General features: G+C 73.9%; 44 protein-coding genes (1 of these 44 cut by a window edge). 19 read left to right on the top strand and 25 right to left on the bottom strand.

Features of this window, described 5'->3' with window-relative positions; genetic code table 11:
* Positions 1-562: 562 nt before the first annotated feature.
* From ACIBQZ_RS04780 to ACIBQZ_RS04770, 3 genes are read right to left on the bottom strand one after another with little or no spacing between them, the layout of a single operon-like run.
* Complete coding sequence (locus ACIBQZ_RS04780; RefSeq protein WP_396087094.1) at positions 563-1,654, bottom strand: DUF3866 family protein; 1,092 nt, start codon at positions 1,652-1,654, stop codon at positions 563-565.
* A complete protein-coding gene (locus ACIBQZ_RS04775; RefSeq protein WP_396087363.1) occupies positions 1,582-2,313 on the bottom strand; it encodes a cation transporter in 732 nt (243 codons plus the stop codon). Before ACIBQZ_RS04775 ends, ACIBQZ_RS04780 begins: the two co-directional genes overlap by 73 nt.
* Positions 2,298-2,462 carry a hypothetical protein gene (locus tag ACIBQZ_RS04770; RefSeq protein WP_396087093.1) on the bottom strand — a complete coding sequence of 55 codons (165 nt, stop codon included), beginning with the start codon at positions 2,460-2,462 and terminating at the stop codon, positions 2,298-2,300. The genes ACIBQZ_RS04775 and ACIBQZ_RS04770 overlap by 16 nt, the downstream gene beginning before the upstream one ends.
* 92 nt (positions 2,463-2,554) lie before the next feature.
* Between ACIBQZ_RS04770 and ACIBQZ_RS04765 the strand changes: the two genes are divergently transcribed.
* From ACIBQZ_RS04765 to ACIBQZ_RS04735, 7 genes are all read left to right on the top strand, one after another.
* Complete coding sequence (locus ACIBQZ_RS04765) at positions 2,555-3,550, top strand: helix-turn-helix transcriptional regulator (RefSeq protein ID WP_396087092.1); 996 nt, start codon at positions 2,555-2,557, stop codon at positions 3,548-3,550.
* Positions 3,547-4,533 carry a helix-turn-helix transcriptional regulator gene (locus ACIBQZ_RS04760; protein WP_396087091.1) on the top strand — a complete coding sequence of 329 codons (987 nt, stop codon included), beginning with the start codon at positions 3,547-3,549 and terminating at the stop codon, positions 4,531-4,533. Before ACIBQZ_RS04765 ends, ACIBQZ_RS04760 begins: the two co-directional genes overlap by 4 nt.
* Before the next feature lie 10 nt (positions 4,534-4,543).
* The gene (locus ACIBQZ_RS04755; protein ID WP_396087090.1) at positions 4,544-4,822 is read left to right on the top strand and encodes a hypothetical protein; all 279 of its coding nucleotides are present in this window, start codon (positions 4,544-4,546) and stop codon (positions 4,820-4,822) included.
* 159 nt (positions 4,823-4,981) lie between these two features.
* Positions 4,982-5,332 (top strand): Sec-independent protein translocase subunit TatA, encoded by a 351-nt coding sequence (tatA, locus tag ACIBQZ_RS04750; protein WP_396087089.1) that lies wholly within the window; start codon positions 4,982-4,984, stop codon positions 5,330-5,332.
* 6 nt (positions 5,333-5,338) lie between these two features.
* The gene (gene tatC, locus ACIBQZ_RS04745; protein WP_396087088.1) at positions 5,339-6,286 is read left to right on the top strand and encodes a twin-arginine translocase subunit TatC; all 948 of its coding nucleotides are present in this window, start codon (positions 5,339-5,341) and stop codon (positions 6,284-6,286) included.
* A 24-nt stretch (positions 6,287-6,310) separates the two neighbouring features.
* Positions 6,311-7,210 (top strand): YegS/Rv2252/BmrU family lipid kinase, encoded by a 900-nt coding sequence (locus ACIBQZ_RS04740; RefSeq protein ID WP_396087087.1) that lies wholly within the window; start codon positions 6,311-6,313, stop codon positions 7,208-7,210.
* 68 nt (positions 7,211-7,278) lie between these two features.
* Complete coding sequence (locus ACIBQZ_RS04735) at positions 7,279-7,464, top strand: hypothetical protein (RefSeq protein WP_396087086.1); 186 nt, start codon at positions 7,279-7,281, stop codon at positions 7,462-7,464.
* Between the two features lie 95 nt (positions 7,465-7,559).
* On the opposite strand, the gene ACIBQZ_RS04730 is transcribed toward ACIBQZ_RS04735, so the two are convergent.
* Entirely contained in the window at positions 7,560-8,303 is a 744-nt protein-coding gene (locus tag ACIBQZ_RS04730) for an HAD family hydrolase (RefSeq protein ID WP_396087362.1), read from the bottom strand.
* 89 nt (positions 8,304-8,392) lie between these two features.
* Between ACIBQZ_RS04730 and ACIBQZ_RS04725 the strand changes: the two genes are divergently transcribed.
* Positions 8,393-11,191: a DEAD/DEAH box helicase gene (locus ACIBQZ_RS04725; RefSeq protein WP_396087085.1), complete on the top strand. Its 2,799-nt coding sequence runs from the start codon at positions 8,393-8,395 to the stop codon at positions 11,189-11,191.
* A 481-nt stretch (positions 11,192-11,672) separates the two neighbouring features.
* On the opposite strand, the gene ACIBQZ_RS04720 is transcribed toward ACIBQZ_RS04725, so the two are convergent.
* Positions 11,673-12,782, bottom strand: coding sequence for a LacI family DNA-binding transcriptional regulator (locus tag ACIBQZ_RS04720; protein WP_396087084.1), 1,110 nt, complete (start codon positions 12,780-12,782; stop codon positions 11,673-11,675).
* Positions 12,783-12,854: 72 nt separating this feature from the next.
* Between ACIBQZ_RS04720 and ACIBQZ_RS04715 the strand changes: the two genes are divergently transcribed.
* Complete coding sequence (locus ACIBQZ_RS04715) at positions 12,855-13,670, top strand: phytanoyl-CoA dioxygenase family protein (protein ID WP_396087083.1); 816 nt, start codon at positions 12,855-12,857, stop codon at positions 13,668-13,670.
* Positions 13,671-13,722: 52 nt separating this feature from the next.
* Here the strand turns inward: ACIBQZ_RS04715 and ACIBQZ_RS04710 are convergent, their stop codons facing one another.
* On the bottom strand, positions 13,723-15,069 hold the full coding sequence (locus tag ACIBQZ_RS04710) for a polysaccharide lyase family 1 protein (protein WP_396087082.1): 1,347 nt from the start codon (positions 15,067-15,069) through the stop codon (positions 13,723-13,725).
* A gap of 127 nt (positions 15,070-15,196) precedes the next feature.
* The gene (locus tag ACIBQZ_RS04705; RefSeq protein ID WP_396087081.1) at positions 15,197-15,577 is read right to left on the bottom strand and encodes a VOC family protein; all 381 of its coding nucleotides are present in this window, start codon (positions 15,575-15,577) and stop codon (positions 15,197-15,199) included.
* Between the two features lie 34 nt (positions 15,578-15,611).
* Here ACIBQZ_RS04705 and ACIBQZ_RS04700 point away from each other — a divergent pair, with 34 nt between their 5' ends.
* Together ACIBQZ_RS04700 and ACIBQZ_RS04695 are read left to right on the top strand one after the other, a co-directional pair.
* On the top strand, positions 15,612-16,523 hold the full coding sequence (locus tag ACIBQZ_RS04700) for an RNA polymerase subunit sigma-70 (protein ID WP_396087080.1): 912 nt from the start codon (positions 15,612-15,614) through the stop codon (positions 16,521-16,523).
* A gap of 28 nt (positions 16,524-16,551) precedes the next feature.
* Positions 16,552-17,334, top strand: coding sequence for an inositol monophosphatase family protein (locus ACIBQZ_RS04695; RefSeq protein WP_396087079.1), 783 nt, complete (start codon positions 16,552-16,554; stop codon positions 17,332-17,334).
* A gap of 5 nt (positions 17,335-17,339) precedes the next feature.
* Here the strand turns inward: ACIBQZ_RS04695 and ACIBQZ_RS04690 are convergent, their stop codons facing one another.
* From ACIBQZ_RS04690 to ACIBQZ_RS04640, 11 genes are all read right to left on the bottom strand, one after another.
* On the bottom strand, positions 17,340-17,792 hold the full coding sequence (locus ACIBQZ_RS04690; protein ID WP_396087078.1) for a DUF1707 domain-containing protein: 453 nt from the start codon (positions 17,790-17,792) through the stop codon (positions 17,340-17,342).
* A 78-nt stretch (positions 17,793-17,870) separates the two neighbouring features.
* On the bottom strand, positions 17,871-18,521 hold the full coding sequence (locus ACIBQZ_RS04685; protein ID WP_396087077.1) for an FHA domain-containing protein: 651 nt from the start codon (positions 18,519-18,521) through the stop codon (positions 17,871-17,873).
* Entirely contained in the window at positions 18,518-19,783 is a 1,266-nt protein-coding gene (locus tag ACIBQZ_RS04680) for a VWA domain-containing protein (protein WP_396087076.1), read from the bottom strand. The genes ACIBQZ_RS04685 and ACIBQZ_RS04680 overlap by 4 nt, the downstream gene beginning before the upstream one ends.
* A 10-nt stretch (positions 19,784-19,793) precedes the next feature.
* Entirely contained in the window at positions 19,794-20,768 is a 975-nt protein-coding gene (locus tag ACIBQZ_RS04675) for a PP2C family serine/threonine-protein phosphatase (protein WP_396087075.1), read from the bottom strand.
* A 10-nt stretch (positions 20,769-20,778) separates the two neighbouring features.
* Entirely contained in the window at positions 20,779-23,022 is a 2,244-nt protein-coding gene (locus tag ACIBQZ_RS04670; protein ID WP_396087074.1) for a tetratricopeptide repeat protein, read from the bottom strand.
* Positions 23,019-24,218: a hypothetical protein gene (locus ACIBQZ_RS04665; RefSeq protein ID WP_396087073.1), complete on the bottom strand. Its 1,200-nt coding sequence runs from the start codon at positions 24,216-24,218 to the stop codon at positions 23,019-23,021. Before ACIBQZ_RS04665 ends, ACIBQZ_RS04670 begins: the two co-directional genes overlap by 4 nt.
* A gap of 5 nt (positions 24,219-24,223) precedes the next feature.
* Entirely contained in the window at positions 24,224-25,177 is a 954-nt protein-coding gene (locus ACIBQZ_RS04660) for a glutamate ABC transporter substrate-binding protein (RefSeq protein ID WP_396087072.1), read from the bottom strand.
* Complete coding sequence (locus tag ACIBQZ_RS04655) at positions 25,177-26,538, bottom strand: hypothetical protein (protein ID WP_396087071.1); 1,362 nt, start codon at positions 26,536-26,538, stop codon at positions 25,177-25,179. Before ACIBQZ_RS04655 ends, ACIBQZ_RS04660 begins: the two co-directional genes overlap by 1 nt.
* A gap of 155 nt (positions 26,539-26,693) precedes the next feature.
* Entirely contained in the window at positions 26,694-28,241 is a 1,548-nt protein-coding gene (locus ACIBQZ_RS04650) for a long-chain fatty acid--CoA ligase (RefSeq protein ID WP_396087070.1), read from the bottom strand.
* Positions 28,242-28,357: 116 nt separating this feature from the next.
* Complete coding sequence (locus tag ACIBQZ_RS04645) at positions 28,358-30,667, bottom strand: FtsX-like permease family protein (protein ID WP_396087069.1); 2,310 nt, start codon at positions 30,665-30,667, stop codon at positions 28,358-28,360.
* Positions 30,664-31,410 carry an ABC transporter ATP-binding protein gene (locus ACIBQZ_RS04640; RefSeq protein ID WP_396087068.1) on the bottom strand — a complete coding sequence of 249 codons (747 nt, stop codon included), beginning with the start codon at positions 31,408-31,410 and terminating at the stop codon, positions 30,664-30,666. The genes ACIBQZ_RS04645 and ACIBQZ_RS04640 overlap by 4 nt, the downstream gene beginning before the upstream one ends.
* A 110-nt stretch (positions 31,411-31,520) precedes the next feature.
* Here ACIBQZ_RS04640 and ACIBQZ_RS04635 point away from each other — a divergent pair, with 110 nt between their 5' ends.
* The 3 genes from ACIBQZ_RS04635 to ACIBQZ_RS04625 all read left to right on the top strand — a co-directional run bounded on the left by ACIBQZ_RS04635 (position 31,521) and on the right by ACIBQZ_RS04625 (position 34,006).
* Complete coding sequence (locus tag ACIBQZ_RS04635; protein WP_396087067.1) at positions 31,521-32,762, top strand: sensor domain-containing protein; 1,242 nt, start codon at positions 31,521-31,523, stop codon at positions 32,760-32,762.
* Between the two features lie 41 nt (positions 32,763-32,803).
* On the top strand, positions 32,804-33,391 hold the full coding sequence (locus tag ACIBQZ_RS04630; RefSeq protein ID WP_396087361.1) for a LuxR C-terminal-related transcriptional regulator: 588 nt from the start codon (positions 32,804-32,806) through the stop codon (positions 33,389-33,391).
* Between the two features lie 489 nt (positions 33,392-33,880).
* Positions 33,881-34,006, top strand: coding sequence for a hypothetical protein (locus ACIBQZ_RS04625; RefSeq protein ID WP_396087066.1), 126 nt, complete (start codon positions 33,881-33,883; stop codon positions 34,004-34,006).
* On the opposite strand, the gene ACIBQZ_RS04620 is transcribed toward ACIBQZ_RS04625, so the two are convergent.
* The 3 genes from ACIBQZ_RS04620 to ACIBQZ_RS04610 form a co-directional block, all read right to left on the bottom strand.
* Entirely contained in the window at positions 34,003-34,845 is an 843-nt protein-coding gene (locus tag ACIBQZ_RS04620; protein WP_396087065.1) for a DUF1028 domain-containing protein, read from the bottom strand. The genes ACIBQZ_RS04625 and ACIBQZ_RS04620 overlap by 4 nt on opposite strands.
* 152 nt (positions 34,846-34,997) lie before the next feature.
* Positions 34,998-35,201 (bottom strand): hypothetical protein, encoded by a 204-nt coding sequence (locus tag ACIBQZ_RS04615; protein WP_396087064.1) that lies wholly within the window; start codon positions 35,199-35,201, stop codon positions 34,998-35,000.
* A gap of 68 nt (positions 35,202-35,269) precedes the next feature.
* Positions 35,270-35,914: a maleylpyruvate isomerase family mycothiol-dependent enzyme gene (locus ACIBQZ_RS04610; protein WP_396087063.1), complete on the bottom strand. Its 645-nt coding sequence runs from the start codon at positions 35,912-35,914 to the stop codon at positions 35,270-35,272.
* 76 nt (positions 35,915-35,990) lie between these two features.
* Here ACIBQZ_RS04610 and ACIBQZ_RS04605 point away from each other — a divergent pair, with 76 nt between their 5' ends.
* Entirely contained in the window at positions 35,991-36,425 is a 435-nt protein-coding gene (locus tag ACIBQZ_RS04605) for a MarR family winged helix-turn-helix transcriptional regulator (RefSeq protein WP_396087062.1), read from the top strand.
* A gap of 17 nt (positions 36,426-36,442) precedes the next feature.
* Here ACIBQZ_RS04605 and ACIBQZ_RS04600 read toward each other — a convergent pair whose 3' ends face one another.
* Positions 36,443-37,177: a sugar phosphate isomerase/epimerase family protein gene (locus ACIBQZ_RS04600; protein ID WP_396087061.1), complete on the bottom strand. Its 735-nt coding sequence runs from the start codon at positions 37,175-37,177 to the stop codon at positions 36,443-36,445.
* Between the two features lie 134 nt (positions 37,178-37,311).
* Here ACIBQZ_RS04600 and ACIBQZ_RS04595 point away from each other — a divergent pair, with 134 nt between their 5' ends.
* Positions 37,312-38,793 carry a M1 family metallopeptidase gene (locus tag ACIBQZ_RS04595; protein ID WP_396087060.1) on the top strand — a complete coding sequence of 494 codons (1,482 nt, stop codon included), beginning with the start codon at positions 37,312-37,314 and terminating at the stop codon, positions 38,791-38,793.
* On the opposite strand, the gene ACIBQZ_RS04590 is transcribed toward ACIBQZ_RS04595, so the two are convergent.
* Both ACIBQZ_RS04590 and ACIBQZ_RS04585 read right to left on the bottom strand, forming a co-directional pair.
* The gene (locus ACIBQZ_RS04590) at positions 38,790-39,941 is read right to left on the bottom strand and encodes a DUF2786 domain-containing protein (RefSeq protein WP_396087059.1); all 1,152 of its coding nucleotides are present in this window, start codon (positions 39,939-39,941) and stop codon (positions 38,790-38,792) included. The genes ACIBQZ_RS04595 and ACIBQZ_RS04590 overlap by 4 nt on opposite strands.
* Positions 39,942-39,945: 4 nt before the next feature.
* Complete coding sequence (locus ACIBQZ_RS04585) at positions 39,946-40,152, bottom strand: hypothetical protein (RefSeq protein ID WP_396087058.1); 207 nt, start codon at positions 40,150-40,152, stop codon at positions 39,946-39,948.
* Here ACIBQZ_RS04585 and ACIBQZ_RS04580 point away from each other — a divergent pair.
* Positions 40,132-40,491: a LysE family translocator gene (locus ACIBQZ_RS04580; RefSeq protein ID WP_396087360.1), complete on the top strand. Its 360-nt coding sequence runs from the start codon at positions 40,132-40,134 to the stop codon at positions 40,489-40,491. The two genes, ACIBQZ_RS04585 and ACIBQZ_RS04580, sit on opposite strands and share 21 nt — an antisense overlap.
* Here ACIBQZ_RS04580 and ACIBQZ_RS04575 read toward each other — a convergent pair.
* Positions 40,471-42,639 carry an MMPL family transporter gene (locus ACIBQZ_RS04575; RefSeq protein ID WP_396087057.1) on the bottom strand — a complete coding sequence of 723 codons (2,169 nt, stop codon included), beginning with the start codon at positions 42,637-42,639 and terminating at the stop codon, positions 40,471-40,473. The two genes, ACIBQZ_RS04580 and ACIBQZ_RS04575, sit on opposite strands and share 21 nt — an antisense overlap.
* A 172-nt stretch (positions 42,640-42,811) precedes the next feature.
* Between ACIBQZ_RS04575 and ACIBQZ_RS04570 the strand changes: the two genes are divergently transcribed.
* Positions 42,812-44,041: a sensor histidine kinase gene (locus ACIBQZ_RS04570; RefSeq protein WP_396087056.1), complete on the top strand. Its 1,230-nt coding sequence runs from the start codon at positions 42,812-42,814 to the stop codon at positions 44,039-44,041.
* On the top strand, positions 44,038-44,491 hold the 5' portion of the coding sequence (locus ACIBQZ_RS04565) for a response regulator (RefSeq protein WP_396087055.1). 233 nt of this gene lie beyond the right edge of the window; only the first 454 of its 687 coding nucleotides appear in the window; its start codon is at positions 44,038-44,040; its stop codon lies off the right edge, out of view. The genes ACIBQZ_RS04570 and ACIBQZ_RS04565 overlap by 4 nt, the downstream gene beginning before the upstream one ends.

Below are 44,491 nucleotides of genomic sequence, written 5' to 3'. Positions count from 1 at the left end.
CGCTCACGCCGCTCGCACCGAGCGCCCCCCGCACCGCACTGCACCGCGCCGCATCGCTCACGCCGCTCGCACCGAGCGCCGCCCGCACCGCACCGCGCCGCGCCGCACCGCATCGCATCGCATCGCTCACGCCGCTCGCACCGAGCGCCCCCCGCACCGCACTGCACCGCGCCGCATCGCTCACGCCGCTCGCACCGAGCGCCGCCCGCACCGCACCGCACCGCACCGCACCGCACCGCACCGCGCCGCACCGCGCCGCACCGCGCCGCATCGCTCATGCCGCTCGCACCGCACCGCCTGCGCTGCCTGTGTCGCCCGCGCTGCCCGCACCTGGGTCCGGGCGAGCGGCTGGCGTTGCGCTGCCCGCGCTGCCTGCCACGTGTGCTGCTCCCTGCCCGCACCGCACTGCCGCCTGGCTCCGCGCTCACGCTGCCCCGCGCTACCCGCCCCTGCCGTCCAAGGTGCTGCGCCGCCCGTGTCGCAGACAGCGACCGCCGCGCCGCGTATGGCTCCTGCGCTGCGTGCGACCCTCGCGCCAGGCGACGCGATCCCCGCCGACCGCTCATGTAAGGAGCGGGATCAGCGTGGCCGCGTGCCGGCCCGCGGCCGCAGCCGCCACGAAGTATGCGTGGTCCTCCGCCAAACCCCTGCCCATCGTGGACAGCTTCACCGGGCTGGCCAGCAGCGCCGCGTCCAGGCCGTCGGTCGGCACGCTGACGATCCGGTGCAGGGTCGCCAGTGGCGCCAGCGCCTCGTCGACCTCCTTGGCCAGGCCGGCCGGCAGGTCGTCCGGCACCGCCAGGTCCGCGGGGACCAGCGCTACTTTTCCGTACGCCGTGAGGCTGTGGTGGGAGACGCCGCGGTGGCGGGAGCGGGTGTCGGCGTCCGAGATGCGCAGGGAGCCGACCGGGGCGCCGCCCAGGGCCACGATCGCGTTGACCGCCTCGCCCAGGGCCACGCCGGAGAAGCCCCACGGCGTACCCGTGCCGAGGTTGCCCGGGCCCTGCGCGACGATCGCCGCGTCCGCGTGCAGCACGTGGCGGGCGGCCAGCAGGCCGGTGTGGACCGTGCTCGCCTCCAGGTCGCCGCCGAACGCCTGGCCCGTGGTCACCGTGCCGGCCAGGTGGTCGCGCAGGCCGTCGAGGGTGCGGGAGAACCAGGCCGGCAGGGCGCCGCCGTCGGTCATCACGTACGCGACGCGGGCGTCGGGGCGGTCCGCGTGGATGCCGGCCAGCACCGCCGGCAGGGCCGAGTGCAGGTCCGCCGTCACCACCGGCATGCCGTCCAGGCTGTCCGCCGCCGCCATCACCTCGCGGTGCGGTGACGCCTGCTCGTCCACGCCGAGCAGGATCGGCTGCAGCGGGGTGTAGCGCGCCTTCACCAGGTGGCCCGCGTCCCGGTCGGTGCCGGTCGACGGCGGGTCCTCCGGCAGCCGGTCGGGGAGCGCCACCACCAGCGCGTAGCCGCCGGTGCCCAGGCCCATGACCAGCGCGCCCACGTTCAGCAGCACCCGGTCGCCGATCTCCGGCGTCCCGGTCAGCGCCGGGTAGGCCAGCGCCCGCAGCGGGCCCTCGTCCGTGGTCACGTCCAGTTCGCGGGCGCCCCGCCAGTCGCGTCGGACCGCGGACACCGTTCCTGATCGCCAGCGCACCATGGCCGCGACCCTATATGTCCACTCCGCCGTCGCGGTGGTAGCGGCCTGCCCTGCCGCGCGTCGGGTCCAGGAACACGTACCGGATCTCGGAGTAGCCGGGCCCGCAGCCGGCGCTCGGCCTCGTCGGAGGCCTCCTCGATCTCCGCGCCGGTCACCTCGTCGTGGAAGTCGACCTTCGCGGCGACCAGGATGACGCCCGGGCCCAGTTGCATGGTCAGCAGCGTCGGCACCGCGGTGACCACCGGGGTGCTCGCCAGGTCGTCGGCGATCAGGTTGTGCATCCGGCGCGGCTCCGCGCGGCCGACCAGCAGCGACACGTTGCTGCGGGCCAGCACCGTGGCGACCACCAGCAGCAGCAGGCCGATCGCGATCGAGGCCGGGCCGTCCCGGAGCTCCGGGACGGTCAGCTGGGACAGGGCGATGCCGGCGGCGGCCGGCAGCAGGCCGGTCAGCGCGGCCGAGTCCTCGAAATACACCGCCTTGACCGTGGTGTCCGAGGTGAGCCGCAGGAACCGCCGCCGGGACGCGCCGGTGACCTGGCGCTGCGCCTTGAGCCACGAGATGCCCTCGGCCACGAGCGACACCGCCGGCACGACGTAGGACACCAGGAACTGGCCGCTGTGCTCGCCGCTGACGATGGTCGTCACGCCGTGGTGGATCGAGAAGCCGGCGCCGCCGGCGAAGGTGAACAGCGCGGCGATGAAGCCGACAGCAGGCCCGCGACGAGCTTGGCGGTGGCGATGGCGAGGTTGGTCAGTCCCGCGACGACCACGGTGCCGACGCTCTCGTTCTCCCCGGCCTCACCCACGGGTGGGGGTTTGCCTCACCGGAATGACGAATAACCTCCGCGCGGCTTCCGGCTGCGGTCATCGGGCGTCGTTGCTGCTAGCGTTTCCTCTCGTGTCGCGGACCCGCACCGAGCGCCTGGTGAACCTGGTGATCTGTCTGCTGTCCACGCGACGGTTCCTGACCGCCGCGCAGATCGCCGCGACCGTGCCCGGCTACGAGCACGACCCGGAGGATCCGCGCGACCACGAGGCGTTCCAGCGCAAGTTCGAGCGGGACAAGGCCGAGCTGCGCGAGCTGGGCGTGCCGCTGGAGACCGGGCTGGCCAGCGCCTTCGACACCGAGCACGGCTACCGGATCGCCCACCGCGAGTACGCGCTGCCCGACATCCCTCTCGAACCGGACGAGGCGGCCGCCGTCGGGATCGCCGCGCGGCTCTGGCAGCACGCGGGTCTCGCCGCCGCCGCGTCCTCCGGGCTGGCCAAGCTGCGTGCCGCCGGCATCGATGTCGACCCGCAGGCCACCCTCGGCATGGAGCCGGTGATGACGGTGGACCCCGCGTTCGGCCCGCTCACCGCCGCCGCCCGGGCCCGCCGGGCGGTCACCTTCTCCTACCGCGTGCCCGAGGTCGACGAGCCGTCCACCCGCCGGCTGCAGCCCTGGGGCGTGGTCTGCTGGCAGGGCCGCTGGTACGTGGTCGGGCACGACCGGGACCGCGGCGCCACCCGGTGCTTCCGGCTTTCCCGGATCGTCGGCACGGTGCGCCCGGTCGGTTCCGCGGGCGCGTTCACCCCGCCCGAGAACGTCGATCTGATCAGCCACGTCGCCCGCTGGTCCGGCCCGGTCGAGCGGAACGGGCGGGCTACCGTGCTGGTGCGCCCCGGCCGGGCCGCCGGGCTGCGCCGGCTGGCCGTCGAGACGGTGCCGGGTCCCGACGGCGACCGCCTGACCCTGCCGTACTCCGACGTCGAGTGGCTGGCCTCGCGGCTGGTCGGCTACGGCGCGGACGTCCGGGCGGACGGGCCACCGGAGCTGCGGGAGGCCGTGATCCAGCAGCTCAAGGAGGTCGTGGCGCGCCATGAGCGGGTCGCGCCGGCGGTGTCGCGATGACGCCTCAGCCCCGTACCCGGGAGAACAAGGCCTCCGCCGACCGCCTGGGCCGGCTGCTCAACCTGGTGCCCTACCTGCTGGCCCGGCCCGGGATCCTGGTCGCGGAAGCGGCCGCGGCCTTCGGGATCACCGAGCGGCAGCTGCGCGAGGACCTGGAGCTGCTCTGGGTCTGCGGGCTGCCCGGGTACGGCCCGGGCGACCTGATCGACATGGCGCTCGACGGCGACCGGGTGACGATCACCTACGACGCCGGCATCGACCGGCCGTTGCGGCTCAACCCGGACGAGGCGCTCGCGCTGGTCGTGGCCCTGCGGATGCTGGCCGAGACGCCCGGCACCGGCTCCCGCGACGCGGTCGAGCGGGCGCTGGCGAAGATCGAGCACGCGGCCGGCGACGTCGTCGACACCCCGGTCGCGGTGCGGCTGCCCGCCGACGCCGAACGGGTCGACGCGATCCGGGGCGTGGTCGAGCGCCGGCACGCGCTGCGCATCACCTACTACACGCCGACCCGGGACGAGACCACCGAGCGGGTGGTCGACCCGATGCGGATGCTCATGGTCGGCCCGCGGGCGTACCTGGAGGCCTGGTGCCGTCGCGCCGAGGCCACCCGGCTGTTCCGGGTGGACCGGATCGACGCGTTCACCGAGCTGGACGAGCCGTCCGCGCCGCCCGCGCAGGCGGTGCCGCACGACGTCAGCGACGGGGTGTTCCATCCCTCGGCGGACCTGCCGCTGGCCACGCTGCGGGTGGGCCGGGGCAGCCGGTGGATCACCGAGTACTACCCGTGCGAGGAGGTGCGCCGCGACGGCGACGAGTGGATCGTCACCATGCGGGTCACCGACCTGGGCTGGGCGCAGCGCCTGCTGCTCGGCCTCGGCCCGGACGTGACGGTGGTCGGCCCGGTCGAGCTGGTGGACCGGATCCGCGAACAGGCGGGCACCGCGCTGGACCAGTACACGGCGGCGCCGCCGGTCACCGCCTAAGCTGTCCGCCATGGTGAAATGGATCGTGATCGGCGTGCTGGTGCTGGCGCTGATCATTCTGGTGGCGGCCGTGTTCTCGGTGCTCAACAGGCTGACCCGGCTGGACCGGGCGGCGCGGCGCCTGCAGCGGCGCCAGGCCGAGGCGACGAAGCTCCAGCAGGACGCGCTGGTGCTCGAGGACACCGTGGCCGGCCTGCAGCAACGCGCCGAGACCATGCAGGCCCAGCTGGCGATCATCAAGGCCGGGCGGGGCGCGTCGGACGGGAAACACTCCTTACAGAAGGCGTGAACCGCGTGGTAGCGTGCGGCGTTCCCGGGCCGTTGTCCGAAAATTCCTCGGACCTGGGCCAATCAAACCCCTCCGGCAGGGGCCGCTCACAACAACCACACGTACGATGGACCCCGCACCAATCGCCAGGACCATGATCAGACCGACTGGAGTTACCCCATGGGCGCCCTCAAGCCGTGGCACATCGCCATCTTCGTCGTCGTCCTCGTGCTGCTGTTCGGCGCGAAGCGGCTGCCGGACGCCGCGCGGTCGCTCGGCAGGTCGCTGCGGATCATCAAGGCGGAGACCAAGGGCCTCGTCGACGACAACGACAACGTCGCCGAGAAGGCCGAGCCGCAGTACTCGCGCCAGCCGCTGGAGCCCAACGAGATCCACCAGCCGGGTCAGCCGGGTTACCAGCAGGCCCCGCCGGCCGGCTACCAGCAGCCCACCGGCCAGCAGTTCACCCAGCCGCAGCAGCCCCCGGCCCAGCCGTACGTGGACCCGGTGCAGCGCACGAACGACCGCTGATCCGTCGTGGCCCTCTCCCTGCGCCGTAAGGGCCCGACCAAGTTCGAGCAGGCCTCCGACGGCTCGATGACGCTGATCGAGCACGTCCGGGAACTGCGGAACAGGCTCTTCTGGGCGTCGCTCGGCATCATCGCCGGCCTGATCGTCGGCTTCATCGTCTCCCAGTGGGTCTTCCACCTGCTGTCGGGGCCCTACTGCGCGCTGCCGAGTTCGTACGTGGCGGGCGAGTGCAAGTTCCTCGTCCTGGGCGTGGCGGACACGTTGATCCTGCGGCTCAAGATCGCTCTCTGGGTCGGCCTGATCGTGGGCGCACCGGTCTGGCTGTATCAGCTCTGGGCGTTCATCGCGCCCGGGCTGCACCGGCACGAGCGCAAGTGGGCCTACGTCTTCGTGGCGATCGCCGCGCCGCTGTTCGCCGGCGGCGCCGTCCTGGCCTACTTCGTGGTCCAGCACAGCCTGGCGTTCATCATGCAGGCCGGCGTCGTCGGCGACACCACCCAGCTCGAGGTGACGTCCTACGTCGGCTTCGTGACCAGCATGATCCTGCTGTTCGGCGTCGCCTTCGAGTTCCCGCTGGTGCTGCTGATGCTCAACTTCACCGGCGTGGTCACCGCGCGCAAGCTGATGAGCTGGTGGCGGATCGTGGTCTTCCTGTCGTTCGGTTTCGCCGCGATCGCCACGCCGGACCCCGGCCCGTTCGGCATGACGCTGCTCGCGTTCTGCATGGTGGTGCTCTACCTGCTCGCCGTGGGCGTGGCCGCCATCAACGACAAGCGCAAGGGCCGCGGCAAGGAGATCTACGCCGGGCTCGACGACGACGAGATCTCGCCGATCACCGACGACCGGGAGCCGGTCACCGCGGGCAGCCGGATCGAGACGCCGTCGCCGGTCGAGGCCCCCGAACCCGTGGCGAAACCGTTGCCGCTGGAGAGCCGCTTCGACGACATGACCTGAGCCGGCAGCCGGTAGCCTCCGGCTGTGAACAGCGACGACATCGCGGTGCTGGCCAACCCCCGGGCGGGGCGGGGCCGGCACCGCGGTCTGCTTCCCGGGGTTCTCGAGCGGCTCGGCGGCTCCGGCCGTACCGTGCGGTTGGTCAGCGCGGGCAGCGGCGAGGAAGCGGAGAAGGCCTGCCACCGGGCCGTAGCCGAAGGCGTCGGCGCGCTGGTCGCCGTCGGCGGCGACGGCACCGTGCACCGCGCGGTGCAGGCCGTGGCCGGCACCGGGACCGGATTCGGCGTGGTGCCCGCCGGCACCGGCAACGACTTCGCGGCCGGCACCGGCGTGCCCGCCGACCCGCTGGCCGCCGCGACCGCGATCGCCACCGCGGTCCGCGACGGGCGCAGCACCCCGATCGACCTCGCCAAGGTCACCACCGCCCAGGACGACGTGCGCTGGTTCGGCGCCGTGCTGGCCGCGGGTTTCGACGCGATCGTCAACGAGCGGGCCAACCGGATGCGCTGGCCGCGCGGCCCGCGCCGCTACGACGTGGCGATCATGCTGGAGCTGGCCCGGCTCCGGCCGCGCCGCTACCGCCTGGTGCTCGACGGCGTGGACCACAGCTTCACCGGCGTGCTGGTCGCCGTCGGCAACTGCCGCAGTTACGGCGGCGGCATGCTGATCTGCCCGGCGGCGGATCCCACCGACGGGCTGCTCGACGTGGTGGTGGCGGCGTCGCTCGGCCGCGGCGCCCTGGTGCGGCTCAAACCACGGCTGCGCCGCGGCACCCACCAGAGTGATCCGCAGGTCGGCAGCTACCGCGCCCGCCAGGTGCGGATCGAGGCCGCGGACATCATCGGGTACGCGGACGGCGAGCGGGTGGCGGCGCTGCCGCTCGTGGTGAGCTGCGAGCCGGGTGCGGTCCGGTTGTTGCTGTGATCATGGCATCAGCGATGCGCGGGACCGGCCGAACGGAGAGCTGAAGCCACAGATCAACGGGAGGCAGCATGTCGATCGGTTCGCTGAGCGCGGGCACCACGTCCACGGCGACGCCGGCGTCGGCCGACTTGCCGGCCCGGGCCCGGGAGACGGCGGCCCCGACGATCGCGGACCACGTCGCTGCCGACCAGGCCCAGGAGCCGGTGCCCAGCGTCTCGGCGACCCTCGGCACCCTGGTCGACACCTACCTCTGAGTCGGGCTGCGCGTCAGACCGGGCGGCCGTAGGGCTTCCGGTGAGGCTGCGCTTCAGAGACCGGGCGGCCGTAGGGCTTCCGGTGAGGTCGCGCGTCAGACCGGGCAGCCGGCCAGGGCGAGGGTCGCGCCCAGGCCGTTGGTGCGGCCCGGTTCGGCGGCCGGCAGCACCAGCGCCGCGCAGCCGGCCTTGACCGCGCCCGCGTCGGCCGGGCTGTCGCCGACCATCAGCGTGCGTTCCGGATCGACGCCGAGCATGCCGCAGGCGCGCAGGAAGATCGCCGGGTCCGGTTTGGTGCGGCCCACCTCGTACGACAGCGCGAACGCGTCCACCAGGCCGATCAGCCCCCAGGCGGCGAAGTGCGGGCGGATGTCGAAGCCGATGTTGCTGACCACCCCGACCTTGATGCCGGCCTCGTGCAGGATGCGCAGGGTCGGCTCGGTGTCCGCGTACGGCAGCCAGCCCTGTGGGCCCAGCAACCGCTCGTAGAGGGCGTCGGCGAGCCCGTCGACGTCCGTGCTGACCGTGGCGGCCAGGCCGGTGTAGGCGGCACGGTGGCTGTGTTCGTACAGGTCGCGGTCGGCCCAGTGCTCCGCCAGGTGCAGTGGCACCCGGTAGGGCAGCGGCCCGCCGGCCCGCCCGGCGGTGACCAGGCGGTCGGCCAGGATGGTGGCGCGGGCGCGTTCCAGCTCCCGCCCGCAGGTCGCGGCGGCGGCCAGCACCCAGGCCACCGGCTCCTCGACCTGGGCCAGGGTGCCGTGGAAGTCGAAGAGCACCGCGTCGACCTGGCGGCGCGACGGGAAGGCTGTCGATTCGGCGGCATCCGGCACGCCGTGCACGATACTCACCGCCTCCGACGCAACTGTCGGCAACCGCCCGGCGGAGGATGACCTTCGTTGTGTCATACGTACGCACTAGCCTTGGGCCCATGACAAGCCCCGCCGGTGATCTGAGCCCCGCCGAACGGTATGCGGCTTCGAAGCGGCGGTCAGCCCGCGTCGCCGAGTTCCCGGCCCTCGACGACTTCATGCTCGACGTCGGGTTTGACCTCGACGACTTCCAGCGGCAGGCCTGCGAGGCGCTGGAGCGCGGCAGCGGCGTGCTGGTCTGCGCGCCGACCGGCGCGGGCAAGACGGTGGTCGGCGAGTTCGCCGTGCACCTGACGCTGCGTGCGGGCGGCTCCGGGGTGCGCCGCAAGTGCTTCTACACCACCCCGATCAAGGCGCTGTCCAACCAGAAATACCACGACCTGGTGGAGCGCTACGGCGCCGAGCAGGTCGGCCTGCTCACCGGCGACAACGTCGTCAACGGCGACGCGCCCGTGGTGGTCATGACCACCGAGGTGCTGCGCAACATGCTCTACTCCGGCTCCGCGAGCCTGCAGGGCCTGGCCTACGTGGTGATGGACGAGGTGCACTACCTGGCCGACCGGTTCCGCGGCGCGGTCTGGGAAGAAGTGATCATTCACCTTCCCTCGTCTGTGACCCTGGTCTCACTATCAGCCACGGTGAGTAACTACGAGGAGTTCGCCGACTGGCTCGTCACCGTCCGCGGCCACACCGAGGTGGTGGTCAGCGAGCACCGCCCGGTCCCGCTCTGGCAGCACATGCTGGTCGGCAAGCGGATGTTCGACCTGTTCCACGACGCCGACGCGGCCCGCAAGCACGACGTGCACCCCGAGCTGCTCCGCTACACCCGGGAGATGCTGCGCCGGCTGGAGCTCACCGACCGCACCGCCGGCCCGGCCTGGCAGTCGCGTGGCGGGCGCCCCCGGCGCTGGCAGCCGCCGCCGCGCGCCGAGGTGGTCGACCGGCTCGACCGGGCCAACCTGCTGCCCGCGATCCTGTTCATCTTCAGCCGCGCCGGCTGCGACGCCGCCGTGCAGCAGTGCCTGGCCGGCGGCCTGCGGCTGACCGGCGCCGACGAGCGGGCCGAGATCCGCCGCATCGCCCAGGCCAAGGTGGCCAACATCCCCGCCGAGGACCTGTCCGTGCTCGGCTACTGGGAATGGCTCGACGGTCTTGAGCGCGGGGTCGCCGCCCACCACGCCGGCATGCTGCCCGCGTTCAAGGAGGCGGTCGAGGAGTGCTTCGTGCGGGGGCTGGTCAAGGCGGTCTTCGCCACCGAGACGCTGGCCCTGGGCATCAACATGCCGGCCCGCTGCGTGGTGCTGGAACGCCTGGTCAAGTTCAACGGCGAGGCGCACGTCGACCTGACCCCGGGGGAGTACACCCAGCTCACCGGGCGCGCCGGGCGCCGGGGCATCGACATCGAGGGCCACGCCGTGGTGCTGTGGAGTCCCGAGGTCGACCCCCGGCACGTGGCCGGCCTGGCCTCCACCCGCACCTATCCGCTGCGCTCCAGCTTCCGCCCGTCCTACAACATGGCGGTCAACCTGGTCGGCACGGTCGGCGCGGAGAAATCCCGCGACCTGCTGGAGTCGTCGTTCGCCCAGTTCCAGGCGGACCGCTCGGTGGTCGGGCTGGCCCGGCAGGTGCAGCGCAACGTCGACACCATGCGGACCTACGACAACGACGGGGCCTGCCACCACGGCGACTTCGACGAGTACTTCGCGATCCGGGTGGCGATCGCCGACCGGGAACGCGCGATGGCCCGCCAGGGCACCGCCCAGCGCCGGGCCGCCGCGGAGTCCTCGCTGGAGAAGCTGCGGGTCGGCGACGTCATCCGGGTGCCGCAGGGCCGCCGGGCCGGGCTGGCGGTGGTGCTGGAGCCGCCCACCGGCGGTTTCGGCGAGCCCCGCCCGCTGGTGCTCACCCAGGACCGCTGGGCCGGCCGGGTCAGCCCGGCGGATTTCCCGGGCGCGGTCGAGGTGCTGGAACGCATCCGGGTGCCGAAGCACTTCAACCACCGCTCGCCGGGCGCCCGCCGCGACCTGGCCGCCACGGTCAGCGCCACCGGTCTCGACCGGCACGGCACCACCGGGGGACGGCGTGGCCGCGGCAAGGCCACCCCGGGCGAGGACGCCGAGATCGCGCTGCTCAAGGTGCAGATGCGCCAGCACCCGTGCCACGCCTGCCCGGAACGCGAGGATCACGCCCGCTTCGCCGAGCGCCGGCACCGCCTGGCCCGCGACACCGACGCGCTGCGCGACAAGGTGGCCGGGCGCACCGGCTCGCTGGCCAAGACCTTCGACCAGGTCTGCGCGGTGCTGGCGGGCCGCGGCTACCTGTCCGCCGACGGCGAGGTGACCGAGTCCGGCCGGATGCTGGGCCGGATCTGGACCGAGGCCGACCTGCTGGTCGCGGAATGCCTGCGCCGCGGCGTCTGGGAGGGCCTCGCCCCGGACGAGCTGGCGGCGGCGGTGTCCATGGTGCTCTTCGAGTCCCGCCGCGAGGGCGACGAACGCGCGTCGGTGCCCAAGGGGGCGACGACGGCGGCGGTGGACGCCTGCCACAAGCTGTGGGCCGAGATCGAATCGGACGAGGCGGAGCATGGGTTGTCGCTGACCCGTGAGCCGGATCCGGGGTTTGTCTGGCCTATGTACCGGTGGGCTCGGGGTGAGCCGCTTGCCCGGGTGTTGGCGAGCGGGAGTAACTACGAGACGGATATGCCGGCGGGGGATTTCGTTCGCTGGGCTCGGCAGGTTCTTGATCTGCTGGGGCAGCTCAAGGATGCTTCGGCGGCTTCTCCGGGGGTTCGGGAGACGGCCCGTAAGGCGATCACCGCGGTTAATCGGGGGGTTTTGGCTTATCAGACGGCGCTCTAGGCGCTGCGCGTTTGCCTACGGTTGACGGTCGGGGGCCCGGGGGGGGGCCCCCCCGGCGGTGGGGGGGTTGTTTTTTTTGGGGGGGGGCCCCCCCCCCCCCCCCCCGCCACGGGGCCCCCGCGCGGGGGGGGGGGGGGGGGGGGGGGGGCGGGGGGGGGGGGGGGGGGGGGGGGGGGGGGGGGGGGGGGGGGGGGGGGGGGGGGCCCCCCCCCGGGGGGGGGGGGGTTTTTGGGGCCGGGGGGGGCCCCCCCCGGGCCCCGACCTTGCATTCGAGCCGCCTGCGGCTGAGGGATGGGTTGCGCGCGCCCTGGTTGCCTGGTCGGGCTGAGTGATCCCCTCGCGGGAGTGGTCTGGCTGCCGCGCTGTGGTGGCGCCAGGGGATTTCTGTCGGGCAGGCCGAGGCGGGTGGTGGGTCAAGCGAACATTGCTTGCCGGTTGCGGTCGGTGGGTGCTTGGCCCAGCGTCAGGGCAGGCGGTGCGGCTACTCGGCGTCGTCGTGGAGGGTGCCGGCGGTGGCGGTGGTGGCGGTGCCGGCGGTGGTGGCGGTGCCGGCGGTGGCGGTGGCGGTGGCGGGGCGATCGTGGGTGGTGGTGCTTTCGCGGATTGTCAGGCGGTGAGCAGCCACGATGTGGCGGGGCGGGTGGGTTGGTGGGGGGTTGGTGAAGTGGGCGGCGAGGCAGGCCAGGGCTTCGCGGGCGATTGCCGGCTTGTCGGGGGAGATTGTGGTCAGGGGCGGGGTGGCGTAGCGGCCGTCTTCGATGTCGTCGAAGCCCACTACGGCCAGGTCGGCTGGGATTCGCAGGCCGCGCCGGGTTGCGGTTTGCATCGCGCCCAGTGCCAGCTGGTCGCTGAAGCAGAAGATCGCGTCCACCGGGCGGCCGGTGTCGAGCAGGGTGGCCATTGCGGCGGCGCCGTCGGGGCGGTGCAGGCGTGCCACCGGGATCTCCAGTGTGGGGTCGGCGGGCAGGCCGGCGTTGGCCAGTGCCTGGCGGTAGCCGTCGAGGCGGCGGGCCGCGGTGCCGTTCAGCAGGTGCGGTTGCGGGCCGATCGCGGCGATTCGGGTGCGGCCCAGCGTGATCAGGTGCTGCGTGGCCTCTCGGGCGGCGGCCACGCTGTCGACTGCGACGTGGTCGAGCAGTCCGTCGGCGTCCTGCTCGCCGAGCAGCACCAGCGGCACACCCCCGGGGGCGCGGCGCAGGTCCTGTGGGGACAGCGCCCACGGGCTGAGCACGAGGCCGTCGACGACCTGGCCGCGTACCCCGTCGAGGAGCCGGCGCTCACGGCCCGCATCGCCGTCGGTCTGCTGGACCAGCACCATCCATCCGCGTTTCTCCGCCTCCTGCGCCAGCAGGCCGGCGAGCTCGCCGAAGTACGGCGAGGCGATCTCGGGGACGGCCAGCGCGATGAGCCCGGACCGGCCGCCGCGCAGGTGCCGGGCGGCGGCGTTCGGCCGGTAACCCAGCTCGTCGATGGCCTGCTGCACCCGGGCCCGGGTCTGCGGCGCCACCTGCGCGAAGCCGCTGACCACGTTGGACACCGTACGGATCGACACGCCGGCGCGCGCCGCCACCTGCCGCAGGTTCGCGGTCATGATCGACCTCCCATGCCGCGATCCTATCCGCCACCACTTGCAACGTTGCATGCCACGTTGCAAGGTGGGGTCATGATTGATTCTGCCGGCGTGCGGGCCCGCGACGCCATCTACGACCAGGGGATCACCGCCTGCCCGGGCGCCTTCACTGTGGCCTGGGCCGACATCATGCGCGAGGACATCAACAAGGCGTTCGCCGAGGCGCTGAGCCGGCCCGGCGGCGCGGTCGGCCGCGGCCCGCACCGGTACTACGTCGAGATCCATCCCGAGCAGCTGCGCGGCTTCGTCGAGCTGGTGACCCATCCGTGGGTCACCGCGGTGTGCGAGGCCGTGCTGGGGCCGCGGTACGAGATCGTCGAGCTCGGCTTCGACGTCCCGCTCGCCGGCGCGGTCAACCAGCCGTGGCACCGGGACTTCCCGATGCCCGAGGTCACCCGGTCCCAACGGCGGCTGAACTCGCTGGCGTTCAACCTGACCGGGGTGGACACCACCGAGGAGATGGGCCCGTTCGAGATCGCCCCGGGCACCCAGTTCGACGACGAGCCGGAGTTCGGCCACGGCATGTTCCCGCCGAAGTCGTTCTACCCGCGCTACCAGCAGCGCGCGGTCCGCAAGTACCCGCGGCGCGGCGACATCTCGGCCCGCTCGGCGCTGACCATCCACCGGGGCACCCGGAACTACTCCGAGCTGTCCCGGCCGGTGCTGGTGCTGGGCGTGGACGCGCCGGACGCCGGCAACGCCGAACGGCACGACACGGCGGTGACCAGGGGCTGCTGGGAGGCGCTGCCCGAGCAGGTCAGGGCGCACCTGCACTGCCCGGTGGTGGAGACGCTCACCCCGATCACCCAGAAGCACACCATCGAGGGCCTGGTGATGGGCGAGGCGTGAGGGCGTACCGGGGCCCGGCCGGGCGTGGGAAGACCCGGCCGGGCAGCTCTGGTCAGATACCGAGCCGGCGCGCGCCGGCCGCGGCCTTGACGATCACCGGTACGAGCACCGCCGGGTCGACCCGGGTGCGCAGGGTCGGCACCCAGCCCGCGTCCGGGCTGAAGTCCGGGTCGTAGGCCGCGTTGTACGCCGCGACCAGGTCCACCGGGTACGGCGCCCGGCTGCCCACCTGCACCAGGGTGCCCGTCGCGGTGATCCGGGTGCCCTTCCAGTACTTGATCAGGTCGCCGTCGCCGAGGTCCGCGCTGCGCAGGAAGTAGTTGTTCTCCGCGTAGATGCTGGACTCGAAGCCGACGCCGAGGGAGTAGCCGTAGCTCTCGTCGGTGGCCGTGTAGAAGTTGTCGTAGACGTCCACCTGACCGAAACGGACCCGCGGCGCCCGCTGGATCACGTTGTTGAACCGGTTGTGGTGCACGGTGACCCGCAGCTTGCCCACGTCCACGCCCGGGGTGTCCGTCGAGCCGATCAGCATCGTCTTGTCGTGGTCGTAGTAGTTGTTGTACGACACCGTGACCAGGTCCGAGCCGCGGATGATGTCGCTGGCCCCGTCGTGCACCTGGTACGGCCGGCCGAGGCGCAGCGGCTGGTCGGCGTCGTGGTTGTTGCCGTCGCTGAAGGTGTTGTGGTCCAGCCACACGTTCGTCGCGCCGGTCAGCGACACCAGGTCGTAGAGCGAGTTCCAGTTGCCGGCCGCGCCGTCGGTCGGGTCCCAGGCCGGGAAGCAGTCCGCCGCGTCGGTGAACTCGATGTTGCGCACGATCACGTTGTGCACGTTGGCCAGGATCATCGAGCCGTGTGCGATGCGGGCGCCGTTGATCCCGACGATCGTGGTGTCGGACGGGACGTTGATCTTGATCTGGTCGCCCTGGCGCTTGGCCGAGCGGACCCGCGCCTCCTCCAGCGGACCGGTCGGCTTGGCCGCCCGGCCCCAGACTGCCGGATCGTACGCCTGCAGGAACGCATCCAGGTCGTAGGCCGGATCGGCGTAATCGGCGCAGCTCAGCGGCTGGTTGTCGGCGTCGACGCCCATGCTGAACCTGCCGTCGACGAACACGATCCGGGGTGCGGCCTCCCCGCTGAGCGCCGCGACAAGCTCGGCGCGGTTGCGGGCGACGAAGACGTGGGCGGCGTCGGCGGCGGAGCCACCGGTGGTGCCGGTCCCGGCGGCGGCCCAGCCGTCGTTGGCGGGCAGCGGCTGCCGGGCCAGCCGCAGCGCCGCGGCCGAGGGGCCCGCGGCGGCGGGTGCGCTCGTGGGGGGCTCCGCGGCTTGGGCGGGCAGGACGGGACTGACGCCGAGGGCCGCGACGAGGGCGACGGCCGCAAGGGATCTTCCGCGCATGGTGCGCTCCAGGTATTCGGTGATCCAGCTGGGGAGGAAAGCGCTTACCCGGAGTTACGGTTACACGCGTGTTTCACCGAGTCAAGAAGCCGGAACGTGCAGGAAATTTGCAGTGCGGCGCCGGGGCTCACGGCCAGACGGTTGACCGGGTGGCGAAGAGTTCGGCGTCGCTGTGCACCGGGACCACGCAAAGGATGTGGCCGCCCGGCGCCCGCATGATGTGGCAGTCCAGCCACCGGTTGATCTCCACCGCCCCGAGCTCCGTCAGCCGCGCCGCCTCCGCCTCGTGGTCGTCGGTCTCGATGTCCACGTGGTACCTCGGCGCGTCGTTCACCGCCTGCACCCCGAGCGTCAGCCCCGGCAGCGCCTCGCGCAGCATCGTGAACTGCTCCTCGCCCGGCTCCGGCCGGGCCGGGGTGCCGAGGGCGGCTGACCAGAACGCCGCGGCGGCCGGCGCCTCCGCGGTGGGCGTGTCGATGAACAGGCCGTACAGGCGGCTGCGGTGCACGCGATCAGGCTAGCAACGCGCTACCCTGCGGGGCGTGCAGGTCGAGGCCGAGCAGTTCCGGGTGGAGCTGACCGGGTACGCGTACCGGATGCTCGGCGCGGCCGCCGAGGCCGAGGACGCCGTGCAGGAGACGCTGGTCCGCGCCTGGCAGCACGCCGGCCGGTTCGATCCGCGGCGGGGTTCGCTGCGCACCTGGCTGTACCGCATCGCCACCAACGTCTGCCTGGACATGCTGCGCAGCGCCCAGCGCCGGGCCCGCGCCGTCGACCTGGGGCCCGCGGCCGAGGCCGGCTCCCCGCTCGGCGCGCCGCTGCCGTCCGGTGTCTGGGTCCGGCCCGTCGCCGACGCGCGGGTGCTGTCCGCCGATGACCCGGCGGAGCAGGCGGTGCGGCGGGAGTCCGTCCGGCTGGCGTTCGTCGCCGCGCTGCAGCGGCTCTCGCCGCGGCAGCGCGCGGTGCTGATCCTGCGCGACGTGCTCGGCTGGCACGCCGGCGAGGTGGCCGACCTGCTGGGCACCTCGGTGCCGTCGGTGACCAGCGCGTTGCAGCGGGCCCGGGCGACCATCCGCCGGGCCGGGCCGGTGGCGCCGCTGGAGCCGGACGCCGCCGCGCTGCTGGAGCGGTACTGCGAAGCGTTCGCCCGCTACGACGTGGCGGCGATGGTCGCGCTGCTGCACGAGGACGTCACCATGTCCATGCCGCCGTTCCGCTGGTGGCTGTGCGGCCGGGAGCAGATCCGGCAGGTGCTGCTGCACGGCGCCGGGTCGTGCCGGGACGCGCGGATGGTGCCGGTCGCGGCCAACGGGACGCTCGGCTACTGGCAGCAGCGGCCGACCGGGCCGGGCGGGGCCTACGAGCCGTTCGCGCTCATGGTCTTCGAGACCCGCGACGGGCTGGTCAGCGAGATCACCACGTTCCTGGACGAGCCGGCGCAGCGGTGGGCGTGAGCGTGCGGCGGCCGGGCAGGATGGTGCCGTGCAGAGCGATCTTGATTTGGCCCGTACCGCCGCGCTGGCCGGCGCCGACGTCGCGCTGAGGTATTTCGCGGACCTCGCCGCCCTGCCCCGGGAGCGCAAGGCCGACGGCAGCGTCGTCACCGCGGCGGACCGGGCGACCGAGGCGGCCATCCGGGCCGTGCTGGCCGCGGCGCGGCCGCACGACGCGATCCTGGGGGAGGAGGACGGCGAGACCGGCGCGGGCGCCCGGCGCTGGATCATCGACCCGATCGACGGCACCGCCCAGTTCGTCGCCGGCGACGACCGGTGGCTGGTGCTGGTCGCGCTGGAGGAGGCCGGCGCCGTCGTCGCCGCGGTCGCCGCGGTGCCCGCGCAGCGCCGGGTCTGGTGGGCGCGTCGCGGCGGCGGCGCCTTCGAAGGACCCCTCGACGGTACGGCGGCCACGCGCATCCACGTCACCGACCGCAGCACCCCGCTGGCCGGCAGCCGGCTGGGCGTGATCCCGGTGGCCCCGAACCTGTACCCGAGCGACCTGGCCGTCTCCGCGCCGCTGAGCGCCGTCGCGGCGGCCGTGGAGTGGGACGTGCACGCCGCGCTGCTGGTCGCGAACGGCTCCCTGGACCTGGCCCTGCAGACCCGCGGCGAGCTCTGGGACTTCGCCGCCACCTCGCTGATCGTCACCGAGGCGGGCGGCTGCTACGGCGGCGCGGACGGGATCCGCGGCCCGCGCGCGGGGGTCTCGCTGTTCGCCGCCGACCGTACGTTGTGGACGGCCGCGCACGACGTGCTGTGGCCGGGGTGACCCGGTCAGGGGGAGGTGCTGGAGGTCAGCGCGAAGACCAGGGCCGCGCCCGCGCCGATCGAGAGCACCACGCTGATGATGCCCAGCACCCGGCCGATCAGCGCCGGGCCCACGCCGTGCGCGCCGCGCCCCCGGGTGCTGACCACGATGGCGGCGATCCCCGGGATCCAGCCGAGCAGGCAGAACGACAGCGGCACGCCGATGATGCCGAGGATCAGCGCGGTCCGGCCGGCGTTGCGGTTCGGCGGCGTGGGCGGCGCGGCGTTACGCGGGTCCCACTGCAGCCGGGGCGGCAGGTCCTGCACCTGGGCCAGCAGGTCCGAGGCGTACGTGGCCGTGCTGACCGAGACCACCCGGGCGTCGTACTGTGCGGTGGTCAGCAGGCCCTCGCCGAGGGCCAGGGTCAGCTGGTCGATCACCTGGGTGCGGTGCACCGTGCCGATGCGCTCGTCCTTCATCGGTGGCGAACGTATCGCGCGCGGGGCGCCCCGCGCGGGTGAATCCGGCACAGTCACCCCGCCGGCTCAGCGGGCTCCTCAGGCGGGGGCGTGCAGGGTGATCGTGGTCCAGGCGCCGACGTGCACCCGGTCGCCGTCGCCGACGCTGCGGGTCTGCCCGGCGGTCAGCGGCTTCGGCTCGTCGTTGAGGTAGGTGCCGTTGGTCGAGCCCAGGTCCGAGACCAGCCAGACGCCGTCCACGCTGAGCGTCAGCAGGGCGTGGCTGTGCGAGACGCCGGGGTCCGCGTCGGCCAGGTCGATCTCCGGGTCGGTGCCCTTGGAGGCGCTCCGCCGGCCGATCCGGACCTGCGGCGCCGGCAGCGTCACCCGGCGTTCGGTGGGCTGCTCCGGGAAGTCGACACCCTCGATGGCGTTGGCGGTGAAGTACTCGCGGTCGGCGAAGACGGTCGCCGTCCACTGCGCGGTCGCCGGCGCCGGCACCACGGGCTGGGCCAGCGTCGGCACCCGCCCGGTGCTGTGGTCGAAGCCGCAGTCCTCGCAGAAGCGGCCCGTGCCGGCCCGGGGCGTGCCGCAGTTCGGGCAGGGGTCGCCGCCCGCGGCGGGCGTTGCCGGGGTGGCTGCGGCGGCCGCGGGCGGCACGAACGCCGCCGTGCCGCCGATCTTCGCGCCGCAGGTGTCGCAGAAGTCGTCCGTCGTGGACGCGTGGCCCTTGGGACAGGCGTACGTCACGACGACCGTCCCACCCGCACGGTCTTGGTCGACCGGGTGTCCAGGGCCATCTCGTCGGCGGCCTCGACCTTGCGCCGCAGCCGCACCGTGCCGGTCGCCGCGTCCTCGATGTCGACCACCGTGGCCAGCAGCTCCTCGGTGGCCTTGTTGCCGCTCTCGTGGGCGAGCTGGGCGGCCCGGCCGAACTTCAGCGTCGCCGTCCGGTCGTCGCCGGCCTTGCGCGCCTCGATGCCCGCCTGGATCGCGTCGGCCAGCTCGGCCTGCCCGGTGTAGTGCGCCACCTGCCGGTTGATCCGGGTCGACAGCGCCGAGTCCTCGGTCCAGACCGCGCGGACCAGCGTCTGCGCCAGCACGGTGTCGCCCTCCACCACGGACACCCGGGCGGCCAGCATCTCGTCGCCGGCCGCGCCCGCGGTCACGTCCACGCAGACGTGGTAGTCGCGGCTCTCCGAACCCCACGAGCCCAGCGGGTAGCGCCCGGCCCGGGGCCCGTCCTCGACCCGCTTGCCGGTCAGGTCCGCCACCTGCGGCTCGACCTGCTTGACGAACCGTACCTTCGCGTTGACCGGGGTCCAGACCTTGAGCTGCACGTCGGCGCTGGTCTTGCCCATCGCCGCGGTCATCATCTGCTCGAACGCCTCGGCCAGGTCCTGCGGGCGGGCCACGATGTCGACCGTGCCCAGCATCGCCGTGGCGATCTTGCGCAGCTCGGAGACCGTCCAGTTGGTGCCGACGCCGCGGCAGTCGCAGGTGAAGGTGCCGCCGATCTCCTGGAGCACACCCTCCAGATAGCCCTTGTACTCGCCGTTCTCGCCGTCGGTCAGCAGGATCGCGTGGGTGATGTCGCCGGGGCGCTGGGCGAACAGCTGGCCGGCCAGCTTGAGCCAGGCGCCCATGGCCGTACCGCCGTTGGCCTGCAGGCGGTCGATCGCGCCGACCGCCTGGGCCCGGGTCTCCGGGGTGGCCACCGCGAGCTGGCCGGGCGCCGGGAAGAGCTGCTGGGCGGTGCTCACGCCGGCGATGATGGCGAACCGCACCCCGTCGTCGATGCAGTTGACGGCGGCCTTGGCGGCCTGGCGGGCGGCCACCATCCGGCCCTCGGCCTGCATCGAGCCCGAGCAGTCCACGATGATGATCTCGGTGGCGCCGGCGGTGCGCCGTCCGCCCTCCGCCCCGGACGAGGCGACCGTGACGATCGCGTTGACTTCGGTCGCGCCCAGGGCGAGGAACTCGTTCTGGAACGCCTCGGCGGTGTACGGCACGGGCTCTCCCTTAGCTGTCGGAGGTGTTCAGGGGGACGAGGGCGACGGTGATGTTGTCCGAGCCGCCCGCGGCGTTGGCGAAGTCGATCAGCGCGCGGCCCGCCTCCAGCAGACTGGCCGACCCGCGCAAGGCCGACCGCACGGTGTCGGCGAACTCGGCCGGCTCGGTCAGGTAGTTCCACAGGCCGTCGCTGCACAGCACCAGGTGGCCGGGCGTCTCGGCGAAGAACGCCCCGGTACGCGGGCGGACCGGGCCGGCGTCCGCGCCCAGCCAGCCGGTGATGGCGTGCGCCTTCGGATCGTTCCAGGCCGACTGCGGGTCCACGCCCAGCGAGATCGCGTGGGTGGCCCACGAGTCGTCCTCGGTCAGCTGCACGGCGTCACCCTCGGCCGGGATCCAGTAGCCGCGGCTGTCGCCGACCCAGCCGTACCCGATCTCGGTGCCCCGCACGCAGGCCGCGACGATCGTGCAGGCCGGGTTGGACGAGGCCCGGCGCGGGTCGCCGGCGCCGGCCAGGGCGGCGACCGCGGCGCCGGCGGCGACGATCGCCGCGGCGATGCTCTCCGGCAGCTCGGCGGTGGCGGTGATCAGCAGCTTGCCGGTGACCTCGACGGCGGTCTCGGAGGCGACGTCCGGGTCGAACGACGCCGACACCCCGTCGCAGACCACCACGTCGACCTCGGCGCCGCGGGTGGCCAGCCACATCGCGTCCTCGTTGCGGTGGTGCCGCAGCCCCCGGTCGGTGACCGCGGCGGCGATCGGGCCGGCGTCGGCCTCGACGTGGTCGCGCGGCCGGGCCGCCAGCAGCCCGCAGTTGCCGCAGTAGCCGTCGTCGCCGACCACCCCGGCCGCACCGCACGACGGGCAGTCCTTGCCGAGCGCCCGGCCGGCGCCGGTGGCCAGGGGTTTGCCGCAGCTCTCGCAGAAGGCGGCCCCGGCGGCCCGCTCATCGCCGCACACGGCGCAGTCGGGCTGCGAGCTCATCCGGTCCACCTCACGTGCGGGTCCTCGGCCGGGCCGCGTTGGCCAGGTCCACCAGGCGGATCTTCTCCGGCCCGTGCGCGGCCCGGGCCATTTCCCGGTACGCGCCCTCCAGCGCGAAGCGTACGTCCCGCTCCCCGGCGTGGCTGGTGCCGGGCGTGCCCAGCACCGCGCTCGGCACCGGGGTGCCGCCGGCCAGCGTGCTCAGCGCCCGTTCGAGCAGCTCGGCGCGGAGGGCCGCGAGCTGGGCGGCCTCCATCTCCAGCCGGTCGATCATGGCGGCCGCGGACGCCAGCGCGGCCACGTCGGCCGCCGCCGTCGGGTGCGCGTGGACCAGCGCGCGCACCGCGCCGACCTGGGAGCTGCGGTACGCCGCCGAGGTGCCCGGCACCCGGTTGTACGCCTCCACGGCCCCGTCCCGGTCCCCGGTGGCGAGCCGGCACCGGGCCAGCCCCGCCGCCGCGGTCGTGTACGCCGGGTCGGTGCGGCTCACCACGTCGTAGTAGCCGGCCGCGTCGGCGGGCCGCCCGGCCAGCTCCAGCGTCAGGCCCAGCGCCAGCTTGGGTGCGAGCTCGCCGGGCAGCGCCGAGTAGACCGCGTCGAACTGCGCCTGGGCGCGGGCCAGGTCGCCGGAGGCCAGCGCGAGCACGCCGTCGTACCAGGCGAGCCGCCAGTCCCCGCCGGCGTTCGCCGCGATCGTGTCGCGCATCCGGGCGGCGTCCGCGAAGGCGTCCCGGCCGCTGCCCGCCGCGCCCAGGTCGATCAGCGCGCGCAGCGCCCGCAGCCGCACCTCCAGGGTGTTCTCCGGGGCCTTGCCGAGCAGGATCAGGACCTCCTGCGGGTCGGTGACGGTCACCGAGGCCAGGAAGGCCGCCGCCGGGTCGGTCAGGTCGATCATCGGCGCCGGCAGGAAGCGCCACTGCGGCTCGTCGCTGCGCGGGTCGGTGCGCAGCTCGCCGGTGAACAGCCGGGAGGTGGCCGGGCGCGGGTCGCCGTCGGCGGCCAGCACCTCGCGCAGCACCCCGAGCATCTGCTCGGTCATCTCGCCGGCGTCGACGAACCGCTCGGCGGGCTCGGGCCGGGTGGCCCGCAGCAGCAGCCGGTAGAAGGACTCGTGGCGCTGGTAGACCTCGAACTCGCCGCGGTCCGGCAGGCTGGCCTTGAACGTGCTCTGGTAGCCGCGGAAGTCGGTGGTGAGCACGGCCAGGGTGCGGCCGATGGTGTAGAGGTCGGACTGGATCGACGGGCCCGCGTGCGCCATCTCCGGGGCCTGGTAGCCGACCGTGCCGTACAGCGCGGCGTCCTGGTCGTCGATGTGCACCACACCGCCGAGGTCGATGAGCTTGACCTGGTCGCCGGTCTGCAGGACGTTGTCCGGCTTGAAGTCGCAGAAGATCAGGCCCCGGTCGTGCAGGTAGCCGAACGCCGGCATGATCTCCAGCACGTACGCCAGCGCCTGGTCGACCGGCAGCGGGTCCGGCTGGTTGCCGTTGGCGGTCCGCCGGTCCTTGAGGATGCCCTTGAGCGACTCGCCGCCGACGTACTCCATGACGATGTAGCCGGCACCCTCGTGCTCCACGAAGTTGTAGATCTTCACGATGTTCGGGTGCTCGACCTCGGCCAGGAACCGCTGCTCGGCCACGGCCGCGGCCAGCGCGTCCTCGTCGCCGGAGTTGAGCAGGCCCTTGAGCACCACCCAGCGGTCCGAGACCCGCTTGTCGTTGGCCAGGTAGATCCAGCCCAGGCCGCCGTGGGCCAGCGCGCCGATCACCTCGTACTGGCCGCCGACCAGGTCGCCCTTGCCGAGCTTGGGGGTGAAGTTGAACGCCTCGCCGCAGGACGGGCAGAAGCCGGCGGTCCGCCCGGGGCGGTCGCCGCGGGCCCGGCCGACCGGGCTGCCGCACTTGGCGCAGTACCGCTTGTCCTCGGGCACCTCGGCCACAGCCATGATCGCCGTGGCCGGGTCGCGTTCGGGCAGCGGCGCCACGTCGACCAGCCCGCCGCCGAAGCGCCGGCGCCGGGATCCGGTGCGGGAGCTGCCCGTGCGGGCCGATCCACCGGTACGCGTGGAGAGCGCGGCCGTGCGCACCGAGGGGGCCGTGGCGGTCCGTTGCTTCGGGGCCGCGGTGGCATCCGCGCTCCTCGCCGGCGTGCCACCGGCGCTTGTCGCCGGCGCCGCGCCCTTGAGCGGGGCCATGCCGCAGGTGTCGCAGTAGCCGTCCTGGATGGTGCCGGGACAGTCGCGCTGGCAGTTCACTGGAGGCCGTCCCTCACTGTCGTCGTGGCGGTGAGCCTGGCCACCGCGTCCTGATAGGCGTTCACGGCCGCCCGGGCGGCCGCCAGCTCGCACGGCGCGGTGTAGAGCGCCGCCCGCGCCTTCTCGGCCAGCGGGGCCAGTGCCGGATCCTCGCTCAGCCCCCGCCGCCCGGCCTTGGCCTGATAGGCGTCCAGCCGCCCGCGCAGCTCGTTGCGGGTGGACAGCATCTCGGTGTTGCGGGCGGCGGCGGCCCGCAGCGCGGCGATCCGGTCCCGGGCCCGCCGGCTCCAGTCGGCCAGCCGGGGGCTGATCAGCGCCCAGTGCCCGGCGGCGGCGAGCGCGTCCAGCGCGGCCAGGTCGGGCCGCAGGTCGGGACCGGACACCACGGCGATCGCGGAATCGGCGAAGCGCCCGGCGGCGTCCTGCTCGGCCTGCGCCGCCGCGTGGGCCGCCTCGGCCAGCCGGTCGGCCAGCGCGTGGGCGTCGGCCAGCCGCTGGGTGAGGGCCTCGCGCAGCTCGCCGGCCGAGGTGCGTTCGGCGTCGGCCCGGTCCAGCAGGGCGCGCACGGCGGCCAGCGCGTGGGCGTCGCAGCCGAGCGGGTCCGTGGCCAGCGTGGCGGTGAACTCGCCGAGCAGCCGGTCGGCCTCGTCCAGCGTCGCGGACCGGGTCAGCCCGCGCAGGTGCGCCAGCGACGAGGCGACCGTGGCGGCCTCGGGCAGCACTCGGTGCCACACGTCGCCGGCCCGGACGGCCACGTCGACCGCGGTCTTGAAGGCGGCCTCCATCGCCGAGAGCAGCTCGGCGGGGGAGCAGGTGGTGCTGACCTGGCCGGCGCCGAGCAGGCCGCGCTGGGCCAGCGGGACCGTCGTGGTGGACAGGGTCACCGAGCGGCCGAGCACCTGATGCACGTACGCGGACTTCTCGCTGTCGGTGAACCGCCGCTGGTTGCGCGCCGACCGGGCCGAGGTGATCAGCGCGGTCAGCAGGCCGTAGCCGTCCCAGAGCTGGGTCAGCGCGGCGGTGGCGTCGGCCCAGGCGGCCGCCGTCCGGCCGGTCAGCGGGCCCCGGTCCAGGTCCTTGCGGGCGGTGTTGTCGTCGAGGTCCACCAGGTTGCGGGCCACGGCCGCCGCGGCCGCTTCGAGGCGCAGCAGCTCGCTGTCGGCGCGGCCGAGCAGGTCCTGGGTGGGCGCGGTCATGCCGGTCAGTCCCGGTACTCGGCCACCGGCGGGGTGGGCGCGGCTCCGAAGTCGCCGAGCCATCGCTCGTAGGTGGACTTCCAGGTGCCGTTCGCCCGGTTCCGCGCCAGCACGGCGTTGACGAAGCGGGTGAACTCCGGGTGGTCGTTGTTCATCGCCATCCCGTACGGCTCGTCGGTGAACCGGGGGCCGACCACCTTCGCGTACGGGTCCTGGGCGGCCAGCCCGATCAGGATGGTGTCGTCGGTGGAGATCGCGTCGACCTCGTTCTGCTGGAAGGCGACCAGGCAGTCGCCGAAGCCGGGGCGGTCCACCGGGATCGGCTTGCCGGCGACCTTGCCGATGTTGTCGTACGAGGTCGAGCCCTTGGCGGCGCACACCTTCTTGCCGCCGAGGTCCTCGATGCTCTTGGCCTTGGACGCCGACGACACCAGCACCTTCTGCCCGGCGTCGTAGTAGATGCTGGAGAAGTTGACGTCCTTCCAGCGCGCGCAGTTGGCGGTCATGGTGTCCGCGACGAGGTCGACCGAGCCGTCGACCGCGGAACTGACGCGCTTGTCGTACGCGATGACCTTGATCGTGATCTTGTCCGGGTCGCCGAAGATGGCCGCGGCGATCTGCCGGCCCATGTCCACGTCGAAGCCCTCGACCTTGCCGGTGAACGGGTTCCGCGAGCTGAACAGCAGGGTGTCCTGGCTGGTGCCGAGGACCAGCCGGCCCCGCTTCTGGATCGTCGCCATGTAACTGCCGGCCGGCATCTTGCCGGGTGTGGGCAGCGTGTCGGCGGGCTTGAGGCTGGCGCGCGGGTTGCAGGAGGTGTCGACCGGCGCGGCCCCGGTCGGCGCGGGCGCGGCCGACGCGGTCGGGCGCCCGGGCAGCGGGGACGAATCGCCGGAACAGCCGGCGGCCGCGAGCACGGTCAGCGCGGCGACGGCGACGGCGGTGACACGGGCGCGCATCAGCGGTACTCCTCGAGTCGGGCGCGGATGCCGGCGAGGACCAGACCGCAGATCAGCAGCGCGAGCACCGGGCCCAGCACGGTGAGCAGGCCCAGCCCGCGCCCGGCGGCGCCGATCTCGTCGCTGAACACCGCCTTGCGGTCGTCCAGGGCCCGGCCGATGTCGCCGGTGAAGCCGGTGAAGGTCGCGCTGGTCGGCGCCCCGATGGCCAGCGCCACCGCGGCGTCGTAGTCGCCGCCGTTGTCGAGCTTGCGGACCCGGTCGTGGGCGCCGACGTAGGTGCGGTGCGCCGCCGTCGCGGACCGCACGGCCGCGCCGGCGGTGCCGTCCGGCATGATCTCGCCGGCGTCGGCCAGCAGCTCGTCGAGCCGCTGGGTGGTCAGGTCGAAGTCCGCCTCCAGGTCGCCCGCGGCGGCGCGGGTGGCCAGCGGCAGGTCCGCGTCACCCTCGCCGGCCCGGGCGGCCAGCGTCAGCGCCTCGTCGCCGCGCTCGCGCAGCGCCGCGATCCGGGTCTCGGCCAGCAGCGCGACCGGCCAGGAGCCCTCGGTGTCCGCCTCGGACAGGTGCACCCGCTGGGAGATCAGCATCCCGCCGACGCCCAGCGCCAGCACCAGGGTGACCGCGGTGGCGACCAGCAGCGGCACGTTGAACGTGCGGTGCGTGCTGCGGCTCAGATAACGCTGGGCCAGCACCAGCGCGGTGAGCAGCGCCAGCAGCAGCACCACCAGCAGCGCGGTCCACCAGGAGCTGCGGGCGTCGCCGTAACCGTCGTCGACCTCGCGCTGCGCGGCCTGGAACAGCGCCTGCGCCTGCGGCTGCAGCGACGTGCGGCTCAGCGTGGACGCCGAGGACAGGTACGCCGCGCCGACCGGCAGTCCCTGCCGGTTGTTGGCGCGGGCGCTGGCCACCAGCGCGGCATAGCGGGAGACGTCGGCGGACAGCTGCCGGATCGCGTCGGCGGACCGGCCGGTCTCGGGGGTACGGCGGGCCGCCGAGGTCAGCGCGGTGGTGGCCCGGTCGAGGTCGTCCTCGTAGCGGCGGGTGAGCTCGGTCGGCTCCAGCCCGCCGGCCAGGAACGCCTGCGCGGCGGTGGTGTCGGCGTCGGCGAGCGCGGAGTAGATGGTCTCGGCCTCGACCAGCAGCGGCTGCGCGCGGTTGCCGAGATCGGCGGTGCCGGCGCCGGCCGCGGCCGCGGTGAGCCCGGCGACCAGGCCGGTCAGCAGGCCGAGGGTGAGCAGGCCGGCGAGGATGAGCTGGAGCCGGCCGGGGGAGCTCCGCCGCAGCCGGGCGACGCGGTCCAGGACGCCACCGGAGGGTTTCACCACGACCGGCGCGGGGCGGTCGAGCTGTGCAGTGCTCAAGCTTCCTCCGTTGCTGCCGTGCGTGGTCGGGCGCTCACCCGCTCACTGTGCCGCACGCGCGCAAATGATCTTCCGCACGGCCCGGCCGGCCGAGTCTACGCACGAAGACGCACCCGGACCGTCCCCCTCCGGGTGCGCGTTCGGCGGATCTCGGATCAGGTCAGGGCGCGCTTGAGCAGCTTGCCGGTGGCGGTCATCGGCAGGCTGTCCACGAAGGTGATCACCCGCGGGTACTTGTAGCTCGCCATCTGCTCCTTGCTCCAGGCGATCAGCTCGTCCTCGGTGACCGTGGCGCCCTCGGTGCGGATCACGTACGCCTTGATCTCCTCGCCGTGGCTGGGATGCGGCACCCCGATGACCGCGGCGAGCGACACCGCCTCGTGAGTCATCAGCACCTCCTCGATCTCCCGCGGGTACACGTTGAAGCCACCGCGGATGATCATGTCCTTGGCCCGGTCGACGATGTAGTAGAAGCCGTCCTTGTCCCGCCGGGCCAGGTCACCGGTGCGGAACCAGCCGTTGTTCATGACCTCGGCGGTCGCCTCGGGCCGGTTGTAGTAGCCGCGCATGATGCAGTGCCCGCGGATGGCGATCTCGCCGATCTCGTCGCTGCCCTCGACGGTGTTCCAGGACTCGTCGATCAGCTTGACCTCGACACCCCAGATCGGCACCCCGATCGAGCCGGGCCGCGGCTCGCTGTCCGGGTCGCTGAACGTCGCCACCGGTGAGGTCTCGGACAGCCCGTAGCCCTCGAGGATCTGCACCCCGAAGCGGCGCTGCACCTCCTTGATGATCTCCACCGGCAGGCTGGAGCCCCCGCTGACCGCGATCCGCATGTTCCGGGCGATCTTCTCCACGTCCACGCCCTCGGTCAGCGCGTTGAGCAGGCCCCAGTACATGGTCGGCACGCCGGCGAAGAAGGTGACGTTCTCCTGCTCCAGCAGCTTGACCGCGGCCGGGGCGTCGAAGCGGGGCAGCAGCACCAGCGTCGCGGCGCTGGAGAAGCCGGCGTTCATGTTGACCGTGGAACCGAACGAGTGGAACAGCGGCAGCACCAGCAGATGGGTGTCGACGCCGGGCCGCGACTGGAACAGCCGGTTGCAGGTGAGCGCGTTGAGGATCAGGTTGGCGTGGCTCAGCTCGGCGCCCTTGGCCTGCCCGGTCGTGCCGCTGGTGTAGAGAATGACGGCGGGATCGGTCTCGGCGGCGAGCACGGTCTCGAAGACCGGTGACTGCCCGGCCAGCGCCCGCCCCAGCGTCTCCGCGCCCTCGATCGGCGACTCCGCGGCCGGGTCGGCGGTGACCAGGAAGAAGTGCTCACAGCCGGGGGTCTGCCCGAAGCCGGTGTGGCCCTCGGCGCCCATCGGCAGCTCGGGCGTGCCCTGGAAGCAGAAGTACGCCTTGGCCTCGGAGTCGGCCAGGTGGTACGCGATCTCCCGCCCCTTCAGCAGCACGTTGAGCGGGACGACCACCGCGCCGGCCTTGAGGATCCCGTAGTAGAGCACCGGGAAGTACGGCAGGTTGGGACAGGACAGGGCCACCTTGTCGCCGGGGTTGATGCCCCGCGACCGCAGCAGGTTGGCGACCTGGTTGGCGGCCGCGTTCACCTGCGCGTAGGTCAGGCGCCGGTCGCCGAGGACAACAGCGGCCCGCTCCGGGTAGTGACGGGCGCTGTCCTCCAGGAAGACGGAGAGGTTGAGCATGCGTGGGTCTCCTCGATATCCGCTGTGGCGACGGTCTCAATCCCAACATGCCACGCCGACCTGAAGAACCCTCCGTTTCGTTCTTGTTTCGCCGGCCGCTGTTCCGCGGGCGGTTCCTAGGTTCGGAGCCGTCCGTGGAGCACCGGGCCGCCTGCCGCCAGCACCGCGACCAGGGCGCACACGACCGTCACCGCCACGTTCTGCCCCCATGGGATCACCAGGGCCACCGTCTGGCCGAGCTCTTGTTCGATCGAGCGCGTCGCCGCCCGCAGGCACAGCAGGGCCACCCCGCCGCCGAGCACGGTGCCGGTCACCACCGTCAGCAGCGCCTCGCCGGAGGTCACCCGCAGCACGTGCGACGTGCCCCCGCCGGCCAGCCGGAGCGCCCGGAACTCCCCGCGGCGCGCGGCCGTCGCCATCAGCAGCGTGTTGGCCACCGCGAGGCCGGTGTAGCCGACGCTCAGGGCGAGCAGCACCACCAGGAACAGGTCGACGATCTCGCCCTCGGCATCGATGTCGAGCTGTGCGTACTCGCGGGCGGCCAGCACCCGCAGCCCGGTGGCCGGCACGGCCGGCCCGTCGAGCAGCACCGCCTCGGTCAGCGCCCCCGGGTCGTGCCCGCGCACCAGCTCGCGGGGCAACAGGAGCGGCGCGGGCGTGTCGTCGCGGACGGCGGTGACCGGCAGCGTGACCGTGCTGCCGTCGGCCAGCCGCAGATCCAGCCGGCGGGGCAGGCCGGCCAGCTCGCGGGAGAGCACCACGCCGGTGACGCCGGCGGCGCCGGCCGCGTCGTAGCCGGTTGTCTTCCCGCCCGCGGTGACCAGGACGCGGCTGCTCAGATACGACTCGCCGGGCTGGCCGGCCACCGCGGCGTCGGACAGCCCCGGCACCGCGTCGGGGGCGGCGACCTGGGCCGCCGGGATCTCGGCCGCCTCATCGACGCCGGCCGCCTCGTTGATCGACGCCGTGATGCCGGTCAGCAGCATCGCGAAGCCGACCGTCAGCAGCACCGGCGCCGCCGTCGAGGCGACCCGCCGTGCCCCGGTGAGCGTGCCCGCGCGGACCAGCATCCCGGTCGCGCCGCGCCGCCAGGGCCAGGTGGCCAGCCGGACCAGCGGCGTGATCACCACCGGCGCGAGCAACGCCGCCCCGATCAGCAGCAGCATCGCGGCGCCCAGCACGGCGGAGGACTGGGCGTCCATGCTGAACGAGGGCATGGCGATCAGCAGCGCCGCGCCCCCGGCCAGCCCGGCCGGCCCGACGATCCAGCGTGCCGGGGTCATCGCGCGGCGGTCGACCGCCGCCTCCCGCAGGGCCTCCAGCGCCGGCACCCGGCTGGAACGCCGGGCCGCCGTCCACACCCCGGCCAGCGCCACCACGATGCCCAGCAGGAACGAACCGGCCAGCGCGATCGGTTGCGCCGTCACGGCGAAACCCGCCGGCTCCAGACCCGCGGCCACCAGCGGCGGCCCGAGCAGGGCAGCGGCCGGCGCACCCAGCGCTACCCCCACCGCGCCGCCGAGCAGCGCGACCACCAGGGTCTCCGCGTACATCATCCGGATCACCTGGCCCGGGGTGGCACCGACCGCCCGGAGCAGGCCGATCTCGCGCCGCCGCTGGGCCGCGCTCAGCGCGCAGGTCGACGCCACCACGAAGACGGCGACGAAGGCGCTCAGCGCGACCATGGAGATCAGCAACTGCGCGCCCAGCCAGCGGATCCGGGTCACGGACTCCGGCTCCAGCGCGTCGCGGGCCGCACCGGAGAGCACGGTGCCCGCGGCCCCGACCGCCGAGCGCGCGGCGGCCGCGACGGTCTCCGGGTCGCCGCCGGCGGTCAGGCCGATGATGCGGACCCCGGCGGACATCGCGGCGGCGGCGTCGTCGGCCACGTACAAGCCGGGGCCGTCGGTCGTGCCGGTCACCGTCCAGGTCGCCGGACCACGCGCGGTCAGCACGTCGATCCGGCTGCCCGGGGTGACGCCGGCCAGGGCGACCTCGCCGGGCCGGGTGGGCGCGGCGCCCGCGCTCAGCCGGTAGCCGCCGAGCACCGCCGACGACCAGGCGTGGCCCTCGGTGCGGGCGGTCTCGGGATCACCGGCCGGCCGGCCGCCGACGACCCGCTGCACATAGAAGGCCGGGTCGGCGACGGCCGCGGTCACACCGGGCAGCGCCGCCAGCCGGCGGGTGAGCCCGGCGGCCTCGTCCGTGGTCCACGAGCGGTACTCCGGGAAGCCGTCGTCGTTGTCGCCGACCGAAGGCGAGTGCACGAGCACCGGGGCGGCGGCCAGCCGCGGCGGCGTCTCGGGCTGCGAGGACGCCCAGATCGTGGTCGAGCCGGCGACCACGCCGACGCCGAGCGCGATCGCGACGAACGTGCCGGCGAACGCGGCGAACCGGTGCCGGACCATCTCCCAGGCGAGCCTCATCGCTCCTCCAGCCGGGCCATCCGCACGGCGATCTCCGGCGCGCTCGACTGCTGGTCGAGCACGTCGGCCACCCGGCCGTCGGCCAGCAGCAGCACCCGGTCGGCGTGCGCGGCCGCGTACGGGTCGTGGGTCACCATCACCACGGTCTGCGCGTGCCGGTCGACCGCGGTGCGCAGCAGCCGCAGCACCTCGCGAGACGCCGTGGTGTCCAGGGCGCCGGTCGGCTCGTCGGCGAAGAGCACCGCGGGCCGGGTCACCAGCGCCCGGGCGATCGCCACCCGCTGCTGCTGGCCGCCGGACAGCTCGCTGGGCCGGTGCCGGGCCCGGTCGGCCAGCCCCACCTCGGCCAGCATCGCCCGCACCTCGGCCGCGGCCGGCCGGCGGCCCGCCAGGCGCATCGGCAGCGCCACGTTCTGCTCCGCGGTCAGCGCCGGGATCAGGTTGAACGCCTGGAACACGAAGCCGACCCGGGCCCGGCGCAGCTTGGTCAGCGCACGCTCGGAGAGCCCGGTCAGGCTGACGCCGTCGATCACCACCTCGCCGCCGGTCGGCCGGTCGAGGCCCGCGGCGCAGTGCAGGAGGGTGGACTTGCCGGAGCCGGACGGGCCCATCACCGCGGTGAACGTGGCCGGGGCGATGTCGACGTCGACCGCGTCGAGGGCGGTCACGGCGCTCTCACCCGTACCGTAGATCCTGGAGACGGCCCGGAGCTGGACCGCCGTGCCGATGGTTGTGATGGTCATGGCCGGAAGCCTGCCGGGATCGCCGGGCCGGCACATTCCCCCGCGGGCGAGGATCGAAGGTATACCCAGCACTACTGAGCCCGGCGGGCGGCGTCGGTACCGTCTGGCCCATGCAGGTCCGGAACGCGCTCGAGGCGCTCACGCTGCGGCCGACGCGCTTCCTGAGGTCGCCGTGGCCGCTGCGCTCGCTGATCTACCTCACCGGCGGCGCGCTGATCGGGCTCGCCACCATCGTGGCGACCCTGCTGCTGCTCGCCGTCGGGGTGGCGCTGTCGGTCGTGGTCGTCGGCGTCGCCGGCTACCTGGCCACCGTGCTGTCCGGGGTGGCCGTCGGCCGGCTGGAGCGGTGGCGGATGCGGCTGGTCGACCTCGACGCGCTGCCCAACCCGCACCGCCATCCCGGCGCGCCCGGGCTGCGCGCCTGGCTCACCTGCCGGCTGCGCGAGCAGGCCACCTGGCGCGAGCTCGGCTACACGATGATCTCCGCGCTGGTGCTGTGCTGGATGGACGCCGCCGTGGTCTACGCCGCCGTCTTCGTGCCCAGCGCCCTGCTGTTCGCCCCGATCTACCTGCACGGCGAGACCACACCCTGGGTCACGGTGCCGATGGCGCTGCTCACTCCGTTCACCCTGGCGGTCGCGGCCTACCCGGTCACCGCCTGGGCCGGTGCCCGCGCGGCGATGGCCCGGGCGCTGCTGGCGCCGCGCAGTGCCGACAGCAACGCCGCGCTGGTCGAGCTGAACCGCTCGCGGGCCCGGCTGGTGGACGCGTTCGAGGTGGAGCGCCGGCGCATCGAGCGCGACCTGCACGACGGCGCCCAGCAGCGGCTGGTCGCGTTGAGCATGCAGCTCGGCCTGGCCCGGCTCGAGCTGGCCGACGGGTCGCCGGCCGCGGTGCAGGTCACGGCCGCGCAGCAGCTCGCCAAGGAGACGCTGGCCGAGCTCCGCGAGCTGATCCGTGGCGTGCACCCCAAGGTGCTCACCGACCGGGGCCTGGCCGCGGCCGTCGGCGACGTCGCCGGGTATGCCCCGGTGCCGGTCGACCTGGACCTGCGGCTGCACGGGCGGCTGCCGGACGCGGTCGAGATGACCGCCTACTTCGTGGTGGTGGAGGCGCTGGCCAACGTGGCCAAGCACAGCGAGGCGACCCGGGCCGCGGTGTCCGCCGGGGTGCGCGGCGGACGGCTGCACCTGGACGTGCGCGACGACGGCCGCGGTGGCGCCGATCCCGAGGTCGGCACCGGCCTGACCGGGCTGGCCGACCGGGTGGCCGCGGTCGCCGGCACGGTGGCGCTGTCCAGCCCGCCGGGCGGCCCTACGCTGCTGCACGTGGAGATCCCGTGCGCGTCGTGATCGCGGAGGACGGCCTCATCGTGCGCGAGGGCATCGCCGGGATGCTGCGGCACTTCGGCCACGAGGTGGTCGCCGCGGTCGCCGACGCGCCGTCGCTGTGCGCGGCGGTCGCCGAGCACCGGCCCGACGTCGTGGTCACCGACGTGCGGATGCCGCCGGGCTTCACCGACGAGGGCCTGCAGGCGGCCATCGCGCTGCGCGCCGCCGACCCCGAGCTGCCGGTCCTGGTGCTGAGCCAGTACGTGGAGCAGACCTACGCGGCCGAGCTGCTCGACTCGGGCCGCGCGGCGGGCGTCGGTTACCTGCTCAAGGACCGGATCGGCGACGTGGCGGAGTTCATCGACGCGCTCGACCGGGTGGCCGCCGGTCGCACCGTGGTGGACCCGGAGGTGGTCCGGCAGCTCCTCGGCCGGCGCAGGGATCCGCTGGCACGGCTCACCCCGCGCGAGCGGGAGGTGCTGGCGCTGATGGCGGAGGGGCGCTCGAACACGGCTGTCGCCCGGAAGCTGATAGTCAGCGAGGCGGCGGTGGCCAAGCACATCGGCAGCCTGCTGGCGAAACTCGACCTGCCACCGGACGGCGACGACCACCGCCGGGTCCGGGCGGTGCTGGCCTACCTGCGCGGCTGACGGGCCACCCGTACGGGCTCTGTCCAAACACGCTGGTTGTTGGCAGCATGCGACTGTGCGGCACAGGCGGGGGTGGTGGGCCTGGATCCTCTTCCTGGTCGCGCTGGCCGGCGGAGCGGTCGTGCTCACCGTCCACTTCGCGAGATCCGAGCTCGGTCACAACGATCAGCTGGCCAGCACGATCAGCGTTCTGGTCGCCATTGCGGCCCTCGGGTGCGCCGTGTTACCCGAGGTACGCCGTTCGAGGGGTGCCCGGGAGCGGGCCTGGACCGGCGCCACGGAACCTCTCGTACCGGAAGAGCTGCACGACAAGGCCGCGGCACTCTGCGCCGTGATCGAGAACTTCTGGTCGCAGGAAGCCACGGACCGTGGGCTGCGCGGCCCCAGGCCGATCAACGTCCGCTGGCGGACCACCGGCCGGGAGGTCCTCGGCGACGTGCGGGACCTGCTCGGTGCCGACCTGACCGTGTCGCCGAAGCGCCTGCGCGCGTGCCGTGGGACCTGCTCGGCCTCCTGGAGGCCGGGCATCAGCGGCAGGTCCTGCGCCAGGTGGGCTCCGGCTACCAGTTCCGGCACGGAAAACTGCAACAGCGACTGGCCCGGCCGGACGGTTAGGCGGCGCGGAGCTGGTCGAGCACCAGGGGGTCGATGCGGCCCGCCACGATGCGTTCCTCCAGGTTGGCGATGCCTGCCCAGGAGGCCAGCGCCTCGTCCAGCGCCGCCGGGTCCGGGCCGGCCGGGTGGCCCAGGGCGGCGAGGCGGTCGCGGACCTCCGTGCCGACCGCGCCGTCGAGGTCCAGCAGGGTCGCCGGGTCCGGGCGTTCGAAATAGAGGGAGTGCAGCGCGAGCAGCCGGGCCAGTTCGGCGACCGGCTCGGGGTGGTCGTCCACCCGCAGGTCGACCAGCACGTCGCTGGTGCCGCCGTAGCCCTGGCCCTTGGCGACCACCAGCAGCGCCGCGCTCTGCCGGCCGCGCCGGTCGCCGCCGGCCTCGTCGCCGGCGCGCAGGGCGTCCAGCAGGCGGTATGCCAGCCGGCCGGTTGCGGTGCCGGCCAGCCAGGTCGTGCGCATCTGCTCGACCACCTGGGGGCCGGCCAGCATGTTGCCCTGGATGGCGAAGCCGTCGCCGGCCGCGCCGCCGGCCCAGGCGTGGCAGGCCGGGCCGGTGAAGGTGGCCCCGGCGCCGGTGGTGCCGACGACGCCGACCTGGCGGTGGTCCACCGGGCCGGCGTCCGCGGCGATCAGGCCCGCCACGGTCTCGGTGGCCGGCACCCCGGTGGCCAGCAGCGCGAGCGCCTGCGGCCGGTAGGCGAGGTTGGCGTACGACTGGGTCGCCACCGCGCCCACGTCCGCGAGGGCGGCGGGCACGGCCGCGCCGACCCCCAGGAACTTGCTGGCCACGGCCACGCCGAGGGCGCCGCCGTCGGCGGCGCGGGCCACGATCGAAAACGTCATGGGCGCACGTTATCGGAGCTGTAACACGCGGGGGGAAGACTGATGTGCGTACCCGGCTGCCTGACCGTCGCGCCCGCCGCCGCCCTCGGTGGGGCCGACTGAGGTGCTGCGGGCGGGGCCGGTGCTTGCCGGTTCCGGACCCGCCCGTGGCTTCAGCGGCCCAGCGCGAACCGGGAGCGCTTCTTCTGCCGGCCGAACCGGCCCTGCAGGGTGTCGGCGCCCTGGCGCAGCAGCTTGGTGCCGCGGCTCGGCCCGCGCTTGGCCTCGACGGCGTCGCTGAGCTTGCGGGCCCCGGCAGCCGCGAGCGGGATGGCGATGGCCATGATGGCGTAGCGCCGGATCAGGTTGAACAGCATGGGAGTGTCTCCTCGTCGCCGGGGTATGTCCGGCCCTGTTTACCCGCCGCCACGCTTACCACACGTGCCTACACCTTCCGGGCGGGTGACAGGCGCACGGTCAGGTCGTCCAGACCCGGGCCGGTCAGCTGGGACAGCGCCGCGGACCGGCCGGTGAGCAGCAGCAGGATCGCCCCCATCGGGCCCTCGACCCGGGTCCCCTGCCCGGCCGACCAGTCGGTGTCGGTCGCCGCGAAGGTGAAGCCGTGCAGCCGCCGCCGGGCCCGGAACGGCCACCGGTCCGGCCAGACCCGCGCCGCCGCCGCGGCCGCCGCCCGGGGTGGCACGGGCCGGGTCCGGCCGAGCGGAACGGTGATGTCCTGGCCGTGCACCAGGACGTCGAGCAGGGGCTCCAGGTGGGTCAGGCCCGGCGCGGTGCGGCGCGAGCCGATCATCGCGCGGAGCAGGGCGGAATACCGCTCGGTGGGCAGGCCCGCCTGGCGCCGGGCGGTGTCGCGGATCATCCGGTTGAAGCTGCCGCCGGCCCGCACCAGCGCCACCGTCGCCGTCAGCATCCCCGTCTGCGCGAGCGTGAGGTGGGCGGCGACGTCGCGGACGCGCCACCCGGCGCACAGCGAGGGGGTCTGCCACTCGGTGGGGGACAGGTCGTCGAACAGGTCGGCCAGGCTGCCCCGCTCGGCATCGATGACCTGCCATGCCTCGTCGCGTTCCATCGGGGCCTCCCCCCGGAATTTGGTAAGCTTCTCTGACCAATGTTCGTCAGAGAGACTGTCCAGGTCAAGGGATCGTATGAGTGACGAGCTGAATCTCGGGCTGCTCTGCTACATCGCGTACCGGGCGATGGAGGGCGGGGTCCTGGACGCGCTGCGGGAGGCGGGCTACCACGACGTGACCGCCGCCCAGGGGCGGATCTTCGCCCGGATCGGCCCGGGTGGCACCCGGGTGACCGAGCTGGCCGAGCAGGCCGGGGTCACCAAGCAGACCACCGGCTTCCTGGTGGACCAGCTGGAGCGCGCCGGATACGTGGAGCGGGTGCCGGACCCGTCCGACGCGCGCGCCCGGCTGGTGCGGATCGCCCCGCGGGGCGCGGCCGCGGTGCAGGTGGCCCGGGGCGCCGAGGCGCGGATCGAGGCGGTGTGGGCCGGGCACCTGGGCCGGACGGGCACGGCGCAACTGCGGCGCGCACTGACCAGCCTGCGGGAAATCACCGACCCCTACCGCTGACGGCCGGCCGGGGGCGGTCAGAGCCGGCCGAGGTGAGCCAGATCCCGCCCGACGTCCGCCACGGGATCGGCGGTCGGGTAGTGGGCGTGCAGGGAGAGCGGGCCGGTATACCCACGCTCACGCAGAGTGCGCAGCGCCTCCGGCCAGTCCACCACCCCGCCGTCGGCCAGCGGCTGCCAGTCCAGGCCGCCGTCCCGCCAGGCCGCGTTCTTCACGCCCACGCAGGCGAGCCGGTCGCCGAGCAGGTCCAGGCTCATCGCCAGCTGTTCGCTGCCCTCCATCGCCTGGTTGCCGGGATCAAGGTAGATCGCCAGCTCGTCGGTGAGGCGCAGGGCGTGCGCGGCCGACGGGTGGATCGTGCCGTGGTGCAGCTGCAGGGCCAGCCGCACCCCGTGCCGGCGGCCCAGGACCGCCAGCCCCGCGAGGTCGCGCCGGGCCCGGTCGAGGATGCGCTGGTAGCCCACCGTGGCGTCGTACCGCCACCAGCCGAGGCGGACCAGCGGCACGCCGAGGTCGGCGCACGCGCCCAGGATCGCGTCGGCCGTGCCGCCGGCCTCGGTCAGGTCGGTGGTGACCACGCCCAGGCGCAGGCCGTGCCGGGTGAGCTCGCGGGCGGCGTCGTGCAGGCGGGCCGGCTGCGCCGGGGTCACGGTCTGGCCCTCGCGGACGACCAGCTCGGCCCCGCCGGCGCCGAGCGCGGCCAGGGTCGCGGCGAGCCGGCCGGGCGGCAGCGCCCCGAACGGTTTGGTCATGACAAGAGCGCGGCTGGTGTCCATGGCAGGCGCGATCCTAGCCGGGCCGAAAGGCGTCGAAGTACTTCGATAGATTCGGCGCGACCACTCCACGCCGGACCGTGACCCGGTCCGCGACGGAAGGAAGTTCGACCGTGCGACGACTGCTGGTGGCAACCCTCGCCACCGCACTGACCCTGGCCGGCACCGGGTTGCCGGCCCAGGCCGCACCCGCTCCCGGCGGCGCCGGACTCGGGGACGGGTACTTCCCGGACTACGGCAACGGCGGCTACGACGTCTCGCACTACGACGTCCGGCTGCGCTACTACCCGGACGAGGACCGGCTCACCGGCACCACCACGATCCTGGCCCGGGCCGAGCAGGATCTCAGCTCGTTCCACCTCGACTTCGTGCTCGACGTGGCGTCCGTCAGGGTGAACAACCGGCCCGCCGCCTTCGCCCGCGAGGGTGACCACGAGCTGGTCGTCACGCCGTCCCGGGCCGTTGCCGACGGCCAGGCGATGACCGTCGTGGTGCAGTATTCGGGCGTGCCCTCGAACAAGGTCGCGGCCGGCTACACCGCCTGGACGCGGACCGCCGACGGCGCACTGGCGGTCGGCCAGCCGGAGATCGCCTGGTGGTGGTTCCCGAGCAACGACCACCCCAGCGACAAGGCCACCTTCGACGTCTCCGTGGCGGTGCCCGACGGCGTCGAGGTGCTCAGCAACGGCGTCATGCCGCGCAACCCGACCCAGGACATCCTCGGCTGGCAGCGGTGGAGCTGGCGTTCGCTCCACCCGCAGGCCACCTACCTGGCGTTCCTGGCCATCGGGCAGTACGAGATCACCCGGGACACCACGCCGGACGGCCAGCAGGTGATCAACGCGTACTCGGAGCTGCTGCCGCAGGACTTCACCGACGCGGCCAAGGCCAGTGTCGAGCGGACGGCCGAGGTGGTCGAGTGGGAGAGCGAGCTGTTCGGGCCGTACCCGTTCGAGGCGCGGGGTGGCGTGGTGGGCCCGCCGGGCGCGCTGGGCTTCGCGCTGGAGACCCAGACCCGGTCGGTGTACTCGTCCGGCTTCTTCCGCAGCGGCGCCAACCTGCCGGTGGTCGTGCACGAGAACGCCCACCAGTGGTTCGGCGACTCCGTGGCGGTCGAGCGCTGGCAGGAGATCTGGCTCAACGAGGGCTTCGCCAGCTACGCCGAGTGGCTGTGGTCCGAGACGCAGGGCGAGGGCACGGCCCAGGAGATCTTCGATTACCTGTACGCGACCCGGCCCGACGACTTCTGGACCATCGCACCGGCCGACCCGGGCGCCGCCGAGATCTTCGGTGACGCCGTCTACGACCGGGGCGCGATGACGCTGCACCAGCTGCGCCTGGCCATCGGTGACGACGACTTCTTCGAGCTGCTGCGCACCTGGACGGCCGAGAAGCGGGACGGCAACGCCGAGACCGCCGAGTTCGTGGCGCTGGCCGAGAAGGTCTCCGGCCAGCAGCTCGACGAGCTGTTCCAGGCCTGGCTCCGCACCCCGTCGAAGCCCTCGGTGCAGGCGTTCGCCCGGAAGACGGCACCGCGGGCGCCCAAGTCGTGGGCCACGATCCAGCGGACCCACGAGCTCCTGCAGGAGCGCTAGAGCTGAGCCGCGTCCGCGGCTTCCCGGCCGGACTCCCAGCCCTCCAGGCTGGCGACCCGGAAGCCGCGGCCGCGGGTCGTGCTCGGGAACGACCGGTCCCTGGCCTCGCGCACCTGCACGTCGCGCGAGGCCAGCACCGGCACCAGCGCGGCCGGGTCGCCGGCCTGCTCCAGCGCGGCCCGGCTGGCCTCGGCGAGCCGTTCGCCGATCCGCACCGCGTAGCCGACCAGGAACGACTGCCGGTAGCTCTTGAGCCGGGCCCGGCCGGCCTTGCCGCCCGGCGGTTCGGTGCGGGCCATCGCCCGGTGCGCCTGCACCAGCAACGAGGTGTGCAGCAGGTCCACCGCGTCGATGTCGGCGTCGAAGCCGAACACGGTGGCGAAGCCGAACTCGGGCGACCAGACCACGTGGCACCGGTTGGCCCGGGCCACCGAGTTCAGCAGCGACGCCTTCTCGCTCTCGTACGGGTGGTCCACCCCGATCCGCCGCGCGTACGGGACCACGGCGGTCCCGGTCCCGGCCGCCAGCAGCGCCTCGTCGATGCTGTGCCGCGAGATCAGCTCCTGCGCCTTGGCGGTGTACGCCTCGGCCTCCGCCGGGAACGTGGTCGCCTCGGCCTTGGCCAGCAGCGCCCGGACCCGTTCCAGCTTGGCGTCGGTGCCGGGCGCGCGCCGGGCCGCGGCGGCCTGCCCCGGCGGCGGCACCAGCATCTCGATCGGCGGCAGCTCGCGCAGCAGGCCGAGCAGGGTCAGCACGGCGTCGATCAGCGTGACCCGGTCGACCCGGCGGTGCTGCAGGACCTGCTGGAGATAACCCGCGTCGTCGCCCCACCACGGGCGCGCGTCCAGCTCCTCGGCCTGCGCCCGCCAGCGGGCGTCGACCGTCCGGGGCCGGAAGCCGCGCAGGTGGGCGGCGACCGCGTCGGCGATCAGCGCCGGCTGCACCCCGGTGCCGCGCCGGGTGACCAGGCGGTGCAGCTCGGCCGGCTGCCAGCCGTTGCGCAGCAGCCGGGCGGCGGCGTCGAACAGGGCCGCCGCCAGCGCCGGGTCCACCTCGGCGGCCGGGGCGACGGTGAGCGTGTCGAGGCCGTCCTCGTACCCGATCCGCCCGCCGACGACCGCGCCGATCGTCTCCCGCACCGTGTCCACGCGGTCATGATGCCTGGCAGTAGCGTGGGGCCATGACGACGGGGGCCCAGCTTGTGGCGTTCTGCGGCGTGGTGAGCCTGGGCGCGATGTCGCCGGGCCCCGACTTCGCGGTGGTCGTCCGCCGCTCCGCGCTGCGGGGGCGGGCGGAGGGGATGGCGGCGGCCACGCCGGTGCGGCGTACCTCGCGTACCTGGGGGTCAGGGCCGTCCACGCGGCGATCCGGCCGCCGGGAGCGGGACCCGGCGGCCGGCCGGGCTCGGCCGGTGGGGCGTTCCGGGACGGGCTGCTCTGCAACGCGCTCAACCCGAAGGCCGCAGTGTTCTTCCTCGCGCTGCTGCCGCAGTTCCTGCCCGCTGCGCCGACCGTCGCCGACACGCTGGCCCTGTCGTTGCTTGCCGTGGTGATCACCCTGCTCTGGTTCGGCACGGTGGCGAACCTGGTCGCCGTGTTCCGGCGGGTGTTCGCCCGGTCCAAGGTGCGCCGCACGCTTGACGGGCTGAGCGGTGCGGCGCTCCTCGGGCTCGGCGTCCTAGCGGCCCGCTCCCACTAGTTCCGGGTCGGCGGGGGCGGCCTCGTCCTGCTCGCCCGGCAGCTCGCGCAGCTTCTCGCCCTCCACGTCGACGTCCGGCAGCACCCGGTCCAGCCAGGCCGGCAGCCACCAGGCCCGGCGGCCGAGCAGCGTCATCACCGCCGGCACGATGGTCATCCGGACCACGAACGCGTCGAACAGGATGGCCGCCGCCAGCGCGAAGCCGATCGACTTGATGAACGACTCGGGCGACAGGATGAAGCCCGAGAACACGCTGATCATGATGATCGCGGCCGCGGTCACCACCCGGGCGCCGTGCGCGAAGCCGTTGACCACCGCCTCGGTCGGCGGGGTGCCGTGCACGTGCTCCTCGCGCATCCGGCTGACCAGGAACACCTCGTAGTCCATGGCCAGGCCGAAGACGATGCCGATCAGGAACACCGGCAGCATGCTCATGATCGGGCCGGGCTGGTCGACGCCGAAGAGCCCGCCGAGCCAGCCCCACTGGAAGACCGCGACCACGGCGCCGAAGGTCGCCACCACCGACAGCAGGAAGCCGGCGATCGCCTTCAGCGGCACCAGGATCGACCGGAACAGCAGCGTCAGCAGCAGGAACGCCAGCGCCACGATCACCGCCAGGTACGGCAGCAGCGCCGCGCCCATCTTCGCCGACATGTCGATGTCGACCGCCGTGGTGCCGGTGACCAGCGGGCCGTCGAGCTCGCGGATCGCGTGCACCAGCTCCTCGGTCTGCGTGCTGTCCGGCGCGCTCGCCGGGATCACCTGCAGGATCGCGGTGTCCCCGGCCGGGTTGAGCACGGGCGGGCTGACCGTCACGACGCCGGCCAGGCCCTTGATGCTGGTCGCCGCCTCGGCCGCGGCGTTCTTGGCGTCGGGGCTGTCCACCACCACGGTCAGCGGCCCGTTGAAGCCCGGCCCGAACCCGTCGGTCAGCAGGTCGTACGCCTTGCGCTGGGTGGTCTCGGCGCCGGCCATGTTGTCGCCGGGCAGGCCCAGCCGCAGGTCCAGGGCCGGGATCGCGAGCACCAGCAGGCCCAGCACGGCGGCGACCAGCACGGCCACCGGGCGCCGGGTGACCAACCGGGCCCAGCGCAGCCCGCCCGACGGCTTGCCGGGGCCGGCCGCCTCCGGGTCGCGGCTGCGGCGGCCCAGCACCCGGCGGCCGGCGAAGCCGAGCAGCGCGGGCAGCAGGGTCAGCGCGATCAGCACCGCGATGATCACGGCGAACGAGGCGGCCAGCCCCATCTCGGTGAGCACCGGGATGTTCACCACGGCCAGCGCGGCCAGCGCGATGAACACGGTCAGCCCGGCGAAGGTGACCGCCGAGCCGGCGGTGCCGACCGCGCGGGCGGCGGCCTCCTCGGGGCGGCGTCCGATGCCGAGCTCGTGACGGTAGCGGGAGACGATGAACAGCGCGTAGTCGATGGCCACGGCGATGCCCAGCATCAGCGCCAGGGTGGAGGTGCTGCTGCCCAGGTCGACGAAGCCGGAGGCGATCTGGATGCCGAGCACCGCGGCGGCGACCCCGAGGATCGCGGTCAGCAGCGGCAGCCCGGCGGCGACCAGCGAGCCGAAGGTGATCACCAGCACCACCGCGGCGACCAGGATGCCCAGCACCTCGGAGTTGCCGGGGCCGCCCTGCTCCTGCACGGCGTCACCGCCGGCCTCCACGGTCAGGCCGGCGGCGCGGCCGGTGTCGGCGGCGCCGAACAGGGCCTCGCGGTCGGCGTCGGTCAGCGCGGTGGCCGCGACCTTGTAGGTCACCTGCGCGTACGCGACCGTGCCGGCCTCGTTGATGGTGCCCTGCAACGGGTCGGTGACCGCGGCCACCTGCCCGCCGGTGCGCAGCCGGGCGACGGTCTGCGCCACGGCGGCCCGGTTGGCCTCGTCGGTGAGCCTCTCCCCGGCCGGGGCGGCGAACACCACCCGGGCCTGCGCGCCGTCCGCGCCGGCGCCGGGGAACCGCGCACCGAGCAGGTCGATCGTCTCCTGGGCCTCGGTGCCGGGGATGGTGAACTCGTCGGAGGTCGGCCCCGACAGGGTGGCGGCGCCGACGCCGAGTAACGCCAGCGCGGCGAGCCAGAGCGCGAGGATGAGCCGGCGCCGGCGGAAACTGAACCGGCCGAGCCGGTAGAGGTAGGTGGCCATCGGTACTCCCGGATCGCTACGACAAGTGACCCTTGAACGATCAACGAATTCGGCTCGCGGCGCGTCGTCCCGGTGCAGGCTTCGCGTACTCCCGGCGTGGTATTCATGGCCGGGCCCGGCTACCACCACGAGACGACGACCCGGCAGCTCCGCCTCGCGTACGGTCGGCGTGATGGAGGAGAGCGGCGTCTTGCGGATCAAGCGGTGGCCCGTCACCCAGTGGCACCCGCTGCTGGTCGACGCGCTGCTCGCGGTCGTCCTGGGCGCCTTCGTCCTGAAGAACGCGGTGCTGAAGCCGGACACCGGTCTCGCGCAGACCGTGACGGTCGGGGACGTGCTGGTGGCCGTCGTGGCGTTCCTGGCGGTCCTCCAGCGCCGCAGCCATCCCCGGTCCGCGCTGCTGATCGCCACCGCCGCCACGGTCGGCGCGGTGACCCAGGGGGTGAGCAACCCCGGGCTGATCGCGGCGCTGGGCGTGATCACGTACTCGATCGCCGCGCACACCAACCGGCGCAACGGCTGGACCTGCGCGCTGGCCGCCGCGTCGGTGGTCTACGCGGCCGCCGTGTTCGCCTCCGCCGGCTGGCGCCCGGACGTGCTCGCGGTCTTCGCCTGGATCTTCATGGCCGCCGCGGTGGGCGACGCCGCCCGGTCCCACCGCGCCTACGTCGCCGAGGTCGAGGCCCGGGCGCTGCGGGCGGAGGAGACCCGCGAGCAGGAGGCGCAGCGCCGGGTGATCGACGAGCGGCTGCGCATCGCCCGAGAGCTGCACGACGTGGTCGCCCACCACATCGCGGTGATCAGCGTGCAGGCGGGCGCGGCCACCCACGTGCTGGAACGCCGGCCGGACCAGGTCGGCCCGGTGCTGGCGCACATCCGCGACGCCTCCGAGCTGGTGCTCAAGGAGATCACCTCGGTGGTCGGCGTGCTGCGCAACTCCGACGAGCAGACCAGCACCGAGCCCGCGCCCGGGCTGTCCCGGCTGCCGGACCTGGTGGGGGCGCTGGCCGCCGCGGGCTTCGCGGTCCGCCACCGGCTGCGCGGCGAGGTCCGGGAGCTGCCGGCGATGGTCGACCTGGCGGCCTACCGGATCGTGCAGGAGGCGCTGACCAACGCCCACCGGTACGGCGACGGCCGCGCCGCGCTGCTGGTCGAGTACGCACCCAGCGGCGTCATCCTGGAGGTCACCAACGACATCCGGCCGGACCGGCAGGCCGCCGGCGCGGGTTACGGGCTGCTCGGCATGCGCGAGCGCGCGTCCGCCGCCGGGGGCACCGTCACCGCCGGGCCGCTCGGCGACGGCCGGTTCCGGGTGCACGCCGTGCTGCCGGCCGCGGAGGTGCTGACCGCCGAGGCCGCGCTGACCGGCGGGACCGGCCCGGCGAAGGGCTGCATCCGGTGACCATCCGGGTGCTGCTGGCCGACGACCAGACGCTGATCCGGGCCGGCTTCAAGATGATCATCGACTCGGAGCCGGAGTTCGAGGTGGTCGGCGAGGCCTCCGACGGCCGCGAGGCGGTGGCGCTGGCCCGCACCGCGCGCGCCGACGTGGTGCTGATGGACATCCGGATGCCGCGGATGGACGGCCTGGAGGCGACCCGCCGGATCGGCGCCGACGACAACCTCGCCGGGGTACGCGTGCTGGTGCTCACCACCTTCGAGAACGACGACAACGTGGTGCTCGCCCTGCAGGCCGGCGCCAGTGGTTTCCTCGGCAAGAGCGTCGCGCCCGCCGACCTGCTGCACGCGATCCGGGTGGTGGCCGGCGGGGACGCGCTGCTCTCGCCGCGGGCCACCCGCGGGCTGGTCAGCCGGTTCCTGAGCGGGCCGGAGCCGGCCGCCGATCCGGTGC

Source organism: Actinoplanes sp. NPDC049599, assembly GCF_044465625.1.
Taxonomy (GTDB): Bacteria; Actinomycetota; Actinomycetes; order Mycobacteriales; family Micromonosporaceae; genus Actinoplanes.
The sequence above is the reverse complement of the archived record's forward strand: the minus strand, read 5'-3'. Positions and strand labels throughout refer to the sequence as shown.

Bases quoted from the DNA above. Each gene is read 5' to 3' on its own strand.
- ACIBQZ_RS04610 (WP_396087063.1), bottom strand. From the start codon at position 35,914: ATGGAACGCGACGAGGCATGGCAGGTCATCGATGCCGAGCGGGGCAGC.
- ACIBQZ_RS04760 (WP_396087091.1), top strand. From the start codon at position 3,547: ATGACGCCTCAGCCCCGTACCCGGGAGAACAAGGCCTCCGCCGACCGC.
- ACIBQZ_RS04650 (WP_396087070.1), bottom strand. From the start codon at position 28,241: ATGCTCAACCTCTCCGTCTTCCTGGAGGACAGCGCCCGTCACTACCCG.
- ACIBQZ_RS04575 (WP_396087057.1), bottom strand. From the start codon at position 42,639: ATGGCCACCTACCTCTACCGGCTCGGCCGGTTCAGTTTCCGCCGGCGC.
- ACIBQZ_RS04725 (WP_396087085.1), top strand. From the start codon at position 8,393: ATGACAAGCCCCGCCGGTGATCTGAGCCCCGCCGAACGGTATGCGGCT.
- ACIBQZ_RS04615 (WP_396087064.1), bottom strand. From the start codon at position 35,201: ATGCTGTTCAACCTGATCCGGCGCTACGCCATCATGGCCATCGCCATC.
- ACIBQZ_RS04710 (WP_396087082.1), bottom strand. From the start codon at position 15,069: ATGCGCGGAAGATCCCTTGCGGCCGTCGCCCTCGTCGCGGCCCTCGGC.
- ACIBQZ_RS04660 (WP_396087072.1), bottom strand. From the start codon at position 25,177: ATGCGCGCCCGTGTCACCGCCGTCGCCGTCGCCGCGCTGACCGTGCTC.
- ACIBQZ_RS04715 (WP_396087083.1), top strand. From the start codon at position 12,855: ATGATTGATTCTGCCGGCGTGCGGGCCCGCGACGCCATCTACGACCAG.
- ACIBQZ_RS04620 (WP_396087065.1), bottom strand. From the start codon at position 34,845: ATGACGTTTTCGATCGTGGCCCGCGCCGCCGACGGCGGCGCCCTCGGC.
- tatA (WP_396087089.1), top strand. From the start codon at position 4,982: ATGGGCGCCCTCAAGCCGTGGCACATCGCCATCTTCGTCGTCGTCCTC.
- ACIBQZ_RS04675 (WP_396087075.1), bottom strand. From the start codon at position 20,768: ATGAGCTCGCAGCCCGACTGCGCCGTGTGCGGCGATGAGCGGGCCGCC.
- ACIBQZ_RS04755 (WP_396087090.1), top strand. From the start codon at position 4,544: ATGGTGAAATGGATCGTGATCGGCGTGCTGGTGCTGGCGCTGATCATT.
- ACIBQZ_RS04665 (WP_396087073.1), bottom strand. From the start codon at position 24,218: ATGACCGCGCCCACCCAGGACCTGCTCGGCCGCGCCGACAGCGAGCTG.
- ACIBQZ_RS04635 (WP_396087067.1), top strand. From the start codon at position 31,521: ATGCAGGTCCGGAACGCGCTCGAGGCGCTCACGCTGCGGCCGACGCGC.
- ACIBQZ_RS04640 (WP_396087068.1), bottom strand. From the start codon at position 31,410: ATGACCATCACAACCATCGGCACGGCGGTCCAGCTCCGGGCCGTCTCC.
- ACIBQZ_RS04690 (WP_396087078.1), bottom strand. From the start codon at position 17,792: ATGAAGGACGAGCGCATCGGCACGGTGCACCGCACCCAGGTGATCGAC.
- ACIBQZ_RS04645 (WP_396087069.1), bottom strand. From the start codon at position 30,667: ATGAGGCTCGCCTGGGAGATGGTCCGGCACCGGTTCGCCGCGTTCGCC.
- ACIBQZ_RS04600 (WP_396087061.1), bottom strand. From the start codon at position 37,177: ATGACCAAACCGTTCGGGGCGCTGCCGCCCGGCCGGCTCGCCGCGACC.
- ACIBQZ_RS04720 (WP_396087084.1), bottom strand. From the start codon at position 12,782: ATGACCGCGAACCTGCGGCAGGTGGCGGCGCGCGCCGGCGTGTCGATC.
- ACIBQZ_RS04780 (WP_396087094.1), bottom strand. From the start codon at position 1,654: ATGGTGCGCTGGCGATCAGGAACGGTGTCCGCGGTCCGACGCGACTGG.
- ACIBQZ_RS04735 (WP_396087086.1), top strand. From the start codon at position 7,279: ATGTCGATCGGTTCGCTGAGCGCGGGCACCACGTCCACGGCGACGCCG.
- ACIBQZ_RS04570 (WP_396087056.1), top strand. From the start codon at position 42,812: ATGGAGGAGAGCGGCGTCTTGCGGATCAAGCGGTGGCCCGTCACCCAG.
- ACIBQZ_RS04605 (WP_396087062.1), top strand. From the start codon at position 35,991: ATGAGTGACGAGCTGAATCTCGGGCTGCTCTGCTACATCGCGTACCGG.
- ACIBQZ_RS04630 (WP_396087361.1), top strand. From the start codon at position 32,804: ATGCTGCGGCACTTCGGCCACGAGGTGGTCGCCGCGGTCGCCGACGCG.